The organism is Streptomyces sp. NPDC006487 (genome assembly GCF_042870555.1).
Lineage (GTDB): Bacteria > Actinomycetota > Actinomycetes > Streptomycetales > Streptomycetaceae > Streptomyces.
Genome location: NZ_JBIAHN010000011.1, coordinates 1 through 57,163, shown reverse-complemented (window position 1 = coordinate 57,163; position 57,163 = coordinate 1). Strand labels below are relative to the sequence as shown.

Annotated in this window: 48 protein-coding genes and 1 pseudogene (1 of these 49 cut by a window edge); 27 read left to right on the top strand and 22 right to left on the bottom strand. The window is 71.3% G+C overall.

Annotation, left to right across the window (positions count from 1 at the left end; genetic code table 11):
* Positions 1 to 612, top strand: partial view of a LysR family transcriptional regulator gene (locus ACFYM0_RS20135; RefSeq protein ID WP_388503140.1) — the 3' portion only. Its footprint begins 330 nt before the window's first position; 612 of the gene's 942 nt are visible here — the last part of the coding sequence; the start codon falls outside the window, past its left edge; its stop codon occupies positions 610 to 612.
* Here the strand turns inward: ACFYM0_RS20135 and ACFYM0_RS20130 are convergent.
* Together ACFYM0_RS20130 and ACFYM0_RS20125 are read right to left on the bottom strand one after the other, a co-directional pair.
* The gene (locus ACFYM0_RS20130) at positions 548 to 1,663 is read right to left on the bottom strand and encodes a LuxR C-terminal-related transcriptional regulator (RefSeq protein WP_388503138.1); all 1,116 of its coding nucleotides are present in this window, start codon (positions 1,661 to 1,663) and stop codon (positions 548 to 550) included. The genes ACFYM0_RS20135 and ACFYM0_RS20130 overlap by 65 nt on opposite strands.
* 405 nt (positions 1,664 to 2,068) lie before the next feature.
* Positions 2,069 to 2,788, bottom strand: coding sequence for an alpha/beta hydrolase (locus ACFYM0_RS20125; protein WP_388503135.1), 720 nt, complete (start codon positions 2,786 to 2,788; stop codon positions 2,069 to 2,071).
* Positions 2,789 to 2,902: 114 nt separating this feature from the next.
* On the opposite strand from ACFYM0_RS20125, the gene ACFYM0_RS20120 reads away from it, so the two are divergent.
* The 3 genes from ACFYM0_RS20120 (at position 2,903) to ACFYM0_RS20110 (ending at position 5,436) form a co-directional block, all read left to right on the top strand.
* A complete protein-coding gene (locus tag ACFYM0_RS20120; protein WP_388503132.1) occupies positions 2,903 to 4,051 on the top strand; it encodes an adenosine deaminase in 1,149 nt (382 codons plus the stop codon).
* Between the two features lie 139 nt (positions 4,052 to 4,190).
* A complete protein-coding gene (locus ACFYM0_RS20115) occupies positions 4,191 to 4,463 on the top strand; it encodes a hypothetical protein (RefSeq protein ID WP_388503130.1) in 273 nt (90 codons plus the stop codon).
* Between the two features lie 166 nt (positions 4,464 to 4,629).
* Positions 4,630 to 5,436, top strand: coding sequence for a hypothetical protein (locus ACFYM0_RS20110; protein WP_388503127.1), 807 nt, complete (start codon positions 4,630 to 4,632; stop codon positions 5,434 to 5,436).
* Between the two features lie 17 nt (positions 5,437 to 5,453).
* Here ACFYM0_RS20110 and ACFYM0_RS20105 read toward each other — a convergent pair whose 3' ends face one another.
* The 5 genes from ACFYM0_RS20105 to ACFYM0_RS20085 form a co-directional block, all read right to left on the bottom strand.
* The gene (locus tag ACFYM0_RS20105) at positions 5,454 to 5,666 is read right to left on the bottom strand and encodes a PspC domain-containing protein (RefSeq protein WP_388503126.1); all 213 of its coding nucleotides are present in this window, start codon (positions 5,664 to 5,666) and stop codon (positions 5,454 to 5,456) included.
* A 50-nt stretch (positions 5,667 to 5,716) separates the two neighbouring features.
* Positions 5,717 to 6,286, bottom strand: coding sequence for a VanZ family protein (locus ACFYM0_RS20100; protein WP_388503123.1), 570 nt, complete (start codon positions 6,284 to 6,286; stop codon positions 5,717 to 5,719).
* A 50-nt stretch (positions 6,287 to 6,336) separates the two neighbouring features.
* Positions 6,337 to 6,954: a PH domain-containing protein gene (locus tag ACFYM0_RS20095; RefSeq protein ID WP_388503121.1), complete on the bottom strand. Its 618-nt coding sequence runs from the start codon at positions 6,952 to 6,954 to the stop codon at positions 6,337 to 6,339.
* Between the two features lie 25 nt (positions 6,955 to 6,979).
* A complete protein-coding gene (locus ACFYM0_RS20090) occupies positions 6,980 to 7,603 on the bottom strand; it encodes a class F sortase (protein ID WP_388503118.1) in 624 nt (207 codons plus the stop codon).
* 83 nt (positions 7,604 to 7,686) lie between these two features.
* Positions 7,687 to 8,613: a hypothetical protein gene (locus tag ACFYM0_RS20085; protein ID WP_388503116.1), complete on the bottom strand. Its 927-nt coding sequence runs from the start codon at positions 8,611 to 8,613 to the stop codon at positions 7,687 to 7,689.
* 243 nt (positions 8,614 to 8,856) lie between these two features.
* Between ACFYM0_RS20085 and deoC the strand changes: the two genes are divergently transcribed.
* The 3 genes from deoC to ACFYM0_RS20070 are packed head-to-tail and all read left to right on the top strand — an operon-like array spanning position 8,857 to position 12,170.
* Positions 8,857 to 9,819 carry a deoxyribose-phosphate aldolase gene (deoC, locus tag ACFYM0_RS20080; RefSeq protein ID WP_327309291.1) on the top strand — a complete coding sequence of 321 codons (963 nt, stop codon included), beginning with the start codon at positions 8,857 to 8,859 and terminating at the stop codon, positions 9,817 to 9,819.
* A 4-nt stretch (positions 9,820 to 9,823) separates the two neighbouring features.
* Positions 9,824 to 11,269, top strand: coding sequence for an aldehyde dehydrogenase family protein (locus ACFYM0_RS20075; RefSeq protein WP_388503113.1), 1,446 nt, complete (start codon positions 9,824 to 9,826; stop codon positions 11,267 to 11,269).
* Positions 11,262 to 12,170 (top strand): aldehyde dehydrogenase family protein, encoded by a 909-nt coding sequence (locus ACFYM0_RS20070; RefSeq protein ID WP_388503110.1) that lies wholly within the window; start codon positions 11,262 to 11,264, stop codon positions 12,168 to 12,170. The genes ACFYM0_RS20075 and ACFYM0_RS20070 overlap by 8 nt, the downstream gene beginning before the upstream one ends.
* Positions 12,171 to 12,242: 72 nt before the next feature.
* On the opposite strand, the gene ACFYM0_RS20065 is transcribed toward ACFYM0_RS20070, so the two are convergent.
* Positions 12,243 to 12,599, bottom strand: a complete 357-nt coding sequence (locus ACFYM0_RS20065; RefSeq protein ID WP_388503108.1) for a hypothetical protein — start codon at positions 12,597 to 12,599, stop codon at positions 12,243 to 12,245.
* A 276-nt stretch (positions 12,600 to 12,875) separates the two neighbouring features.
* Here ACFYM0_RS20065 and ACFYM0_RS20060 point away from each other — a divergent pair, with 276 nt between their 5' ends.
* Entirely contained in the window at positions 12,876 to 13,508 is a 633-nt protein-coding gene (locus tag ACFYM0_RS20060; RefSeq protein ID WP_388503105.1) for a uridine kinase, read from the top strand.
* A gap of 137 nt (positions 13,509 to 13,645) precedes the next feature.
* Here the strand turns inward: ACFYM0_RS20060 and ACFYM0_RS20055 are convergent, their stop codons facing one another.
* Complete coding sequence (locus ACFYM0_RS20055) at positions 13,646 to 14,365, bottom strand: SigE family RNA polymerase sigma factor (RefSeq protein ID WP_327254608.1); 720 nt, start codon at positions 14,363 to 14,365, stop codon at positions 13,646 to 13,648.
* A gap of 177 nt (positions 14,366 to 14,542) precedes the next feature.
* Between ACFYM0_RS20055 and afsQ1 the strand changes: the two genes are divergently transcribed.
* Genes afsQ1 through ACFYM0_RS20040 form a run of 3 tightly spaced genes read left to right on the top strand, consistent with a single transcriptional unit; the run spans position 14,543 to position 17,374 of the window.
* Positions 14,543 to 15,220, top strand: coding sequence for a two-component system response regulator AfsQ1 (afsQ1, locus tag ACFYM0_RS20050; RefSeq protein WP_243333801.1), 678 nt, complete (start codon positions 14,543 to 14,545; stop codon positions 15,218 to 15,220).
* Entirely contained in the window at positions 15,217 to 16,704 is a 1,488-nt protein-coding gene (locus tag ACFYM0_RS20045; RefSeq protein ID WP_388503102.1) for an ATP-binding protein, read from the top strand. The genes afsQ1 and ACFYM0_RS20045 overlap by 4 nt, the downstream gene beginning before the upstream one ends.
* Complete coding sequence (locus tag ACFYM0_RS20040; RefSeq protein WP_388503100.1) at positions 16,685 to 17,374, top strand: hypothetical protein; 690 nt, start codon at positions 16,685 to 16,687, stop codon at positions 17,372 to 17,374. The genes ACFYM0_RS20045 and ACFYM0_RS20040 overlap by 20 nt, the downstream gene beginning before the upstream one ends.
* Positions 17,375 to 17,471: 97 nt before the next feature.
* Here ACFYM0_RS20040 and ACFYM0_RS20035 read toward each other — a convergent pair whose 3' ends face one another.
* The 3 genes from ACFYM0_RS20035 to ACFYM0_RS20025 form a co-directional block, all read right to left on the bottom strand.
* Positions 17,472 to 19,121, bottom strand: coding sequence for a phospho-sugar mutase (locus tag ACFYM0_RS20035; protein ID WP_388503604.1), 1,650 nt, complete (start codon positions 19,119 to 19,121; stop codon positions 17,472 to 17,474).
* 78 nt (positions 19,122 to 19,199) lie between these two features.
* On the bottom strand, positions 19,200 to 20,006 hold the full coding sequence (locus ACFYM0_RS20030; protein ID WP_388503098.1) for a purine-nucleoside phosphorylase: 807 nt from the start codon (positions 20,004 to 20,006) through the stop codon (positions 19,200 to 19,202).
* A gap of 144 nt (positions 20,007 to 20,150) precedes the next feature.
* A complete protein-coding gene (locus ACFYM0_RS20025) occupies positions 20,151 to 20,588 on the bottom strand; it encodes a gamma-glutamylcyclotransferase (protein WP_112449900.1) in 438 nt (145 codons plus the stop codon).
* A 198-nt stretch (positions 20,589 to 20,786) separates the two neighbouring features.
* On the opposite strand from ACFYM0_RS20025, the gene ACFYM0_RS20020 reads away from it, so the two are divergent.
* Together ACFYM0_RS20020 and ACFYM0_RS20015 are read left to right on the top strand one after the other, a co-directional pair.
* A complete protein-coding gene (locus ACFYM0_RS20020; protein WP_327254612.1) occupies positions 20,787 to 22,226 on the top strand; it encodes an NAD(P)H-quinone dehydrogenase in 1,440 nt (479 codons plus the stop codon).
* A 175-nt stretch (positions 22,227 to 22,401) separates the two neighbouring features.
* Complete coding sequence (locus ACFYM0_RS20015) at positions 22,402 to 23,355, top strand: DeoR/GlpR family DNA-binding transcription regulator (RefSeq protein WP_388503095.1); 954 nt, start codon at positions 22,402 to 22,404, stop codon at positions 23,353 to 23,355.
* A gap of 72 nt (positions 23,356 to 23,427) precedes the next feature.
* Here the strand turns inward: ACFYM0_RS20015 and ACFYM0_RS20010 are convergent, their stop codons facing one another.
* Entirely contained in the window at positions 23,428 to 25,182 is a 1,755-nt protein-coding gene (locus ACFYM0_RS20010; RefSeq protein WP_327254614.1) for a biotin carboxylase N-terminal domain-containing protein, read from the bottom strand.
* Between the two features lie 442 nt (positions 25,183 to 25,624).
* On the opposite strand from ACFYM0_RS20010, the gene ACFYM0_RS20005 reads away from it, so the two are divergent.
* Positions 25,625 to 26,185, top strand: a complete 561-nt coding sequence (locus ACFYM0_RS20005; protein WP_388503093.1) for a hypothetical protein — start codon at positions 25,625 to 25,627, stop codon at positions 26,183 to 26,185.
* On the opposite strand, the gene ACFYM0_RS20000 is transcribed toward ACFYM0_RS20005, so the two are convergent.
* From ACFYM0_RS20000 to ACFYM0_RS19985, 4 genes are all read right to left on the bottom strand, one after another.
* Positions 26,166 to 26,774: a Maf family protein gene (locus ACFYM0_RS20000; protein WP_388503091.1), complete on the bottom strand. Its 609-nt coding sequence runs from the start codon at positions 26,772 to 26,774 to the stop codon at positions 26,166 to 26,168. The genes ACFYM0_RS20005 and ACFYM0_RS20000 overlap by 20 nt on opposite strands.
* Before the next feature lie 102 nt (positions 26,775 to 26,876).
* On the bottom strand, positions 26,877 to 27,011 hold the full coding sequence (gene mmpB, locus ACFYM0_RS19995; RefSeq protein ID WP_279346700.1) for a morphogenic membrane protein MmpB: 135 nt from the start codon (positions 27,009 to 27,011) through the stop codon (positions 26,877 to 26,879).
* 94 nt (positions 27,012 to 27,105) lie between these two features.
* Positions 27,106 to 27,315: an acyl-CoA carboxylase subunit epsilon gene (locus ACFYM0_RS19990; protein WP_327254617.1), complete on the bottom strand. Its 210-nt coding sequence runs from the start codon at positions 27,313 to 27,315 to the stop codon at positions 27,106 to 27,108.
* A gap of 19 nt (positions 27,316 to 27,334) precedes the next feature.
* The gene (locus ACFYM0_RS19985; protein ID WP_327254618.1) at positions 27,335 to 28,930 is read right to left on the bottom strand and encodes an acyl-CoA carboxylase subunit beta; all 1,596 of its coding nucleotides are present in this window, start codon (positions 28,928 to 28,930) and stop codon (positions 27,335 to 27,337) included.
* Positions 28,931 to 29,061: 131 nt separating this feature from the next.
* Here ACFYM0_RS19985 and ACFYM0_RS19980 point away from each other — a divergent pair, with 131 nt between their 5' ends.
* The 5 genes from ACFYM0_RS19980 (at position 29,062) to hutH (ending at position 35,402) form a co-directional block, all read left to right on the top strand.
* A complete protein-coding gene (locus tag ACFYM0_RS19980; protein ID WP_388503086.1) occupies positions 29,062 to 29,940 on the top strand; it encodes a biotin--[acetyl-CoA-carboxylase] ligase in 879 nt (292 codons plus the stop codon).
* Positions 29,941 to 30,190: 250 nt separating this feature from the next.
* Positions 30,191 to 31,282 carry an adenylate/guanylate cyclase domain-containing protein gene (locus tag ACFYM0_RS19975; RefSeq protein WP_388503601.1) on the top strand — a complete coding sequence of 364 codons (1,092 nt, stop codon included), beginning with the start codon at positions 30,191 to 30,193 and terminating at the stop codon, positions 31,280 to 31,282.
* Between the two features lie 24 nt (positions 31,283 to 31,306).
* Positions 31,307 to 32,089, top strand: coding sequence for an enoyl-CoA hydratase/isomerase family protein (locus tag ACFYM0_RS19970; RefSeq protein ID WP_388503083.1), 783 nt, complete (start codon positions 31,307 to 31,309; stop codon positions 32,087 to 32,089).
* Between the two features lie 119 nt (positions 32,090 to 32,208).
* Positions 32,209 to 33,327, top strand: coding sequence for a diguanylate cyclase domain-containing protein (locus ACFYM0_RS19965; RefSeq protein WP_388503081.1), 1,119 nt, complete (start codon positions 32,209 to 32,211; stop codon positions 33,325 to 33,327).
* Positions 33,328 to 33,860: 533 nt separating this feature from the next.
* Positions 33,861 to 35,402: a histidine ammonia-lyase gene (gene hutH, locus ACFYM0_RS19960; RefSeq protein WP_388503599.1), complete on the top strand. Its 1,542-nt coding sequence runs from the start codon at positions 33,861 to 33,863 to the stop codon at positions 35,400 to 35,402.
* An 82-nt stretch (positions 35,403 to 35,484) separates the two neighbouring features.
* Here the strand turns inward: hutH and ACFYM0_RS19955 are convergent, their stop codons facing one another.
* Positions 35,485 to 35,775 carry an LPXTG cell wall anchor domain-containing protein gene (locus ACFYM0_RS19955; RefSeq protein WP_327254622.1) on the bottom strand — a complete coding sequence of 97 codons (291 nt, stop codon included), beginning with the start codon at positions 35,773 to 35,775 and terminating at the stop codon, positions 35,485 to 35,487.
* Positions 35,776 to 35,939: 164 nt separating this feature from the next.
* On the opposite strand from ACFYM0_RS19955, the gene ACFYM0_RS19950 reads away from it, so the two are divergent.
* From ACFYM0_RS19950 to ACFYM0_RS19930, 5 genes are all read left to right on the top strand, one after another.
* A complete protein-coding gene (locus ACFYM0_RS19950) occupies positions 35,940 to 36,224 on the top strand; it encodes a hypothetical protein (protein ID WP_266880772.1) in 285 nt (94 codons plus the stop codon).
* A gap of 115 nt (positions 36,225 to 36,339) precedes the next feature.
* Entirely contained in the window at positions 36,340 to 37,617 is a 1,278-nt protein-coding gene (locus ACFYM0_RS19945; RefSeq protein WP_388503077.1) for an Ig-like domain-containing protein, read from the top strand.
* A gap of 159 nt (positions 37,618 to 37,776) precedes the next feature.
* Complete coding sequence (locus ACFYM0_RS19940) at positions 37,777 to 39,258, top strand: ABC transporter permease (RefSeq protein WP_388503076.1); 1,482 nt, start codon at positions 37,777 to 37,779, stop codon at positions 39,256 to 39,258.
* A 118-nt stretch (positions 39,259 to 39,376) separates the two neighbouring features.
* A complete protein-coding gene (locus tag ACFYM0_RS19935; RefSeq protein WP_266880775.1) occupies positions 39,377 to 40,054 on the top strand; it encodes an ABC transporter ATP-binding protein in 678 nt (225 codons plus the stop codon).
* Between the two features lie 80 nt (positions 40,055 to 40,134).
* Complete coding sequence (locus tag ACFYM0_RS19930) at positions 40,135 to 41,115, top strand: GNAT family N-acetyltransferase (protein WP_388503072.1); 981 nt, start codon at positions 40,135 to 40,137, stop codon at positions 41,113 to 41,115.
* 8 nt (positions 41,116 to 41,123) lie between these two features.
* Here ACFYM0_RS19930 and ACFYM0_RS19925 read toward each other — a convergent pair whose 3' ends face one another.
* Positions 41,124 to 42,038: a helix-turn-helix transcriptional regulator gene (locus ACFYM0_RS19925; protein ID WP_388503069.1), complete on the bottom strand. Its 915-nt coding sequence runs from the start codon at positions 42,036 to 42,038 to the stop codon at positions 41,124 to 41,126.
* Positions 42,039 to 42,264: 226 nt separating this feature from the next.
* Here ACFYM0_RS19925 and ACFYM0_RS19920 point away from each other — a divergent pair, with 226 nt between their 5' ends.
* Positions 42,265 to 43,311, top strand: coding sequence for an NAD(P)-dependent alcohol dehydrogenase (locus tag ACFYM0_RS19920; RefSeq protein WP_388503068.1), 1,047 nt, complete (start codon positions 42,265 to 42,267; stop codon positions 43,309 to 43,311).
* A gap of 170 nt (positions 43,312 to 43,481) precedes the next feature.
* Entirely contained in the window at positions 43,482 to 45,659 is a 2,178-nt protein-coding gene (locus ACFYM0_RS19915; protein WP_388503067.1) for a sulfatase-like hydrolase/transferase, read from the top strand.
* A 90-nt stretch (positions 45,660 to 45,749) separates the two neighbouring features.
* Here the strand turns inward: ACFYM0_RS19915 and msrA are convergent, their stop codons facing one another.
* The 3 genes from msrA to ACFYM0_RS19900 form a co-directional block, all read right to left on the bottom strand.
* Positions 45,750 to 46,415 carry a peptide-methionine (S)-S-oxide reductase MsrA gene (msrA, locus tag ACFYM0_RS19910; RefSeq protein ID WP_388503064.1) on the bottom strand — a complete coding sequence of 222 codons (666 nt, stop codon included), beginning with the start codon at positions 46,413 to 46,415 and terminating at the stop codon, positions 45,750 to 45,752.
* A gap of 163 nt (positions 46,416 to 46,578) precedes the next feature.
* Positions 46,579 to 47,238, bottom strand: a complete 660-nt coding sequence (locus ACFYM0_RS19905; RefSeq protein ID WP_388503062.1) for a hypothetical protein — start codon at positions 47,236 to 47,238, stop codon at positions 46,579 to 46,581.
* A 10-nt stretch (positions 47,239 to 47,248) separates the two neighbouring features.
* Positions 47,249 to 54,517 (bottom strand): polymorphic toxin-type HINT domain-containing protein, encoded by a 7,269-nt coding sequence (locus ACFYM0_RS19900; RefSeq protein WP_388503060.1) that lies wholly within the window; start codon positions 54,515 to 54,517, stop codon positions 47,249 to 47,251.
* Between the two features lie 383 nt (positions 54,518 to 54,900).
* Between ACFYM0_RS19900 and ACFYM0_RS19895 the strand changes: the two are divergent.
* Positions 54,901 to 57,163: pseudogene (locus ACFYM0_RS19895) on the top strand (hypothetical protein); the annotation flags it as partial.

Sequence of the window (57,163 nt, the reverse complement as noted above, 5' to 3'; positions counted from 1 at the left end):
CACACCCTGGGCCCCGAGACCGTACCCGGCCTGATCCGGGCCTTCCGGGCCGACCACCCCGGCGTGCGGTTCTCCCTGGTCCAGAACTACGGCGAGGCCATGCTGGAGAAGCTGCGCGCGGGCGAGCTCGACCTCTGCCTGACCTCACCCCTGCCCGACGCCCCGGACCTGGTGGCCCGCCGGCTCGACGAGCAGCGGCTGCGGCTCGTGGTCCCGGACGACCACCGGCTCGCCACGCGCAAGCGGATCCGCCTGGCGGAGGCCGCCGAGGAAACCTTCGTCACCCTGGAGCCGGGCTACGGGCTGCGCCGCATCACCGACGACCTGTGCGCGGAGGCCGGTTTCACGCCGCGGGTCGCCTTCGAGGGCGAGGAGGCCGAGACCCTGCGCGGGCTCGTCGCCGCCGGTCTCGGCGTGGCGCTGCTGCCGCCGCCCGCGGTGCCCCGGCCCGGGGTCGTCGAGCTGACGGTCACCGCCCCGCGCGCTGTCCGCGAGATCGGGGTGGCCTGGCTCGACGGGCACCCGGACACGCCTCCGGTGGCGGAGTTCAAGAAGTTTCTGCTGTCCCGTCGGGGGCGGCTGATTCCGGAGCTCCAGCCGGGTGGCGAGTGAGCGGGGAGCGGGCGGCCTCGGAGGCGGCCGCCGCCGTCGCCGACAGCAGGAACCCGGCCTGGAACCGGGACTTGGCCCCCACCGCCCGCATGATCTCGGCGATGTGCCGCTGACAGGTGCGCTCCGACATGCCGAGGCGCCGGGCGATGACCTTGTCCTCCAGGCCCTCCGCCAGGAGCCGCACGATGGTCTGGCGCAGTTCGTCGGAGATGGAGCGGGCCTGGTCCGGCCCGACGGTGGTGCTGAAGGGCTCGGCCTCCGACCAGCAGCGCTCGAAGGCCTGCGTCATGAAGTGGACGACGTTGGGCTCGCGCACCACCAGCGCCGCCTTGATGTCGTCCTGCACCTCCATCAGCCCGGTGTGCCGGTCGACGAGGATCATCCGCATCAGCCCGTCGCCGACGGTACGGACCTGCGAGCCGAGCGCGGTCACCCGCTCCACGTAGGCCGCCGTCGGGCGGGAGTAGCGGGCGGTGTGCTGGTAGAGGGTGCGCATCCGCACGCCCCGGGCCAGCATCGCCTCGTCCCGGACCACCGCCCCCTTCAGCGTCTCCGGGCTGCGGCCGCCGCCCGGGTGGCAGGTCAGCACCTCGGACTCGGCCGAGGCGACGAGCTCCCCGATCAGGCCCTGCAGCGCGGCCGGGTCGGTGACCAGCTCCAGGGCGTTCGCCCCTCCCCGGTCGCGCTGTTCGGCGCCCGCCTCGTACTCGGGGAGCAGGTCCTCCAGCCGGACGCGCAGCCGGTCCATCTCGTCGTGGGTCTCGCGCACCCGCAGGGCCAGCGGGGCCAGCGTCCGGGCCACCGCGGCGCGCGGGGACACCGCGCTCCAGCGCACCCGCGCGGGCTCGCCGGGGCGGCCGCCGTCCGCGGCGGAGGCCGGGCGGGAGCGGGGCTGGATCAGGTGGGCCGCCTCGAGTTCGGCGAGGGCGGCTCCGACGGACTCGCCGAGCGCCTCACCGGCCTCCGTCTCGGAGAAGGCGTGCCGCTCGGCCGCGTACCCGTAAAGACGCCGGGCCACGGAGCTCAGTTGGTCCGTTTCATCCGATGGCATATCCATATTCGTCCCGGCCTGTGCCGATTCGTAAACCCCTCGTGTTCCCGCAAGGCACCAAGACGATGCCCTCCGATCTTCGTGAGGATAGGCCGAACCGGCACAGTGGTACCACGGCGTTCTCGGGGGAGGGCGCGGGCATTCTCACGTCCGCGCTTCGCCGACCTGGCATCGCGCCCTCGCGCGGGCGTGTGCCTCAAGGTGGTCGCGCCGGGCCCGCCCGTGTCATCCGACCGGGAGGGGACGGCGCGGCCGGCACGGACGGCCCCGCGCGACCACCACCACATCCGGGCCCTCCGGCCCGCGGCTCCCCGCTGCCGCCGGAGGCCCGCCGCCGTTCCGTCTCGCCGGCCTTTCCGCCCCGCAGGCCTTGCACCCCTCCGACCCGGCCGCCTTCGCCGGGTGTCAGCCGCGCAGGGACCGCCCGTAGCCGGAGGCCAGCGGCATCCGCAGGCCCAGCGGCGGGGGAGCCGCCAGCGCGTCGGTGACCGGCCGTGAATAGGGGCCGGAGAATACGGAGCCGAGGACGAAGTCCACGGACAGGGCCACGACTTCGTCCTGGTGCTCGCGCAGCCCGTGCCCGTCGGAGTGCACCTCGAAGCGGCACGTCGTGCGGTTCGCCTTCTTCGCCCGGGTCGCCAGCCGGTACGACAACTCCGGGTCGCTCCGGGCGTCGTTGGTCCCGTGCACGATCAGGACCCGGCGCCCCGAGAGCTGCTTCACCGGTTCGGGGGAGTCCGTGCCGGACTGCCGCGGGAGCGAAGGGGCGAGCGCCAGAACGGAGTTGACGGCTTCGTGGCCGGCCGCGGCGAGCGCCGCCCGGCCGCCCGCGTCATAGCCGGCCAGGCACACCGGCACGTCTCCGTACAGGCGGACCACCTCGTCGGCGGCCCACTCGGCGTCCCCTTGCCGGGTGCCCGCACCGTGGATGACCTGGTGCGTGACCAGCCCGTCCGCCGCGCCCGCACGGGCCAGGGCCCGAGCCAGCGGACGCACCGGACCGGGGGACAATCTGGACGCTCCGGGAAGAAGGAGCACCACACCACTGACCGTTGAGACCGAGCCGATCGCGCCGGCCGCCCGCCCCAGGCGGGCCCCGCGCGCCGGCGGCGCATGCTGTGCCATGACGGAACAGTCTCAGACGCGGAGGTGTACGCCACCCGTCCGCGCGGTCACTGTTACATATCGGGGGTGGACTCCGTCTCACCGCTCTACGCGCGTAGGAGCTAGAGTGCCCAGATGACGAGCGAGACCCCCAACCTGCCCACTCCGGATCAGATCCGCCGCTCCCCGAAGGTGCTCCTGCACGACCACCTCGACGGTGGACTGCGCCCCGGGACCATCATCGAGCTGGCGCACAAGGTCGGCTACGAGAACCTTCCCGAGACCGAGGCCGACAAGCTCGGCACCTGGTTCCGCGAAGCCGCCGACTCCGGCTCCCTCCCGCGCTACCTGGAGACGTTCGCGCACACCTGCGCCGTCATGCAGACGAAGGAGGCCCTCTTCCGGGTGGCCTCCGAGTGTGCCCAGGACCTCGCCGAGGACGGCGTCGTCTACGCGGAGATCCGCTACGCGCCCGAGCAGCACCTCGAAGCCGGCCTGACCCTCGAAGAGGTCGTAGAGGCCGTCAACGAGGGCTTCCGCGAGGGCGAGCGCCGCGCGCGGACCAACGGCAACCGCATCCGCATCGGTGCGCTGCTGACCGCGATGCGGCACGCGGCCCGCGCGCTGGAGATCGCGGAACTGGCCAACCGCTACCGCGACAACGGCGTCGTCGGCTTCGACATCGCCGGCGCCGAGGCGGGGTTCCCTCCCACCCGCCACCTCGACGCCTTCGAGTACCTCAAGCGCGAGAACAACCACTTCACCATCCACGCGGGCGAGGCGTTCGGTCTGCCGTCGATCTGGCAGGCCCTGCAGTGGTGCGGCGCCGACCGGCTCGGCCACGGCGTGAAGATCATCGATGACATCGAGGTCGCCGCCGACGGTTCCGTGACGCTGGGCCGTCTGGCCTCGTACGTCCGGGACAAGCGGATCCCGCTGGAGATGTGCCCGACGTCGAACCTGCAGACGGGTGCGGCGGTCTCCTATGCCGAGCACCCGATCGGCCTGCTGCGGAAACTGCACTTCAGGCTGACCGTCAACACCGACAACCGGCTGATGAGCGGTACCAGCATGAGCCGCGAGTTCGAGCACCTGGTCGACACCTTCGGCTACTCGCTCGAGGACATGCAGTGGTTCACGGTCAATGCGATGAAGTCCGCGTTCATTCCTTTCGATGAACGACTGGCCATGATCAACGACGTGATCAAGCCCGGTTATGCGGAGCTGAAGTCGGAATGGCTGTTCCGCCAAACCGCTTCCACCAGCGGTTCCGTCTCGGCCTAGGCCATGGCATGACGGACTGAAAGCGCCCGGGAGGAGCAATTCCCGGGCGCTTTCTCGTATTTAATGATGTTTGCGAGAGGGGGTTTGAAGTGACTAGTTTGCGGAGCCGCTCATTTCCCCGTCGCAAGGACGATTCCTCATGAAGCAGTCAGCTGCCAAGACCCTCGGTGTTGCCGCTCTCGGTGCCGCCTTCGCCGCCGTCGCCGCCGGTACCGCCTCGGCCGCCGTCCCCGCCGTCGGTCTCGGTGACGCGCTGGGCACCGTCACGGGTGCCGTCCAGGGCGCGACCAGCCAGCAGCACGTGACCGCCGAAGAGGGCAAGCAGGCCCCTGAGGCCACGGACCCGGCCGCCGCGCTCGGCACGGTGACCGGCCTGCTCGGCGGTCTGCCGACCAGCGGCCTCGGCGCCTGATCCACTTCGGATCCCCGGTCGGATTCGTACGCGACCCGTACGCGATTCGCACGCACGCCCACGCGGCGCACGCCTTTTCGATCAGGTGTGTGCCGCGTCGCGGCATGTGCCAGGATCACCGCCAACTGCCCGCCGAAACCCTGGGTATGAGGTCTCGATCATGCGCATGAAGGCACGAACGGCCACGGCCGTGCTGCTCCCCGCCCTGCTGTCCGCGATGGTGGGCTGCGGCAGTACGAACACCCCGGCCTCCGGCAAGGGCCCGGACCCGAAGGGCTCCGCGAGCGCGCCCGGGCAGTCCGCGTCGGCGGGCTCGGCCGGCACGGGAGCCCCCGGCTCCGCGGGTACCGGCGGAGCCGGTACCACGGGCGGTACGGGCGGTACGGGCGCCCCCCGGCAGGGCGGCAGCCGGCTGGAGCGCGCCGCCCTGACACAGGGCGACCTGGCCGGCTATCAGATCTCGGCGAACGGCAAGAACCCGAACGCCCCCGACGGCCAGCCGCAGGCGGACCGCAAGGCCTGCCAGCCGCTCGCCGACATCATGGGAGACAAGCCGGACCCGGCGGCGCGCGAGACCGTCAACCGGGGCATCGGCTCCCAGAAGCAGATGGGCCTGGCCGTCTCCGCCTCCGTCAGCTCCTACGCCGAGTCCGACGCCAAAGCGCTGATCGCCCGGCTGAAGGACGCCGTGGCCGCCTGTGCCACCGGCTTCACCGCCACCGTCGAGAAGCAGAGCGGCGCCTACCGCGAGGTGAAGGCGTCCGACTACAAGACGGGCGGCGACGAGAGCGTCAGCTGGACCACGACCGCGGCCGCCGAGGGCGTCAGCGCCCAGGTGCACCTGGTCGTCGTGCGCCAGGGCGACACCGTCATGCGCCTCATGGCACTCAACGTCGCGGGTGGCCGCCAGACCCCCCAGGTCCCGCACGAGGTCGCGGACAAGCAGCTCCAGAAGGTCCGCGCCGCCCGCTGAATTCCGGGTCCGTCCGATTACCAGCCGGTGGCGGCCGAAGAGGCGCTCGACTTCTCGTTCGGCAGGAGCACCCACAGCGCCAGGTAAAGGAGGAACTGCGGTCCGGGCAGCAGGCACGAGACGGTGAAGATGATCCGCATCGTGTTCGCGGATATTCCGAATCGGCGCGCCAGACCGGCACAGACTCCGCCGATCCATCGTCCGTCACGGGGGCGGGCAAGGGCGCTCATGGTCTCTCCTCGGTCGTTGTGCGGTCCGCGGGATGCTTTCCCGCGATGCCTCAATACTCCCGCTGAACAGAGGACAGAACGTCGGTCCAGGGGCCGAGCCCGACCCTGGTAATTCTCGGGGTCGGGCCCTGAGAACGCCGCAGCCTGCACCGCAGGGCCGGGACGACCGCCAGGTGCGCGAGCATGACGCCGAGGGTGTTCAGCAGCACCGAATCCACGTCGACCACCTGGCCCGGGACCGCCATCTGCAGCATCTCGATGCCGACGGAGAACAGCGCGCCCGCGGCGGCCGTCCGGACCAGCGAGGACCACGTGGCCAGCGGCGAAAGCTCCACACGTCCGCTGATCAGCGGCAGCAGCACCCCGAGCGGGGCCAGCAGCGCCAGCCCGCCGCCGATCCGGCGGGCGGCCTCCAGGGGCCCGTAGGAGAGGTCCGCCCTGATCCCTTCCAGCGGGGTCAGATTGGCCGCCGCCGCCCAGGGCACGTCCAGCGGGCGCAGCATCAGCCAGCCGACGAGGAGGAGGTGTGCGGCCAGCAGGACCCCGGCGAGAAGCCGGATCCACAGCTGTACGGCAGCGCTGCCACTGCCCTTGACACGGTTGCCCTTGAGACGGTGCACGCCAGTGGAGACGCGGGTTCCGGGGCTCGCGGTTCCGGGGAAACCGCCGGTCAGCCGGTGGCGAGCAGCACCATCAGGATGAGCGCGCCGATCACGGAGGGCGCGATGATCTCGTACGACCAGGAGACCTTCACCGGGCCCTGGGCGCCGGCGCGCGAGGCGCACCGCTCGTGCAGTTCCCGCAGCTCGTCGATGATGCGGTCGGCGGAGGCCTGGCGGACGTCCTCGTCCGGGGTCTTGGCCTGACCGTTGCCCAGGCCGAGCCGGCCCGCCTGGCGGCGGTTGGCCTTCTTGCGCTCCCGCAGGGAGACCGCGATGGACCACATCTGGTACGTCGTCCCCTCCGCGAGCACCTCGGCGGCGAACCGGGCCCGCACGGTGTCGACGGCCGCCCAGGGCAGCTCGATGATCCGGAAGGGGTTGCGCACGCGCAGCCGGTCGTCGTTGGCGAAGACGGCCGGACGGACCGTGAACGCGACGATGACCGGGGCCAGGCACAGTGCGGAGGCGAGGGCGATCCACGGGACGTTCCCGGAGCCCCGCACCACGGCGTCCCCGCAGAGCCATGCGAGCAGCGCGAGCAGCACCACCCCGGTGACGGTGGCCATCGGGGAACGGTAGACCCGGTCGTCGTACGCAGGCTCTTCGGTGGGCTGATCGCTGCTCATGCGGCAGATTCTGCCTCAAGCCGTCTCAGCCCACGAGATCGGCGTACAGGATGATGTTGTCGGGACGGTGACCGTCGGTGATTTCACCGCCGCAGGTGATCACGCGCAGCTCGGGGCGGGCGGTGTTCCCGTAGACCTTGTCGGTGGGGAAGTGCTTCTTGTCGACCTGCTCCAGCTCGCGGACGCGGAACACGGCGGTGCTGCCGTCCTCGCGGGAGACGGTCACCTCGTCGCCGATGCGGACCTTGGAGACATCCCTGAGCACGGCGGGGCCGCGGGCGGTGTCGAAGTGGCCGATCAGCACGGCGGGCCCGGTCTCCCCGGGGGTGACGCCCTTGTCGTACCAGCCGATCTTGTCCCCGTCGGCCACGGAGGGCACCTCGACGGTGCCGTCGGCGGCCAGGCCGAGCGACAGCAGCGGCGAAGCGTCGACCCCGGCCGCGGGGATCCGCACGCGTACGGGTGCGGAGGCGGGCTTCGGAGCGGCCGGGGCCGTGGCGGCCGGAGCGGACGTGGGGGCGACGGCGGGCGGTGCGGAGGCCGTGGCCGGGGCCACGGGCGCGGCGCCGGGCGTGGCGCCGCCGCAGCCGGTCAGCGCGGCGGCGAGGAGGACGGCGGCGATCAGCGGCCGGGCGGTACGGCGGGTCATGGGAGGCTCCGGCGGAACGGGCCGAGGCGGGCCACCCGAGGGTGGCCCGCCGGAGGCGAGTCGAGATCTGAACGGGTTGCGCGTCAGCCCTGGGCGCGGCGGCGGCGCAGGAACACGCTCGCGCCGAGCGCACCGAAGACCGTGACCAGACCGGCGCCGGCCGCCAGCGTGGTGGTGTTGTCGGTGTCGGCGATGCTCTCGACCGGCAGCTCGGCACCCGCGGCCACCGGGCCCTTGGGGACGACGCTGGTCTGCGCGCCCGGCTTCGGCTTCGGCTTCGGCGCGGGCTGCGAGCCCTGCTCCTCGGTGGTCTGGTAGTCGAGCTTGCAGCCCTTGGGGAGCGCGGGGAAGGAGGCGCTCTTGAACGAGGTCTCCTCGACCTGGTACTTCCACCGGAAGACGGGCTTGGCGCCGCTCGGGTTGTCGATGCGCACGGAGTCCGTCTTCGGGCTCTTGGGGTGGGTGCGGTCCAGGGTCACCGTGAAGGGCGCCCCTTCCAGGTTGTTCACCACGGCCTTCGGGCCCTTGGGGGACATCGTCAGCTCTGCGGCCCGGTACTCGCCGAGCCGCACCGTCTTGACCTCGGAGACGCAGGACGCGGGCGAGGTGGCCGTGCCCTTCGGCAGCGGGTAGGACTTGGTGGTGCCGCCCTCGGCCGTCACCACGACCACGGTGAGGACCGGCTCGGCCGTCTGGGCCTTGGTGAGGGTGAAGGTCGTGCCCTGGCGCGAGAAGACCGTGTGGGAGCGGTCGAGGGTCGTCATCGCCTTGGGCTGGGTCACGCCGTCCACCACGATGTGGATGGTGACGCGCGGGCCCTGGGCCGCGGAGTTGCTCATGTGCGCCATCAGGTTGTCGCCGATGTCCACCTTCACGACGGACCCGGCCGCTGCCGTCGTCCCTGCCACGGTGTGCGGAACAGGTGCGGCGAACGCGGTGCCTGCGACGGGTGCGAGCATCGCGCCGGCGACCGCGGCGGTGACGATCGAGGTGCGGAGGGCGGTACGCATAACGACTCCAGAAGCGTGGGTGAGGAAAAGTGGAAGAGAGTCGCATGCCGCGTTGAGTCTGTTCGGCGGGTTCACCGGGTCAGGTGTGGCGGGCTGCTGAGAAAGAATTTACGGATCTCGTGCGTGTGAACGATCTTCTTCGTGTCATGGCCGCGTAACAGCAAACGGGGTGTCCGATTCCGAATGAATCGGGGGGAGGGGGTGACAGGCCGCTACGCGCGTAGATATGCTCATGTGGTGACCATGCCCACCACCCTCACCGCATTCGCTGACGTGACGACGTCCGACAGTGCGCTGCGCCGCTTCCTGCACGGGCTGCCCGGCGTCGACGCTGTCGGCCTGGAGGCCCGCGCGGCCTCCCTCGGCACCCGTTCGATCAAGACGACGGCCAAGGCGTACGCCATCGACCTGGCCATCTCGATGATCGACCTGACGACGCTGGAAGGCGCGGATACCCCGGGCAAGGTCCGGGCGCTCTCCGCCAAGGCAGCCAACCCCGATCCGACCGACCGCACCACGCCCATGACGGCCGCCGTCTGCGTGTACCCCGACATGGTGGCCACCGCCAAGGCCGCCCTGAACGGTGCCGACGTCAAGGTCGCCTCCGTCGCCACCGCCTTCCCGGCCGGCCGCGCGGCCCTGCCCGTCAAGCTCGCCGACACGGCCGACGCCGTGGCCGCCGGCGCCGACGAGATCGACATGGTCATCGACCGTGGCGCCTTCCTCGCCGGCCGTTACCTCGACACCTACGAGCTGATCCGCTCCGTCAAGGCGGCCTGTGTCCGCCCCGACGGCAGCGCGGCCCGGCTCAAGGTGATCTTCGAGACCGGCGAGCTGTCCACGTACGACAACATCCGCCGCGCCTCCTGGATCGGCATGATGGCCGGGGCCGACTTCATCAAGACGTCCACCGGCAAGGTCGGGGTCAACGCGACGCCCGCGAACACACTCCTCATGCTCGAAGCCGTCCGCGACTTCAAGGCGCAGACTGGAATCCAGATCGGCGTGAAGCCGGCCGGCGGCATCCGGACCACCAAGGACGCGATCAAGTTCCTGGTCCTGGTCAACGAGACCGTGGGCGAGGACTGGCTGTCCAACCACTGGTTCCGCTTCGGAGCCTCCAGCCTGCTCAACGACCTGTTGATGCAGCGCCAGAAGCTGAGCACCGGCCGTTACTCCGGTCCCGACTACGTGACGGTGGACTGAGACCATGAAGACGCAGACATCCGCTTTCGAGTACGCACCCGCCCCCGAGTCCCGCTCCGTCGTCGACATCGCACCCTCCTACGGGCTGTTCATCGACGGCGAGTTCACCGACGCGGCGGACGGCAAGGTCTTCAAGACCGTCTCCCCGGCCTCCGAAGAGGTCCTCTCCGAGATCGCGCAGGCCGGCGCCGCCGACGTGGACCGCGCGGTGAAGGCCGCCCGCAAGGCCTTCGAGAAGTGGTCCGCGCTGCCCGGCTCCGAGCGCGCCAAGTACCTCTTCCGCATCGCCCGGATCATCCAGGAGCGCAGCCGCGAGCTGGCCGTCCTGGAGACCCTCGACAACGGCAAGCCGATCCGGGAGACCCGCGACGCGGACCTCCCGCTCGTCGCCGCGCACTTCTTCTACTACGCGGGCTGGGCCGACAAGCTCGACCACGCGGGCTACGGCGCCAATCCGCGCCCCCTCGGCGTGGCCGGCCAGGTCATCCCGTGGAACTTCCCGCTGATGATGCTCGCCTGGAAGATCGCCCCGGCGCTCGCCACGGGCAACACGGTCGTGCTCAAGCCGGCCCAGACGACCCCGCTCTCGGCGCTGTTCTTCGCGGACATCTGCCGCCAGGCCGGCCTGCCCAAGGGCGTCGTCAACATCCTTCCCGGGTACGGGGACGCGGGCGCGGCCCTCGTCGAGCACCCGGACGTGAACAAGGTCGCCTTCACCGGCTCCACCGCCGTCGGCAAGGCCATCGCGCGCCAGGTCGCCGGTACCTCCAAGAAGCTCACCCTGGAGCTGGGCGGCAAGGGCGCCAACATCGTCTTCGACGACGCCCCCATCGACCAGGCCGTCGAGGGCATCGTCAGCGGCATCTTCTTCAACCAGGGCCAGGTCTGCTGCGCGGGCTCGCGCCTCCTGGTCCAGGAGTCGATCCACGACGAGCTGATCGACTCGCTCAAGCGCCGGCTGACCACGCTGCGCCTGGGCGACCCGCTCGACAAGAACACCGACATCGGCGCGATCAACTCCGCCGAGCAGCTCGCCCGGATCACCGCCCTCGCGGACACCGGCGAGGCGGAGGGCGCCGAGCGCTGGTCGGCGCCGTGCGAACTGCCGAACGCCGGCTACTGGTTCGCCCCGACGCTGTTCACGAACGTCTCGCAGTCGCACACCGTCGCCCGTGACGAGATCTTCGGCCCGGTGCTGTCGGTGCTGACCTTCCGTACGCCCGACGAGGCCGTCGCCAAGGCCAACAACAGCCAGTACGGCCTGTCCGCCGGCATCTGGACGGAGAAGGGCAGCCGCATCCTCGCGGTCGCCAACAAGCTCCGCGCGGGTGTGGTGTGGGCCAATACGTTCAACAAGTTCGACCCGGCCTCGCCCTTCGGCGGCTACAAGGAGTCGGGCTTCGGGCGCGAAGGCGGCCGCCACGGCCTGGAGGGCTACCTCGATGTCTGAGTCTTCTTCGTCTTCTTCGACGCGTCTGAGCGTCTTCAAGACCTACAAGCTGTACGTCGGGGGCAAGTTCCCCCGCTCCGAGAGCGGCCGGGTGTACGAGGTGAGTGACTCGAAGGGCAAGTGGCTGGCCAACGCCCCGCTGTCCTCCCGCAAGGACGCCCGTGACGCGGTCGTCGCCGCCCGCAAGGCCTTCGGCGGCTGGTCGGGCGCGACCGCGTACAACCGCGGCCAGATCCTCTACCGCATCGCCGAGATGCTGGAGGGCCGCCGCGACCAGTTCGTCCGCGAGGTGGCCGAGGCGGAAGGACTGTCGAAGTCCAAGGCCGCTTCCGCCGTCGACGCGGCCATCGACCGCTGGGTCTGGTACGCGGGCTGGACCGACAAGATCGGCCAGATCGTCGGCGGGGCCAACCCGGTCGCGGGCCCGTACTTCAACCTCTCCACCCCGGAGCCGACCGGTGTCGTCACGGTCGTCGCCCCGCAGGCCTCGTCCTTCCTCGGCCTGGTCTCCGTGATCGCCCCGGTGATCGCCACCGGCAACACGGTCGTCGTCATCGCCTCCGAGAAGGCGCCGCTCCCGGCGCTCTCCCTCGGTGAGGTCCTGGCCACCTCCGACCTACCCGGCGGCGTGATCAACATCCTGTCCGGCAAGGCCGCCGAGATGGGCCCGCACCTGGCGTCCCACCAGGACGTCAACGCGATCGACCTGGCGGGCGCCGACGAGGCGCTGGCCAAGGAGCTGGAGATCGCGGCCGCGGACAACCTCAAGCGCGTCCTGCGTCCACAGCCTGTGGACGACTGGAGCGCGGACCCGGGCACGGCGCGCATGACGGCGTTCCTGGAGACCAAGACCGTCTGGCACCCGACCGGGTCGCTGGGCGCGGGCGGATCCTCGTACTAAGAGGTCCCTCCCCCGAAGACGGGCCCCGGCAGTGTCCCCCGCGCTGCCGGGGCCTCTTCATGCCCGCAGGGGCTACTTGCCGCCCGTCAGGGGGCCCAGGAGGGACGACGCCGCGGCGGTGGGCAGCTCGCCGACCGACGGCCCCCGGGTCAGGATGCCCGTGACCATGCCGGTGCCGACCGAGGGGAAATCCGCGACCTTGGTGGCGACGCCGTTGTCGAGGGGGTCCACGCCGGTGTGGGCCAGCGGATTCACCTTGAGGTTCGAGATCGGGTCGGAGACCCCCGCGAGGGCCGCCGGAACATCGAGCTCGCCCGCCTGGGCGCCGCCGGCGGCCATCGCGAGGGCCGCGCCGGCCATCGAGAGGGTCAGGCCTGCGGTGCGCAGCGCCTTGGTGTGGGGTGCTTTGGGAGCTGCGTGACGTGCCATGGATTCCCGCCTGTGGGCTCGTGTGCTGACGTGGTCGTGCGCGCACGCAGCGTAGCGAGACGGGGTGGCTCACCGGTATCTCGACCGGGGTGCCATCACTCGTTCGAGGAGATCCCTCGGGGATCACCATGAAGCACGTGATGCTCGTCCGGGCAGGTCCCGACCCGGCCGGTGCTGATCGCGGAAAACCTGCCGGCCCGTCGGGCCGCCAGGCCGCGTGAGCCGGGAATCCCCCTCTTTTGTCTTTGGGAGGGGGAGGAGTCAAACTGTTGTTCCGTGAGCTGCTCCTCTCCTTTGCCGACGCGTGTCGTCCTGCTGACCGGACCCTCGGGCTCCGGCAAGTCCTCGCTGGCGGCCCGTTCGGGCCTGCCCGTGCTGCGCCTGGACGACTTCTACAAGGACGGCGACGACCCCACCCTCCCGCTCGTCGAGGGCAGTGCCGACATCGACTGGGACTCCCCGCGGTCCTGGGACGCGGAGGCGGCCGTGGCCGCGATCGCCGCGCTGTGCGCGGCCGGGCGGACCGAGGTCCCCGTCTACGACATCGCCACCTCCTCGCGGACCGGTACGGAGGCGCTGGACATCTCCCGGACCCCGCTGTTCATAGCGGAGGGGATCTTCGCGGCGGACGTCGTGGGCCGGTGTCAGGAGCTGGGGCTGCTGGCGGACGCCATCTGCTTGCGCGGGCGGCCCAGCACCACCTTCCGGCGCCGGCTGGCCCGGGACCTGCGCGAGGGCCGCAAGTCGGTGCCGATGCTCCTGCGGCGGGGCTGGCGGCTGATGCGGGCCGAGCGGGGCATCGTGGCCCGGCACACCGCGCTGGGCGCGCACGCCTGTGGCCGTGACGAGGCGCTCGGCCGGCTCGCCGCAGCAGCGGCCGGACGGCACCGGGCCGCGGCTCCGGCGTAGCCGGGACGCGAAAACGGGACGTGAAAAGGCGGGACCCTGCGGACCCCCGGCCGCATGATCCCGCCTTTTTCCCCCGTGGCCCCCGTCCCACCCCCGTGGGACGGGCCCCCTGGCCCGATGGTTCCGTGTGGCCGCCGTTACGCGACCAGGTCCTCGAAGGACTCCGACTCGTCGCGGCCGAAGCTCAGCGCCTCGTCCTCGCGCATGCGGCGCAGCGAACGCCAGATGCTCGACTTCACCGTGCCGACGCTGATGCCCAGGATCTCCGCGATCTCCGGGTCGGTGCGGCCCTCGTAGTACCGGAGCACCAGCATCGTGCGCTGCGGCTCCGGGATGCGGGTGAGCGCCTGCCACAGCACGGCACGCAGCTCCGTACCGCCCATGGCGTCCGTGTCCGAGGCCGTCTCCGGCAGCTCTTCCGTCGGGTACTCGTTGAGCTTGCGCCGGCGCCAGGCGCTGATGTGCAGGTTCGTCATCGTGCGGCGCAGGTACCCGCCGACGGCGGCCTTGTCGCTGATGCGGTCCCAGGCGCGGTACGTGGAGAACAGCGCGGTCTGCAGCAGGTCCTCGGCCTCGTAGCGGTCGCCGGTCAGGTGGAAGGCCGTCGCGTAGAGGGCGGCCCGCCGCTCCTGGACGTACGCCGTGAACTCGGCTTCGTTGGAGGAGTCCGGGACGTCCGGGGAGCCCGCCGTGCGCTGGGCGGGGACGGAGGGGCGCTCGTAGGTCTTCGCGTCGATGGCCACCACGTGCGCCGGCCGCCGGGAAGGGGCCGTCGCCGTACGGATTGCCGTGCGGCGGTTCACATCGTGCAGCCGCGTGACAACCGCGCCGGTGCTGGTGCTGTGCAGCGTGTTCATCTCGCGCCCCCCGTCGTGGAGTCTGTCTGGTCCGTTGCCAAGAAGACTGCCCGCCCGACATAACCGGGGTGTCCTTCGACTGTCACAGGCCTGTCACAGGGACCCCGCAGGAGTCGTGCCGGGATTGGAAGCGCAGGGCGGTCGAAGTCCCGAGGGGCGATGGGACAGAATGAGGCCGTGCCTTTCCTGTTGCTCATCGAGGACGACGACGCCATCCGCACGGCCCTCGAACTCTCCCTGTCACGCCAGGGCCACCGTGTGGCCACCGCGGCGACGGGCGAGGACGGCCTCAAACTGCTGCGCGAGCAGCGGCCCGACCTGATCGTGCTCGACGTCATGCTGCCCGGCATCGACGGCTTCGAGGTGTGCCGGCGCATCCGCCGCACCGACCAGCTGCCGATCATCCTGCTCACCGCGCGCAACGACGACATCGACGTGGTCGTCGGCCTGGAGTCGGGAGCCGACGACTACGTCGTCAAGCCCGTCCAGGGGCGGGTGCTCGACGCCCGCATCCGGGCCGTGCTGCGCCGCGGCGAGCGCGAGGCCACCGACTCCGCCGTCTTCGGGTCGCTGGTCATCGACCGCAACGCCATGACGGTGACCAAGAACGGCGAGGACCTCCAGCTCACCCCGACCGAGCTGCGGCTGCTCCTGGAGCTCAGCCGCCGGCCCGGCCAGGCGCTCTCCCGCCAGCAGCTGCTGCGGCTGGTGTGGGAGCACGACTACCTCGGTGACTCGCGCCTCGTCGACGCCTGCGTGCAGCGGCTGCGCGCCAAGGTGGAGGAAGTGCCCTCCTCGCCCACCCTGATCCGTACCGTGCGGGGCGTCGGCTACCGACTGGACTCCCCGCAGTGATCAGAGCCCTGTTCGCGGGCCGGCGCTGGACCAGCCTGCGGCTGCGGCTCCTCGTCGTGTTCGCACTGGTCGCGCTGACGGCCGCCGTCTCCGCCTCCGGGATCGCGTACTGGCTCAACCGCGAGGCCGTCCTGACCCGGACCCAGGACGCCGCCCTCGGCGACTTCCGGCAGGAGATGCAGGACCGCGCAGCGGCGCTGCCCGCCGACCCGACGCAGGACGAGCTGCAGCACACCGCCGAGATGATGGCGGGCAGCAGCCCCGGCTACAGCGTGCTGCTGGTGGACGAGAAGGACGGCCGCAAGGTGGCCGGCACCGCCGGTCCCGACGCCTTCTCGCTGGCCGACGTGCCGAAGTCCCTCCAGCACGCCGTCGACGACCGGCAGAAGACCACTTCGGCCAACGACGCCGAGTACCACGTGTACTGGCAGCGGACGAAGCCGAATGGGAACCCTTACCTGGTCGGCGGCACCCGGATCGTGGGCGGCGGCCCGACCGGCTACATGTACAAGTCCCTCGCCCAGGAGCGCGACGACCTCAACGCCCTGGCCTGGTCGCTGACCATCGCCACCGGACTCGCGCTGCTCGGGTCCGCGCTGCTCGCGCAGGCCGCGGCCCGTACGGTGCTGCGGCCCGTGCAGCGGCTCGGCGACGCGGCGCGCCGGCTCGGCGAGGGGGAGCTGGACCACCGGCTGGAGGTGTCCGGGACGGACGAACTCGCCGACCTGGCCCACACCTTCAACAAGACGGCGGAGGCGTTGGAGAAGAAGGTCGCCGACATGAGCGCGCGGGAGGAGTCCAGCCGGCGGTTCGTCGCGGACATGTCCCACGAACTGCGCACGCCGCTGACGGCGCTGACGGCGGTCGCCGAGGTGCTGGAGGACGAGGTCGACGACCTCGATCCGATGATCGCACCGGCGGTGGGTCTGGTCGTGAGCGAGACCAGGCGGCTGAACGACCTCGTGGAGAACCTCATGGAGGTCACCCGCTTCGACGCGGGGACGGCGCGGCTGGTGCTCGACGACGTGGACGTCGCCGACCAGGTGACGGCGTGCATCGACACGCGGGCGTGGCTCGACGCGGTCGAACTCGACGCGGAGCGCGGGATCGTGGCGCGGCTGGACCCGCGGCGGCTCGACGTGATCCTGGCCAACCTGATCGGCAACGCGCTCAAGCACGGCGGATCGCCGGTACGGGTCTCCATCCGGGTGGAGGGGGACTGGCTGGTCATGGCCGTACGGGACAACGGGCCCGGCATCCCCGAGGCCGTACTGCCGCACGTCTTCGACCGGTTCTACAAGGCGAGCGCGTCGCGCCCGAAGTCGGACGGAAGCGGTCTCGGCCTGTCCATCGCGATGGAGAACGCGCACATCCACGGCGGCGACATCACCGCGGAGAACGGGGCGGAGGGCGGTGCGCTGTTCACGCTGCGGCTGCCGGTGGACGTGGGGAAGGTGATCGCCGGTGACGACGACGAGGCGTAGGACGGCGGAGCCCGGGACCGCGCGGCGCGGCGCGACGGCCGCGGTGGCGGTCCTGGGCCTGCTGTCCCTGGGACTCCTGTCGGGGTGCGGGATCCGCGCGACCACCGTGCCGGTGGACGTGGGCCCGGCGCCCTCGCGGGTCTCGTGCAAGACCCCGGCGGGGGCGGCGGCCGGAACGGGCGGGATGCAGGGCGTCCGGACCACGGTGGAACTGGTGTGCGGGGCGCAGCTGGTGGGCGTCCAGCGGGTGGTGCCGGTGCCGGAGAAGCGGCCGGCGCGGGACCTGGCGGTGCTCGTCACCCAGGCACTGCTGGAGGTGCTCCAGCGCGAGCTGTCGGCGGAGGAGCGGGAGGCCGGTTTCACGACCGAGGTACCGGCCCTGCTGACGGCTTCGGCGCCGCGGCCGGGCGATCCGGAGGGCACGGTGCGGCTGAGCCGCAAGCCCGAGGACCTGCCTCCGGTGGCGCTGTCGCAGCTGGTGTGCACGCTCGCGGAGAGCGACGCGGTGTCGGCGAAGCCGGGCCCGGTGGTCCTGGGCGGCCCCGACGCGGATCCGCCGAGGGCCTGGGAGTGCACGGACGCCGTCCGCTCCCGCCCGGAGGCGGTCCCGACGCTGGGCGACGTGGTCCGGCCGACGGCCACGCCCGCGCCCTCGCCCTCGGCTTCCTGACCCGGTCACGACGAAGGCCCCCCGAGCAGGAGCTCGGGGGGCCTTCGTGCTGCCCGGCGGGTCGCCGGACGGAGAGCGGCGCGTCGAGAAGGGGTGGCTAAATGCCGGCCGCCGCCGCGAGGTCCTTCTTGATCGCGTCGAGGACTTCCTGGCCGCGGGCGCGGGCCGGGAGCAGGTCGGAGGCCTCCGCCACCGGAACCACGACCTCCAGGTAGCACTTCAGCTTGGGCTCCGTGCCGGACGGGCGGACGATCACCCGGGCCTTGTAGTCGCCCTCCAGGTAGTAGCGCAGCCCGTCCGTGGGCGGGAGCGTCGCGGTGCCCTCGTTCAGGTCCTCCGCCGAGGTGACCCGCAGGCCCGCCAGCGAGACCGGGGGCTCCGCGCGCAGCGCCGCCATCGCCGAGGCGATGACCGACAGGTCCTCCACGCGGACCGACAGCTGGTCGGTGGCGTGCAGACCGTGCTCCATCGCCAGGTCGTCCAGGAGGTCGGTCAGGGTGCGGCCCTGCTCCTTGAGCTCCGAGGCCAGCTCCGCGACGAGCAGGGCGGCCGTGACGCCGTCCTTGTCGCGGACGCCCTCGGGGTCCACGCAGTAGCCGAGCGCCTCCTCGTACCCGTAGCGCAGGCCCTCGACGCGGGAGATCCACTTGAAGCCCGTGAGGGTCTCCTCGTAGCCCACGCCCGCGGCCTCCGCGATCCGTCCGAGGAGGGAGGAGGAGACGATCGACTCGGCGAAGACGCCCCGCGCCCCCTTGTGCACCAGGTGGGCGGCGAGCAGCGCGCCGACCTCGTCGCCGCGCAGCATCCGCCAGCCGGAGGCCGAGGACGCGTCCGGGACGGCCACCGCGCAGCGGTCCGCGTCCGGGTCGTTGGCGATCACGATGTCGGGGTTCACCCGTGCGGCCGTCGCGAAGGACAGGTCCATCGCGCCCGGCTCCTCCGGGTTGGGGAAGGCCACCGTCGGGAAGGCCGGGTCCGGCTCGGCCTGCTCGGCCACGAGGACCGGGGCCGGGAAGCCGGCACGGGCGAAGGCGGCCAGGACCACGTCCTTGCCCACGCCGTGCATGGCCGTGTAGACGGTCCGCACGCCGCGCGGGGACCCGGGGGTCAGGACGGCGTCCGTACGTGCCAGGTAGGCCTCCAGGACCTCGTCGCCGAGGTCCTGCCAGCCGTCCTCGGCGCGCGGTACGTCGGCCAGCGCGGCGATCGCGTCGATCTGCGCGGCGATCTCGGCGTCGGCCGGGGAGACGATCTGCGAGCCGTCGCCGAGGTAGACCTTGTAGCCGTTGTCCCGGGGCGGGTTGTGGCTCGCGGTCACCTCGACGCCGGCGACGGCGCCCAGGTGCCTTATGGCGTACGCGAGGACGGGCGTCGGCAGCGGCCGGGGCAGGACGGCGGCGCGCAGTCCGGCACCGGTCATCACCGCGGCGGTGTCGCGGGCGAAGTCGGCCGACTTGTAGCGGGCGTCGTAGCCGACGACGACCAGGCCGCCGTCGTGGCCCTGGGCCTTGAGGTAGGCCGCGAGGCCTGCCGCGGCCCGGATCACCACGTTGCGGTTCATCCGCATCGGGCCCGCGCCCAGCTCGCCGCGCAGTCCGGCGGTGCCGAACTGCAGCATGCCGGAGAAGCGGTCCGCGAGCTCGGTCGTGTCACCGGCCTCGATGAGCTTCGCGAGCTCGTCGGCCGTCTCCGGGTCCGGGTCCTCGGCCATCCAGGCCCGGGCCCGCGCGATCAGATCGTCCTGCACGTCCTGCACTACTTCCGCCTTACCTCTCGGTCGTCCGGTCGTCCGGTCGTCGTGCCACCCGGTCGTCCGGTTCGTCGTTCAGATCCGGGCGAGGACCTGGGTGAGCAGCTTGCCCATGCGCGCGGCCGAGTCGCGGCCGGCCTGGAGCACCTCTTCGTGGTTCAGCGGCTCGCCGGAGAGGCCCGCCGCCAGGTTGGTGACCAGGGAGATGCCGAGCACCTCGGCGCCGGCCTCACGGGCGGCGATGGCCTCCAGCACGGTGGACATGCCGACCAGGTCGGCGCCCATGACGCGGATCATGTTGATCTCGGCCGGGGTCTCGTAGTGCGGGCCGGGGAACTGCACGTAGACGCCCTCTTCGAGGGTCTCGTCGATCTCCTTGCACATCGCGCGCAGGCGCGGCGAGTACAGGTCGGTCAGGTCCACGAAGTTCGCGCCGACGATCGGCGAGGTGGCCGTGAGGTTGAGGTGGTCGCTGATCAGGACCGGCTGGCCGGGCTTCATGCCCTCGCGCAGGCCACCGCAGCCGTTGGTCAGGACGACGGTCTTGCAGCCGGCGGCGACGGCCGTGCGCACGCCGTGGGCGACGGCGGCGACGCCGCGGCCCTCGTAGTAGTGGGTCCGGCCGAGGAAGAGCAGGGCGCGCTTCTCGCCGATCTTGTACGAGCGGATCTTGCCGCCGTGGCCCTCGACGGCGGGGGGCGGGAAGCCGGGCAGCTCGGTGACCGGGAACTCGGCCTCGGGCGCGCCCAGCGCCTCCGCGGCGGGGGCCCAGCCGGAGCCCATCACGAGGGCGACATCGTGGGTCTCGGCGCCGGTCAGCTCGCGCAGGCGGGCGGCGGCGGCGTCGGCGGCGGCGAAGGGGTCGGTAACAGATGCGTTCACGCGGAAGAGCGTAGCCGCTCTCGGCCTACGCGCGTAGATGGCACCGCTCACGGTATTCGGATCGTTGCTTTGTCGTTTCCGACCAATTGTCCCGGGCGGGGTGCGCGCGGTGCGCCGGGTGCGCCGGGGTCCTGCGGCCCCGGATCAGCAGGGGCGCTTGCGCAGTTCCATCACGTAGTCGTGCGGAGCGCCCGCGGATTCGGCCGCGTCGGCGAGTTCGCCCAGGTAGCGGGCCGAGGGCAGGCCGCCCTCGTAGCCGTTGAGGACGTACACCCAGGCCGCTTCCTCGCCGTCCAGCGTGTGCACGCGCACCCGCATGCGGCGGTAGATGTCGAGCCCGACGCCCTCCCACCGGTCCATGGAGTCCTCGTCGAGCGGGGCCACGTCGTACAGCGCGACGAAGACCTGGTGGCGCGGCGCCTCGACGATCGTCGCCAGTGCGCCCTCCCAGCCCATCTGCTCGCCGCCGAAAGTCAGCCGCCAGTCGTTGATCCAGCCCGTGCCGCGCAGCGGCGAATGCGGAGCGCGGCGCGTCATCAGCCGCGGGTCGAGGTTGCCGGCGTACGCGGCGTAGAGCGACATGTGGTCGAGGGTACGGGAGGGGCGGCCCCCGCTGCGCTCCCGGCCGCGTACGGGCCCCGCGTCCCGGATGGTGGGACCGGGCGTGAAGCACCTTGATGCGTGCGGGACAATGACGTACGGAATGCATCCCCCGGGGACACCCCCCGGAAGCCCCGGCCGGGGCGGCAGCCGGCCGGGTAGACGTGAGGCGGAGTTTTCGTGACCCGGATCGTGATCATCGGCGGCGGACCCGGCGGGTATGAGGCGGCCCTCGTGGGGGCCCAGCTCGGCGCGGAGGTGACCGTCGTGGACTGCGACGGTCTGGGCGGCGCGTCGGTGCTCACCGACTGCGTGCCCTCCAAGACTCTCATCGCGACCGCCGAGGTCATGACGACCTTCGACTCGTCGTACGAGGAGCTCGGCATCGTCGTCGCGGACGACACCCCGCACATCGAGCAGGCCGCGCGCGTCGTCGGCGTGGACCTCGGCAAGGTGAACCGGCGCGTCAAGCGCCTGGCGCTCGCCCAGTCCCACGACATCACCGCGTCCGTCACCCGGGCCGGCGCCCGGGTCGTACGGGGCCGCGCCAAGCTCGGCGGCCCGCAGGGCATCGACGGCACGCGGGACGTCATCGTCACCGCCGCCGACGGATCCGAGACGATCCTCACCGCCGACGCCGTGCTCATCGCGACCGGCGGGCACCCCCGCGAGATCCCCGACGCGATGCCCGACGGCGAGCGGATCCTGAACTGGACCCAGGTCTACGACCTCGAAGAGCTCCCCGAGGAGCTCATCGTGGTCGGCTCCGGCGTGACCGGCGCCGAGTTCGCCGGCGCGTACCAGGCCCTCGGCTCCCGGGTGACCCTCGTGTCCTCCCGCGACCGCGTGCTCCCCGGCGAGGACCCGGACGCCGCCGCCGTACTGGAGGACGTCTTCCGGCGCCGCGGCATGAACGTCATCGGCCGCTCCCGCGCCGAGTCCGCCAAGCGGGTGGGCGACCGGGTCGAGGTCACCCTCTCCGACGGCCGGGTCATCAGCGGTACGCACTGCCTGATGGCGGTCGGCGCGATCCCGAACACGAGCAACATGAACCTGGAGGAGTCCGGGGTCAAGCTCAAGGAGTCCGGGCACATCTGGACCGACAAGGTCTCCCGCACCTCCTCGCCCGGTGTCTACGCCGCCGGAGACGTGACCGGGATCTTCGCCCTGGCCTCGGTGGCCGCCATGCAGGGGCGCATCGCGATGTACCACTTCCTCGGCGACGCGGTGGCCCCGCTGAACCTGAAGACGGTCTCCTCGAACGTGTTCACCGACCCCGAGATCGCCACCGTCGGCTACACCCAGGCCGACGTGGACTCCGGCAAGATCGACGCCCGCTGCGTGAAGCTCCCGCTGCTGCGCAACCCGCGCGCCAAGATGCAGGGCATCCGGGACGGCTTCGTGAAGCTGTTCTGCCGTCCCGGCACCGGGATCGTCGTGGGCGGCGTGGTCGTCTCCCCGCGTGCGAGCGAGCTCATCCACCCGATCTCGATCGCCGTCGACAACAACCTGACGGTCGAGCAGATCGCAAACGCGTTCACCGTGTACCCCTCGCTGTCCGGTTCGATCGCCGAGGTCGCCCGCCAGCTGCACACGCGGAAGTCCTCCGGCGAGGCGTAAATACCGATAACGGCCCTTGTGTACAAGGGCTTTGGAGCAGGTGGTCGGCCCGTCGCGGAGCAGGTGCGCGGCGGGCCGACGGCGTATACCACTAGTTGCCCCACGGTACGGACAACTTCGGAATTCCGGCGCAAAGAGCTGAAAGCAGATGGTCGTTGGGGTTACTGTCAGTTTCGTGTTCGCTGCAGAACGTCGCCAATTGATCCTCGAAATGGTGCGGGCCAACGGAGCGGTATCGCTCCGGGAGCTCGCCCGCGTCGTCCAGACCTCCGAAGTGACCGTACGGCGGGACGTGCGGGCACTGGAGGCAGAAGGACTCCTCGACCGCCGGCACGGCGGTGCGGTACTGCCGGGCGGTTTCACGCGAGAATCCGGCTTTCCGCAAAAGTCCCATCTCGCGACGGCGGAGAAGACCGCCATCGCCGATGTCGCGGCCGGACTCGTCGAAGAAGGCGAGGCCGTGGTCGTCGGCGCGGGCACCACCACCCAGGAGCTGGCCCGCCGGCTCGCCAGGGTGCCCGGACTCACCGTCGTCACCAACTCGCTGCTCGTCGCACAGGCGCTGGCCCATGCGAACCGGGTGGAGGTGGTGATGACGGGCGGAACCCTGCGCGGTTCCAACTACGCGCTGGTCGGAAGCGGTGCCGAGCAGTCCCTCCAGGGGCTGCGGGTCTCGCGGGCCTTCCTGTCCGGCAGTGGTCTCACCGCCGAGCGCGGGCTGTCCACCTCCAACATGCTCTCCGCGAGCGTGGACCGGGCTCTGGTGCAGGCCGCGGCGGAAGTGGTGGTCCTGGCCGATCACACGAAGCTCGGGACGGACACCATGTTCCAGACCGTGCCCACCGATGTGATCACCCGTCTGGTGACGGACGAGCCGCCGCCGCACGACGATCGGGCCGGTACGGAGCTGCAGGCACTGGCGGACCAGGGCGTGCAGATCACCGTGGCCGGGGGCGCGAGTGCCTCCGGCGGTGGGGAATCGATGGCCGGGCGGCGTCCGCGCCGGGAATCCCCGCTGCCGGTCCAGCGGCGCGGCGGGCCGACGGCGCAGCTCCGTAGCGCGGGGCCGCCGTTGCACGAGCAGCAGGCGAGCGAGCGGGCGCGGGTCGCGGACATGCGGCGCCGGTAGGCCGGAAGACCGCCTCAAACGCCGGAGGGGCTGGATGTGAATCCAGCCCCTCCGGCGTTTGCGTGCGGGACGTCAGTCCTTGATCTCGCAGATGGCCGCGCCCGAGGTGAGCGACGCGCCGACCTCTGCCGCGAGGCCCACGATCGTGCCCGAGCGGTGCGCGTTCAGCGGCTGTTCCATCTTCATGGCTTCGAGGACCACGATCAGGTCGCCCTCGTTGACCTGCTGGCCCTCCTCGACCGCGACCTTCACGATCGTGCCCTGCATGGGCGAGGCCAGGGTGTCGCCGGAAGCGGCCGGGCCGGACTTCTTGGCGGCGCGCCGCTTGGGCTTCGCACCGCCCGCGGCGGCCGTACGGGCCAGGGTCATGCCCAGCGAGGACGGGAGGGAGACCTCCAGGCGCTTGCCGCCGACCTCGACGACCACGGTCTCGCGGCCCGGCTCGTCCTCGGAGTCGTCCGCGGCGGGGACCACGAACGCCGGGATCTCGTTGACGAACTCGGTCTCGATCCAGCGGGTGTGGATCGTGAACGGGTCGGCCGTGAAGGCGGGGTCGACGACGACCGCGCGGTGGAACGGAATGGCCGTGGCCATGCCCTCCACCTCGAACTCGGCCAGCGCGCGCGCCGCCCGCTGCAGGGCCTGCTCGCGCGTGGCACCCGTAACGATGAGCTTGGCGAGGAGGGAGTCCCAGGCGGGGCCGATGACCGAGCCGGACTCGACGCCCGCGTCGAGGCGGACGCCCGGACCGGTCGGCGCGGCGAACTTGGTGACGGTGCCCGGAGCCGGCAGGAAGCCGCGGCCCGGGTCCTCGCCGTTGATGCGGAACTCGAAGGAGTGACCGCGCAGGACCGGGTCCCCGTAGCCGAGCTCCTCGCCGTCGGCGATGCGGAACATCTCGCGGACCAGGTCGATGCCGGTGACCTCTTCGGTGACCGGGTGCTCGACCTGCAGGCGGGTGTTGACCTCCAGGAAGGAGATCAGGCCGTCGGCGGAGACGAGGAACTCGACCGTGCCGGCGCCGACGTAACCGGCTTCCTTCAGGATCGCCTTCGACGCCGCGTACAGCTCGGCGTTCTGGGCCTCGGTCAGGAACGGCGCCGGGGCCTCCTCGACCAGCTTCTGGTGGCGCCGCTGCAGCGAGCAGTCACGGGTGGAGACGACGACCACGTTGCCGTGGGAGTCGGCCAGACACTGGGTCTCCACGTGCCGCGGCTTGTCGAGGTACTGCTCGACGAAGCACTCGCCGCGGCCGAAGGCGGCGACGGCCTCGCGGACGGCGGAGTCGTAGAGCTCCGGGACCTCTTCGAGGGTCCGGGCGACCTTCAGGCCGCGACCGCCGCCGCCGAAGGCGGCCTTGATCGCGATCGGCAGGCCGTGCTCCTTGGCGAAGTCGACGACCTCGTCCGAACCGGAGACCGGGTCGGGCGTGCCGGCCACGAGCGGCGCGCCGGCGCGCAGCGCGATGTGGCGGGCGGCGACCTTGTCGCCCAGGTCGCGGATGGCCTGCGGCGGCGGGCCGATCCAGGTCAGGCCCGCGTCGATGACGGCCTGCGCGAATTCGGCGTTCTCGGAGAGGAAGCCGTATCCGGGATGGATGGCGTCCGCACCGGAATCGGCTGCGGCCTGCAGGATCTTGGACATGTCCAAGTAACTCGCGGCCGGGGTGTCACCGCCCAACGCGAACGCTTCGTCGGCCGCGCGGACGTGCAGAGCGTCCCGGTCCGGGTCGGCGTAGACGGCTACGCTCGCGATCCCGGCATCCCGGCAGGCCCGAGCAACGCGGACTGCGATTTCGCCACGGTTGGCGATGAGCACCTTGCGCACGATGGCTCCCTCCTTGAAACAAGCTGAGTTTAGGGACAGCCCACACGGCCTTTCGACCCTTCCCCAGTGGTGACCTTGCCCACACGGACTGTTATCCGAGTCGACCTCGAGTCGAAAGAACCCTTGTGGCGCCCCATGTCAGGGGGATCCCCGACTGCACAGTAACCCTGCCGTGTGTCCGGGGTCTCTGTTCGCCGGGTCAGCGGGCCGGGGTGATTCTTTGTCGAATCCCTACGAACGGCCCATGGATTCCTTGCACGGGCGCGGTGTCGGCACCGGGGCGGCCCCCGTACGGCACACCGACCGTAACGAAGAGGCCCGGGCCCCTTGTCCGAAGGTTTACCCGTTAGTAGCCTCCAGGCGTCGAACGGGCTTGTGCATGCGGGGTGGGGGCGTCGTGGCTGGTGTGAGTGGTGTGGGTGGAGTGGTGCTGCGGAGATCCGTGGCCGGAGTGACGGTGGTCGTGCTCGTCGTGGAGGCGGCGGTACTCGGCTTCGTCCACCTCGTCCTGGGCCGGACCACCGAGAACCAGTCCATGTCCATCGCGGGCGCCGATCCGGACGTCATGTCCAAAGCAACCTATGCGCTGGGCGCCGGCATGGCCGTGTTCCTGCTGGCCTGCGCGCTGTTCCTGCTCGTCGCCGCGGCCCGCGACCAGGCCCTGGGCGCCTTCGCGCGCGTGCTGCTGATCAGCGCCGCCGTCACCCACGGACTGCTCGGCGCCCTCGTCGTCGGCCTGGTGGGCTGGGGCGCCTTCGCGGTGATGATGCTGATCCTGTGCCTGCTGGTGCTGAGCCTGACGCTCTACGCGGCCAAGGGCGCGGGCGGGGCCGGCGAGGGCGCGGGCGGCCCCGCGGAGGGCTCCACCGGCCCCTGGGACGGCCCCGGCGGCCCGGGCGCCCCGGACGACCGGCCCGAGATCCGGGACGCGCCGCCGGGCCACCCGCTCGCGGACTTCGGGGACTTCGGCAAGCTCGGGGACGTCAAGCCCACAAGTCCGTGATGGACACGCCCAGTTCGCCCAGCAGCGAGCGCATCAGCGGCATGGAGATCCCGATCACATTGCCGTGATCCCCGTCGATGCCCTCGATGAAGGGGGCCGACAGCCCGTCCAGGGTGAACGCCCCCGCCACGTGCAGGGGTTCCCCGCTCGCCACGTACGCCGCCACCTCCGCGTCCGTCGGCTCGCCGAAGCGGACCGTCGTCGACGCCGTGGCCGAAACCCGGCGGCCGCTCGCCGTGTCGATCACGCAGTGCCCGGTGCGCAGCACCCCGGCGCGCCCGCGCATCGACTTCCAGCGGGCCGTGGCCTCCTCGGCGTCCGCCGGCTTGCCCAGCGCCTCGCCGTCCAGCTCCAGCACCGAGTCGCAGCCGATCACCAGGGCGCCCGCGGCCTCGTCCAGGGCCGCCACGACGGCGGCCTTCGCCTCGGCCAGCGCGAGCGCCAGCTCGGCGGGGGAGTCGGCGGTGAGGGCGTCCTCGTCGAACCCGCTCACGATCACGTGCGGGGCGAGCCCGGCCTGCCGCAGCAGGTTCAGCCGGGCGGGCGAAGCGGAGGCGAGGACGAGGGCGTGGCGGGGGGCAGCAGTCATGCCTGCCATCGTAGGGGCGCCCGGCACGCGCCCCGGCGGGTTCGGGCGCTCTGCGGACCGGCCGGGGGCGGCCCGCGGACCGGCCGGGGGCGGGCTGCGGCGCTAGAAACCGCCCACGCCCAGCACGTACACCACGACGACCATCGCGATGACGACGATCACCGTCATCCGCCGGACCATCGCCGCGGCGTCGCGCATGTCCTTCGGCGGCTCGTTCTTCGGGTCTGACCAGAGCATGCTCCGATCCTGTCCCCGGGCACGCCCGTGGCGCCTGAGTACGGGTACTCAGGCGCCACGGGGAGTTCACGCCATCTTCACTCGCGTCCGGCGGCTACGCGGGCCAGTACGTCCGGCCCCACGCGCCCGGTCCGGGGTGCGGCAGGGTGCGGCGGGCCACCCGGCCCGGCGCCGACCACGCGTCGGCCACGCGCTCCGCGCCCGACGGCTCCGACGCGAGGGCCGCCGCGCGCGCTCGGACCACCGCCAGTGCGGCGGCCAGCTCCTCCGGGGTCGGGTTCCCCTTGACGACCTTGATCACCACGGGACTGCCTCCTAGCGTCCTAGAGGGGGATGTTGCCGTGCTTCTTCGGGGGCAGGGACTCCCGCTTGGTGCGCAGCTGCCGCAGCCCCTTCACGATGTGCGCCCGGGTCTCGGACGGCATGGTGACCGCGTCGACGTAGCCGCGCTCGGCGGCCGTGTACGGGTTCAGCAGCGCGTCCTCGTACTCGGTGATGAGCCGCGCCCGGGTCTCCTCGGCGGTGCCGGCCTCCTCCGCTTCGGCGATCGCGCGGCGGTGCAGGATGTTGACCGCGCCCTGCGCGCCCATGACGGCGATCTGCGCCGTCGGCCAGGCGAGGTTGAGGTCGGCGCCCAGGTGCTTGGAGCCCATCACGTCGTAGGCGCCGCCGAAGGCCTTGCGGGTGATGACGGTGATCAGGGGGACGGTCGCCTCGGCGTACGCGTAGATCAGCTTGGCGCCGCGCCGGATGATTCCGTTGTACTCCTGGTCGGTGCCCGGCAGGAAGCCCGGCACGTCGACGAAGGTCAGCACCGGGATGTTGAAGGCGTCGCAGGTCCGGACGAACCGGGCCGCCTTCTCGGAGGCGTCGATGTCCAGACAGCCGGCGAACTGCATCGGCTGGTTGGCGACGACTCCGACCGGGTGCCCCTCGACGCGGCCGAAGCCGGTGAGGATGTTCGGCGCGAAGAGCGACTGGGTCTCCAGGAACTCCGCGTCGTCGAGCACGTGCTCGATCACCTTGTGCATGTCGTACGGCTGGTTCGCGCTGTCCGGGATCAGCACGTCGAGCTCGCGGTCGGTCTCGGAGACCTCGGTGTCGGCCTCCTCGGGGAAGGCCGGGGGCTCGGAGAGGTTGTTCGACGGGAGGTAGGACAGCAGCGACTTCACGTACTCGATGGCGTCCTTCTCGTCACCCGCCATGTGGTGCGCGACGCCGGACGTGCTGTTGTGCGTGCGCGCCCCGCCCAGCTCCTCGAAGCCGACGTCCTCGCCGGTGACGGTCTTGATGACGTCCGGGCCGGTGATGAACATGTGCGAGGTCTGGTCGACCATGACCGTGAAGTCGGTGATGGCCGGGGAGTACACGGCCCCGCCGGCGCACGGGCCGACGACCAGGCTGATCTGCGGGATCACCCCGGAGGCGTGGACGTTGCGGCGGAAGATCTCGCCGTACATGCCGAGCGCGCTGACGCCCTCCTGGATGCGGGCGCCGCCGGAGTCGTTGATGCCGATCAGCGGGCAGCCGGTCTTCAGCGCGAAGTCCATCACCTTCATGATCTTCTGGCCGTAGACCTCGCCGAGGGCCCCGCCGAAGACGGTGAAGTCCTGCGAGAACAGGGCGACGGGGCGCCCGTCGACGGTGCCGTAGCCGGTGACGACGCCGTCGCCGTACGGACGGGTCTTCTCCAGCCCGAAGTTCGTCGACCGGTGCCGGGCGAACTCGTCCAGCTCGACGAAGGACCCCTCGTCCAGCAGCAGGGCCACGCGCTCACGCGCCGTCAGCTTGCCCTTGGCGTGCTGCTTTTCCACCGCCCGCCCGGACCCGGCGTGTGTGGCTTCCTCGACGCGGCGCTGCAGATCCGCGATCTTCCCCGCGGTGGTGTGCATGTCGATCGGCTCTGACGGTTGTGACATCGGGGTCGCGGCTCCCTGCGTGGTGTCAACTGCCTGGTGACTTACTTGGTTCTTACTAGCTACTGGTGCGTAGCGTATCGGCGGGCATGGCGCTCGGCGGTGCGGCGTTTGACACACCTAATCTGGCTTGCATGACGCCATCAGATGCATCAGGCGGGGCTTCGAACGGAGCTTCCGCGGGCCGTTGGTCGAGTCTGGACCGGCCGCCCTTGAACGTTGCCGCGCTGCAGCGGGCCCTCGTGACCGGCGACGGGCTGTGGAGCTCGCTGGAGGTGGTGGGCTCCACCGGGTCCACCAACAGCGATCTCGCCGCGCGGGCCGCGAAGCTGCCCGAGGGGGCCGTGCTCGTCGCCGAGGAGCAGACCGCCGGGCGGGGCAGGCTCGACCGGAGCTGGGTCGCGCCCGCGCGGTCCGGGCTGTTCTTCTCCGTACTCCTCAAGCCCGGGCCCTCGGTGCCGCAGGAGCGGTGGGGCTGGCTGACGCTGCTGGCCGGGGTGGCCGTCGCCACCGGGCTCTCGCGCGCCGCCGGCGTGGACACCGCCCTCAAGTGGCCCAACGACCTGCTGGTCACCGTGGACGGGGAGGAGCGCAAGACCGGCGGGATCCTCGCCGAGCGCGTGGGCGACGGGGTCGTCGTCGGGATCGGCCTCAACGTGACGCTGACCGACGCCGAGCTGCCGGTGGACACCGCCGGGTCGCTGTTCCTGGCCAAGGCCACCGTCACCGACCGGGACCCGCTGCTCAGGGCCGTACTGCGCTCCCTGGAGCAGTGGTACGGGGACTGGCGCGCGGCCGGCGGCGATCCGGCGGCCAGCGGCCTGCAGGAGACGTACGCGGCGGGCTGCGCGACCCTCGGCAAGCACGTGCGGGCCGAGCTGCCCGGCGGGCGCACCCTCACCGGGACGGCCGAAGCGGTGGACGCCGATGGACGGCTCGTCGTACGGACGGCGGAGGACAAGCACGAGGCCGTGGGGGCAGGGGACGTCGTCCATCTGCGGTCCGTGCGGTAGCCCGCGCGGGGCCCGCCCCGGGTGACGGAGTAGGGGAGTGAGCTACGGCACACCTGCCGTATGGTTTAGGCGATCCCGGTCCTCGCGGTGATCACCCGGTTCGGCAGTGCGCACGGCAATGGACAGGAGGCGGCCCTTGACCGTCGACGACCCTCGGTCCAGCGCGCCCGCCCCCGGAGCGGCCACGGGCGGTGCGGGCGGCTCGGGAGGCTCGGGCTCCTCCGGCGGTTCCGGAGTCCACGCCACCCCGATCGGGCGCGAGCAGCACACTCCCCACCACGAGGTCGACCACACGGCGCAGCCGACGGCCGACCCGCTCGCCATCCGCCTGGAGCAGCTGATCCTGGGCGCGGAGCGCCGGTACACCCCCTTCCAGGCGGCCCGTAGCGCCGGGGTCTCGATGGAGCTCGCCTCCCGCTTCTGGCGGGCGATGGGCTTCGCGGACATCGGCCAGGCCAGGGCCCTGACGGAGGCCGACGTACTGGCGCTGCGCCGGCTCGCCGGCCTCGTCGAGGCCGGGCTGCTGAGCGAGCCGATGGCGGTCCAGGTGGCGCGGTCCACCGGGCAGACAACGGCCCGGCTCGCGGAGTGGCAGATCGACTCCTTCCTGGAGGGCCTGACGGAGCCGCCGGAGCCGGGGATGACCCGTACGGAGGTCACGTACCCGCTGGTCGAGCTGTTGCTGCCGGAGCTGGAGGAGTTCCTCGTCTACGTGTGGCGGCGCCAGCTCGCGGCCGCGACCGGGCGGGTCGTCCAGGTGGCGGACGACGAGGAGATGGTCGACCGGCGCCTCGCGGTGGGCTTCGCCGACCTGGTGGGCTTCACGCGCCTGACGCGGCGGCTGGAGGAGGAGGAGCTCGGCGAGCTGGTCGAGTCCTTCGAGACGACTTCGGCGGACCTGGTGGCGGCGCACGGCGGCCGGCTGATCAAGACGCTGGGCGACGAGGTGCTGTACTGCGCCGACGACGCGGCGACGGCGGCGGAGATCGCGCTGCGGCTGATCGAGACGATGGAAGCCGATCCGCAGATGCCGGAGCTGCGCGTGGGCATCGCCTTCGGGACGGTGACCACCCGGATGGGCGACGTCTTCGGGACCACGGTGAACCTGGCCTCGAGGCTGACGTCGATAGCGCCGAAGGACGCGGTCCTGGTGGACGGCGCGATGGCCCAGGAACTGGGCCGCACGGGCGCGGCACCCGTTTCGGAGAAGGAAGCGGAGAACGAGGAGGGCGGCGGCTCCTACCGCTTCGCACTCCAGCCGATGTTCCAGCGGCCGGTGCGCGGCCTGGGCGTCGTGGAGCCCTGGTCGCTGACGCGCAGGACCCCTAAGATCCCCGGATAACGTTCGTTAACCGGGAGGGTCGCCGTGTCCGAATTCGTGGTGGTGCGCAGGCATGAGGGCGGCGTCGCCGAGCTGGTGCTCGACCGGCCCAAGGCGATGAACGCCGTGTCGACCGAGATGGCGCGGGGCATCGGCGCCGCGTGTGCGGAGCTGGCCGCGGACGCGTCGGTACGGGTCGTCGTGCTCTCCTCGACCGCCGAGAGGGCGTTCTGCGTGGGCGCGGACCTCAAGGAGCGCAACTCCTTCTCGGACGCCGAGCTGCTGCGGCAGCGGCCGACCACGCGGGGCGCGTACGGGGGAGTGCTGGAGCTCCCGATGCCGGTGATCGCGGCGGTGCACGGGTTCGCGCTGGGCGGCGGCTTCGAGCTGGCCCTCGCCTGCGATGTCATCGTGGCCGACGAGACGGCCGTCGTCGGGCTGCCCGAGGTGTCGGTGGGAGTCATCCCGGGCGGCGGCGGCACGCAGCTGCTGCCCCGGCGGGTGGGGGCGGCGCGGGCCGCGGAGCTGATCTTCACCGCACGGCGGGTGGAGGCGGCGGAGGCGCTGGACCTGGGGCTGGTGGATTCGGTGGTGCCGGCGGGGTCGGACCGCGAGGCCGCCCTGGCGATGGCCGCGGCGATGGCGGCGAACTCCCCGGTCGGGCTGCGGGCCGCGAAGCGGGCGCTGCGGCTCGGGCACGGCATGGACCTGACGGCCGGGCTGGAGATCGAGGACGCGGCGTGGCGGACGGTGGCCTTCTCGGGTGACCGGGCCGAGGGTGTGGCCGCGTTCAACGAGAAGCGCAAGCCGCAGTGGCCCGGGGTGTGAGGAGGCGGTGAGTCGGAGCGTGTCCGTCCGGCCCCCGATCGTGACCGCGTGTGATCTGGATGCCACCGAATGTCGCGCCAATTGTCACTAAATCGGACAAAACTCCCTAACCTGGGGTGATGGGTGTTGACGGGCGGCTTCGAGCCGTTGTGGGCCTCGCGCAGGCCATGGCGGCCGCGTGCGCGCCGCGGGACAGTGTGCGGGCCGCCGCGCGCGGGGCGAGGCTGGCGATGGACGGGTCGTTCGCCGCGATCTCCGCGTGGGAGCGGGAGCGGGGGCGCCTGCGGGTGCTCGTGAACGAGGGGGAGCGCAGGGACGGGGAGGAGGAGTTCCCTGAGGACGAGTCGTACCCCGTGCACGATTTCCCCGAGATCACGGAGTTCCTGCACGAGCGCTGGGTCGGCGGCGGCGGTCCCCATGCCTGGGTGGACAGCGCGGTCGGGGACCGGCCGGGCCGCCGGGGCGAGGCGCTGCGGCGGCGCGGGCGCGGTACCTGCGTCGTCGCCCCGATCGTGCTGAGCGGGCGGGCCTGGGGCGAGCTGTACGTGGCCCGGGACGAGGGCATGGCGGACTTCGACGAGGACGACGCGGAGTTCGCGACCGTGCTCGCCGCGGTGATCGCGGCCGGGCTGGCGCAGAGCGACCGGCTGGAGGAGGCCCGGCGGCTCGCCTTCACCGACCCGCTGACCGGGCTGGCCAACCGGCGGGCCGTGGACATGCGGCTCGACGAGGCGCTGGAGGAGCACCGCAGGGGCGGGGCCGGCGTCGTGGTGAGCCTGGTCGTCTGTGACTTGAACGGCCTGAAGAAGGTCAACGACACCCTGGGCCACGCGATGGGCGACCGGTTGCTGGAACGGTTCGGCTCCGTGCTCAGCCTGTGCGGGGCGATACTGCCCGGCGCGCTGGTCGCACGGCTGGGCGGGGACGAGTTCTGCCTGGTCAGCGTGGGGCCTTCGGCGGACGAGGTGGTACGGGTCACCGAGGAGGTGTGCCTGCGGGCCGCCGAGCTGGAGCTGGGCGAGGGGGTCGCCTGCGGGGTCGCGTCCACGGGGGACCCGATCGGGCCGGTGAAGTCCTCGCGGCGGTTGTTCCGGCTGGCGGATGCGGCGCAGTACAAGGCGAAGGCGGCGCGGTCGGCGAAGCCGGTGGTGGCGGGGCGGGATACGGCGGTGGTCCGGCTCGCCGACGCGGAGCCCGGGGGGCCGGGGGAGCGGCGGCGGTTCCGGGGCCGGGCCTAGGCCGTCCGGCGGCCGCCCCGCCCCGCCCCGCCCCGGCGAGCCGCGGCCCCGGCTGGTTCGGCCCTGCGGGGCGAAGTCCCCTACCCGCCCTTCCGCCGTTCCCCGGGCGCTGCCCGGACCCCGGTCCTCAAACGCCGGACGGGCTGGAAGGGGCGAGGGCGTTTCAGCCCCGTCGGCGTTTGAGGCGTGGGGTGCCGGGGGGCCGGCCCCCGTGCGGCGGTGCGGCACCCGGCATGGGTCCGGGCGGAGCCCGGGGAACGGTGGAAGGGCGGGCAGGGGAAACCGCCCCGCAGGGCCCGGCCACCCGCACCCGCCCACCGGACCTCCCCGCCGGGACGGTGGTGGCGGAAGTCCCGACCGGCCATCGCCGGACGGAGTTCGGCGCGGTGGGGCGAAGCCGGGGAGGCCCGCCAGGGCCGCACCGCGCGAGCGGCGCCTCGAAAGGGTGGCGGCCCGCCGGGGCCGCACCGTGCGGGCGGCGCCTCGGAGGGGTGACATGAAGGGATTCAGTCCGTAGGCTGCTGAATATGGATATGCACACTGTCGTGGTGGGAACGTCCGGGACCACCGCCGAAGACGTGATCGCGGTCGCCCGCGGCAATGCCCGCGTCGAGCTTTCCGGCGAGGCCGTCGCCGCGCTCGGGCGGGCCCGGGAGATCGTGGAGGCGCTCGCCGCGAAGCCCGAGCCCGTCTACGGGGTGTCCACCGGGTTCGGGGCGCTCGCCTCCCGGCACATCAGCCCCGAGCTGCGCGCTCAGCTCCAGCGCAACATCGTCCGCTCGCACGCCGCCGGCATGGGCCCGCGCGTCGAGCGCGAGGTCGTGCGTGCGCTGATGTTCCTGCGGCTGAAGACCGTCGCCTCGGGTCACACCGGCGTCCGGCCGTCCGTCGCGCAGACGATGGCCGACGTGCTCAACGCCGGGATCACCCCCGTCGTGCACGAGTACGGCTCGCTGGGCTGCTCCGGCGACCTCGCCCCGCTCTCGCACTGCGCGCTCGCGCTGATGGGCGAGGGTGACGCGGAGGGCCCCGACGGGACCGTCCGTCCGGCCGGGGAGCTGCTCGCGGAGGCCGGGATCGAGCCCGTCGAGCTCCGCGAGAAGGAGGGCCTGGCCCTCCTCAACGGCACCGACGGCATGCTCGGCATGCTGGTCATGGCCCTGGCCGACCTCGGCAAGCTCTACACCGCCGCCGACATCACCGCCGCGCTGACCCTGGAGGCGCTGCTCGGCACCGAGAAGGTGCTCCAGCCCGAGCTGCACGCCATCCGCCCGCACCCCGGCCAGGGTGCCTCCGCCGCGAACATGGCCGCCGTCCTAAAGGGTTCCGGGCTCGTCCGGCACTACCAGGAGGAGACCGCCCCGCGCGTGCAGGACGCCTACTCCGTGCGCTGCGCGCCGCAGGTCGCCGGCGCGGGCCGCGACACCATGGCGCATGCCGCCCTCGTCGCCTCCCGCGAGCTGGCCTCCGCCGTCGACAACCCGGTCGTGCTGCCCGACGGGCGCGTGGAGTCCAACGGAAACTTCCACGGCGCTCCGGTCGCCTACGTGCTCGATTTCCTCGCCATCGCCGCCGCCGACCTCGGGTCGATCGCCGAGCGGCGCACCGACCGGCTGCTCGACAAGAACCGCTCCCACGGCCTGCCGCCGTTCCTCGCGGACGACGCAGGCGTGGACTCCGGGCTCATGATCGCCCAGTACACACAGGCCGCCCTGGTCAGCGAGATGAAGCGGCTCGCGGTCCCGGCCTCCGCCGACTCGATCCCCTCCTCCGCCATGCAGGAGGACCACGTCTCGATGGGCTGGTCGGCCGCGCGCAAGCTCCGTACCGCCGTCGACAACCTCACCCGGATCGTCGCGATCGAGATGTACGCGGCCACCCGCGCCATCGAGCTGCGCCACGGGCTGACCCCGGCGCCGGCCAGCCAGGCCGCCATCGCGGCGGCGCGTGCGGCGGGAGTGGAGGGTCCCGGGCCGGACCGGTTCCTCGCGCCCGACCTGGCCGCCGCGGACGCCTTCGTTCGTTCGGGTGGTCTCGTGGACGCCGTCGAGGCCGTCACGGGCCCCCTGGCCTGAGGTTTTTGTTTCGAGCTGTTCGAGCGAAGGGTGCGGCCCCGGGGGATCCCGGGGCCGCACCCTTCGGCGTGTCCGGTGGCCGCTACGCCGTGCGCGAGCGGCGAACGGAGAAGGCCACGAAGCCGGCTCCGGCGCCCAGGAAGAGCGTGCCGCCGAGCAGGTAGGGCGTGGTGTCCACGCCGCCCGTGTCGGCGAGCTCGAGGGCGGGGCCGGGCGCGGAGGCGGCCTGGACCCGGGTGTTCGCGGCGGCGGGCGCGCCGGAGGCGGCCTTCGCGTGCTCGGGCGCGGTGGCTCCCGCCGAGGGGACGAACCACAAGGCGGCGAGGAGGGTGGTCGCTCCGAGAGCGGTGAGTGTTGATCGGCGTGCGGACACGGTGCGATCCCCCTTGTGGCAGCAGCGAATTGGCCCCGTGCGGTGATGCTACGGAAAGGGGCGGGTCGTGGGAAAGTCGGGGCTGCCGCGGGATTACTCTCCGTCGTATGAACCCTTCTGAGAACTCACGATACGTACGCCTTCGGGTGGATTTGGTACTTGAAGTGCCGGACGTCGACGCGCTCACCGGAGCCGCCCTCGCGCACATCAAGGCCGACGAGTTCATGCCGGACGAGGAGCGCGGCCACGCCGAGGCGGCCGTCCGGGAGGACGAGTCGGAGGCGCTGGCCTACCTGGTGGACCCCACCGACCTGGTCGCGGACATCCCCGGCGTGGAGCTCGCACAGGCCTCCTGGAGCAGCGAGCCCGTGGAATACGACCCCGAGTCCATGGAGTGGGACCTCGACGAGGAAGATGGGGAGCTCGACGAAGAGACTGACAACGCCTGACGGTGGGGTTGACCACATTCGAACGGAATGTGGCAGCACCTCGGGGTGTAATGCGTTGTCAGGACGAGGCAGGGGGTCATGCCCCCTGCCCGGGGAGTTCGGGGTTCCGGCAACGATGGAGTGGCGTGTGAGGACGGACAGTAAGCGGCGGAGAAGGTCCCTGGTGGCCATATCCGCCGTACTCGGCGGCGTACTGGTGCTCGCGGGATGCGGTGGCGACGACGGCGGCAAGACGCCGAAGTCCAACGGGGAGGCCTCGGCCAAATCCCAGGCGGACGTGGACGCGGCTGCGGCCAAGGACGCCTCCAAGGCCAAGATAGCCATCACGCCCAAGGACGGCGCCACCAACGTCGGCCTGAACGACGCGGCCACCGTGGCCGTCACCGAGGGCACGCTCACCCAGGTCGAGCTGAAGAGCTCCGAGGGCACGAAGGTGGCGGGCAAGATAGCCGCCGACGGCAAGAGCTGGAAGCCGGACGGCGCGCTGAAGCGCTCGACCAAGTACGCCCTGTCGGCGACCGCGAAGGACGAGGCGGGCCGCGAGGCGCACGAGAACGCCTCCTTCACCACGGTCTCCCCGCAGAACAGCTTCGTGGGCTCCTTCATCCCGGACGCGGGTCAGACCGTCGGCGTGGGCATGCCGGTCTCCATCACCTTCGACAAGCAGATCAAGGACAAGAAGGCCGTCCAGGCGGGCATCACCGTCACCTCCAGCAGCGGCCAGGAGGTCGTGGGCCACTGGTTCAGCACGCAGCGGCTGGACTTCCGCCCGGAGACCTACTGGAAGGCCGGCTCCACCGTCACGCTGAAGCTGGCGCTGGACGGGGTCCAGGGCGGCCCGGGCATCCAGGGCGTGCAGAGCAAGACCGTCACCTTCAAGATCGGCCGGAGCCAGGTCTCCACGGTCGACGCGAAGTCGAAGAAGATGACGGTCACCCGTGACGGCGCGGTCCTCAAGACCATCCCGATCTCGGCGGGCTCCCCGGAGAACCCGACCTACAACGGCCAGATGGTGATCTCCGAGAAGTTCAAGGAGACCCGGATGAACGGCGCCACCGTCGGCTTCACGGACGACGACGGCAAGGGCGAGTACGACATCAAGGACGTGCCGCACGCGATGCGCCTGTCGAACTCCGGCACCTTCGTGCACGGCAACTACTGGGGCCCGGACTCGGTCTTCGGCAGCGCCAACACCAGCCACGGCTGTGTCGGCCTGAACGACGCCAAGGGCGCGAACGACCCGAGCCAGCCCGCGGCCTGGTTCTACGACAACTCCCTCATCGGAGACGTCGTCACGGTCGTCAACTCCCCGGACAAGACCATCAAGCCGGACAACGGCCTCAACGGCTGGAACATGAACTGGGCGGACTGGAAGGCCGGCTCGGCCGTCTGACGCGCCGGCACGGCAGCCGAACCCCGCGACGGACGGCGGGGAGCCCCGACCAGGGAGCTCCCCGCCGTCCGTCTGTGCGTCGCCTGTGAGTTCGCGTTCTCATCCGGCTCTTATGGACGGCTTATCCGACCGTCACGGGTGCTGCCTACTTTCGGCCGCATGTTCTTCACCTACCTCCGGCGCGAACTGCGCCGACGCAGGAAGGCGGCGCTCGTCGTCGCCTCCGGACTCGCGCTGGGCATCGCCCTCGTCATCGTCGTCACCTCCGTCTCGGCGGGCATGACGCAGGCGCAGGGCAAGGTCCTCCAGTCGCTCTACGGCCTCGGCACGGACATGACCGTCACCAAGGCCCAGGCCCCGCCCGCGGAGGGGGAGACCGCGACCCGGCCCCGGTTCCGGTTCGACGCGAAGGGCGAGGGCGACGCGGAGGACGGGGCCGAGCAGAGCAGTGACCTCGTCATGCCGCAGGGCTTCGAGACCCTCGACGCCGCGACCGTGGCCAAGGTGTCCGGCCAGGACGGCGTCGCGCAGGCCGTCGGCGGACTCAGCCTGCAGGTGATGAAGGTCAACGGGCAGTTCAAGCGCGGGGAGTTCAAGCGCGCGGAGGGTGGCGGCACGGCCGCCAAGCCGGGCGCCACCGGCGGCGGTACGGGCGGCACGGTCGAGGGCGGCGGCGCCGACTTCGACGTCAACTCCTTCTCCGTCTACGGTGCGGACGTCACCCGGCCCGAGCTGGGCCCGCTCACCACCTCCGAGATCACCTCGGGCCGCACCTTCGCGGCCGGCGAGACCGACGCGGCCGTCGCCGTCGTCGACAGCGCCTACGCCACCAAGAACAAGTTCGCCGTCGACTCCGAAATCACCGTGAAGGGCGCCAAGTTCAAGGTGATCGGGATCGCCACCGCCGACAGCGGCGACGCGGCCGCCAACGTCTACGTCCCGCTCAAGCAGGCCCAGACCCTCGCCGGAACCCCCGACAAGATCACCACGGTCTACGTCCAGGCAAAGGACTCCCAGGCCATCGGCTCCGTCAAGCAGGCCATCCAGAAGAACGTCCCGGACACCACCGTCACCACCTCGGCCGACCTCGCCGACACCGTCTCCGGCTCGCTCTCCACCGCAGCCTCGCTCGCCTCCACCGTCGGCACGTGGCTCTCGTACGCGGTCCTCCTCGCCGCCTTCCTCGTCGCCGGCCTGCTGACCTCCTCGGCCGTGTCCCGGCGCGTCCGCGAGTTCGGCACGCTCAAGGCACTCGGCTGGAAGAGCGGCCGCGTCACCGGCCAGGTCGCCGGCGAGGCCCTGGTCAACGGCCTCATCGGCGGAGCGCTGGGCATCGGCCTCGGGCTCGGAGCCGCCTACGCCATCACCGCGATCAGTCCGCAGCTGACCGCGCAGCTCGCGGGCGGCGCCGGCCGGCTCCAGGGCCCGGGCGGCGGGGGCGGGGGTGGCGGCGGGATGATGCGCTCCGCGCAGCAGAGCGCCGGCAAGGCCCTCGACATCGCGCTCACCGCGCCCGTCTCGCTCTCCACCATCGGGCTGGCCGTCGCGCTGGCCGTCGCGGGCGGACTGATCGCAGGCGGCTTCGGCGGCTGGCGCGCTTCCCGGCTGAGGCCGGCGGACGCACTGCGCCGCGTCGAATAGCCCGCGGCCGCAGGTTCGTACGGCTGTGCGTCCTTCTGCGTGTGCAGCCCCGCGCATCCCTGACGGCCCGCCTGCCCGCCCGTCCCACCGCCCCGCAACCCGAGGGAACGAACCAGAGATGTACCAACTCACCGGTGTCACCAAGCGCTACCAGCGCGGCAAGGAATCCATCGACGCGCTCGCCGGCGTGGACCTCACCATCGAGGACGGCGGCCGCCTCGTCATCCAGGGACCCACCGGCGGCGGCAAGTCCACCCTGCTCCAGATGCTCGGCGCCCTGGACCGCCCGACGGCGGGACAGATCGTCCTCGACGGACTCGACCTCGCCACCGTCTCCGAATCGCGCCTCACCCGGGTCCGCGCGGAGAGCATCGGCTTCGTGTTCCAGTCCTTCAACCTGATCCCGACGCTCACGGCCCAGGAGAACGTCGAGACGGCCCTCGTCCCGCTCGGGCTGAAGGCCCGCGAGCGGCGCGACCGGGCCGCCGAAGCGCTGGACTCCGTGGGTCTCGGCGAGCGGATGGGGCACCTGCCCGGGGAGATGTCCGGCGGCCAGCAGCAGCGCGTGGCCATCGCGCGGGCGCTGGTGAAGCGGCCGAAGGTGCTGCTGGCCGACGAGCCGACCGGCAACCTCGACGAATCCATGCGCGACGAGGTCATGGAACTGCTCGAAGGGCTGTGGAAGGAACACGGCCTGACCTTCGTCATGGTCACCCACGACAGCGCGCTCGCGAAGCGGGCGCCGCGGGTGGCGACGATCCGCCGGGGGAAGGTGACCGTCACCGAAAACGCCTGAGACCGCCACCGAAAACGCCTGAGCGCCCCGCCGCGCTCCGGTTCGGGGCCCGGTTCAGGGTCAGGTTTAGGGTCCGGAGCATGACGATCACCCCACTCTCCGTACCCCCGACCGACACCGAGGTCGACCACTGGTGGGCCGTCCTGGCCGCGGCCAGGACGGCAGACCTGCCGGGGACTCCGCCGCCCTCCCGGACGGAGGTGGCCGGAGCGCTGCGGGTGCCCTCGGCGCGGGGGCGCTCGCTGCACTGGGCGACGGACGACGCCGTCGCCTCCCTGGTCCTCTTCACCGACGGAGCCAACGACCACACGGCGTTCCTGGACGAGCTGACCGTACGGCCCGACGCGCGGCGCCGCGGTGTGGGAGCGGCCCTGTGGGCGCTGATCCGCGAGGAGCTCCTCGCGGACGGCCGGACCTCGGTCGCGGCGGAGCTGGACCTGGGGGGTCCGGGTCAGGCGTTCGCCGAGTCCCTGGGCTTCGAGAACGTCCTGTCCATGGCCTGGTACGTACAGGACGTGCGGGAGGCGCTGTGGGTGCAGGGTGCGCGGGCGGCGAAGGGGGAGACGGTGCCCCTCGCGCCCGGCTACGAGCTGCACTGCTGGCCCGGGCTGGTGCCGGACGACCGGGCGCGGGCGGTGGCCGAGGCCCACGGGGCGATGGAGGACGCGCCGATGGGGGAGCTGGACCAGCGGATCCAGACCTGGACGGCGGAGCGCCTGCACGCGGCGCAGCGCAAGATCCTGGACCGGGGAGGCGCGCTGACCACGGTCGCCGCCGTCACCCCGGACGGCGCGGTGGCGGCCTACACCGAACTGGTCCTCCCCGACCCGGCGGGTCCGCGCGCGCTCCAGTACGACACGGTGGTGGTCCCCGCCCACCGGGGCCACGGCCTCGGCCGCGCGGTCAAGCTCCGGATGCTCACGGAGGCGGCGACCCGCCACCCGGACCTGCGCACCATCGCCACCTCGGTGGCGGACGACAACACCCCGATGCTCGCGGTCAACGCGGCCCTGGGCTACCGGCGCGAGCGCGGGCTCGGGTACTTCCAGCTGACGCTGTAGCCGCCGCCCTACGGGGCGGATTCCCCGACCGGACCGGGAGCGTGCTCCCGGTCCCGGTCCCGGTCCAGGCCCGGGGCCGACGCGGACCAGGAGGCGAGGAGGCTGAGGGCGTCGGCCGACGGGGAGCCCGGGGGTGCGTGGTAGGTGACCAGGAACTGCGCCGGGTCGTCCGGGAGGGCCAGGGTCTCGAAGGACAGCCGGAGCTCGCCGACCAGCGGGTGGCGCAGCCGCTTGACGCCGTGGATCTTGTTGTCGGCCACCGTGTGGGCCGCCCACAGCCTGCGGAACTCCTCGTTCTTGACGGACAGTTCACCGACCAGCGCGGACAGCCGTTCGTCGTCCGGGAACTGCCCGGCGTACACGCGCAGATTGCTCACCACCTCGCACGCCCGGCATTCCCAGTCCGCATACAGCTCCGCCGTCGCCGGGTCCAGGAACACCAGCCGCACCAGGTTCCGCTCCTGCGCCGGGAGCTTCCCGAAGTCGCCGAAGACCGCCGCCGCCAGCCTGTTCCAGCCTATGACGTCCTGCCGCCGCCCGACCAGGTACGCCGGTACGCCGTCCATCGCGTCCAGCAGCGTCCGCAGCTCCGGCCGGACCTGCTCGGGGCGCGGGGCCTGGCGGCGCTTGCGCGGCTTGGGGCCGGCCAGGTGGCTCAGGTGCGCGCGCTCCGTGCCGTCCAGGCGCAGGGCCCGCGCGATGGCGTCGAGGACCTCCGCCGACACGTTCTGGCCGTGGCCCTGCTCGAGGCGCGTGTAGTACGCGACCGACACCCCGGCCAGCTGCGCCAGCTCCTCGCGGCGCAGGCCGGGGACCCGGCGGTGGCGCCCGTAGTCGGGCAGGCCCACGTCCTCGGGGCGCAGCCGGGCGCGCCGGGAGCGCAGGAACTCGCCGAGCTCGGCTCGCTGATCAAGCTGGTCCATTACCCCAGTATCCCCGCGCGGGGGCGCGGACCGGGGGTGTCAGCCTGACCCCGCCAAGGGTAGGTCCGGCAGACCTAGGCAGGGCAGGGGGATGGGTGTCCGGGGCGCAGGAGTGCAGGCTGTGAACACACAGCGGAACCGCACCACACGTCCGCACCGCAGGTCCCCGCACCGCGGGTCCCCACACCACAGGTCCCCGCACCGCAGTCTTCCGAGGAGCCCCACCGTGTCCGTCACCCAGGTCGCCGCCTACGCCGCTCCCGCGCCCAAGGCCCCGCTGGAGCGCATCACCGTCCCGCGCCGTCCGGTCGGCGCGCACGACGTCCTCATCGACATCAAGTTCGCCGGCATCTGCCACTCCGACATCCACCAGGTCACCGACGGCTGGGGCGAGGGCATCTACCCCATGGTCCCGGGCCACGAGATCGCCGGTGTCGTCACCGAAGTCGGCTCCGGAGTCACCAAGTTCGCGGTCGGTGACCGCGTGGGCGTCGGCTGCTTCGTCGACTCCTGCCGCGAGTGCGAGCAGTGCCTCGCCGGGCAGGAGCAGTTCTGCGCCAAGGGCATGACCGGCACGTACAACTCCCTCGACAGGAACGGCGAGCCCACGTACGGCGGTTACTCCACGCACGTCGTCGTCGACGAGAACTACACCGTCCGCATCCCCGACGGCCTCGCGCTCGACATCGCCGCCCCGCTGCTGTGCGCCGGCATCACGCTGTACTCCCCGCTCAAGCACTGGAAGGCCGGCCCGGGCAAGCAGGTCGCGGTCGTCGGCCTCGGCGGCCTCGGCCACATGGGCGTCAAGATCGCCCACGCGCTCGGCGCGGAGGTCACCGTCCTCTCGCAGACCCTGCGCAAGCAGGAGGACGGGCGGGGGCTGGGCGCCGACCACTTCTACGCGACGAACGACGAGGCCACCTTCAAGGAGCTGGCCGGCCGCTTCGACCTGATCGTGTCGACCGTCTCCGCTCCGCTCGCCCTCGACGCCTACCTGGGCCTGCTCAAGGTCGACGGCGCCCTGGTGAACGTCGGCGCCCCCGAGGAGCCGGTCTCGCTGAACCTGTTCTCCGTCATCGGCGGCCGCAAGACCCTGGCCGGCTCGATGATCGGCGGGATCGCCGAGACGCAGGAGATGCTCGACTTCTGCGCGGAGCACGGGCTCGGTGCGGACATCGAGCTGATCCGCGCCGATGAGGTCAACGAGGCCTACGAGCGCGTCCAGTCGGGCGACGTCCGCTACCGCTTCGTCATCGACACCTCGACCATCTGACGGCCGGCCCGCTCCCGGCGGGCCCCGTCCGGTACCTGTTCGGCCCCCGGGGCGCGCTCTGCGAGCCCGCTCCGGGGGCCGTCACACGTTCTTCATGCCCCGTGCATGGTCTCGGCGGCCCTCCGCGCGGACGATCTTCTCATCAGCCTTCGGCCACCGGGGAGTTCGAGATGTCCAGCCGCCGCCATTTCCTCGCGGGTTCCGCGGCCGCCGCCGTCGGCCTCGCCGCGCTCCCGCAGGCCGTCCGGCCCGCACGGGCGGCCGCCGCCGGGGCGGAGGGCCCGCCCAACCTCGTGGTGATCCTGGCCGACGATCTGGGCTACGGCGACCTGGGCGCGTACGGCCAGAAGCTGATCAGCACCCCGCGCATCGACCGGCTCGCCGCCGAGGGGCTCCGCTTCACCGACGCCTACTCCGCGGCCGCGGTCTGCGCTCCCTCCCGCGCCGCGCTGCTGACCGGCCTGCACACCGGCCACGCCGCCGTCCGGGCCAACCCCTCCAGCGGCGGCCAGGGCAGCCTCGGCGCGGGCGACACCACCTTCGCGGAGGTGCTCCGGGCGCGCGGCTACCGTACGGGCCTCTTCGGCAAGTGGGGCTTCGGACCGGAGGCCGGTGACCAGCCGAGCCACCCGTCCGCGCGCGGCTTCGAGGAGTTCTACGGGTACATCGACCACGGCCACGCCCACGAGTACTACCCGGCGTACCTGTGGAACGGCAACGCCAAGGAGACCGTCCCGGCGGGCACCTTCGCCCCCGACGCGATCGCCGCACGCGCCCTCGGCTTCATCGACGCCCACGCCGCCGGCCCCGCCCCCTTCCTGCTCTTCCTCACCCCGAACCTCCCGCACGCCCCGAGCGAGATCCCCGACGCGAGCGCCTACGCCTCCCGCTCATGGACGCAGGCGAACAAGTCGCACGCGGCGCAGATCAGCCTCCTCGACGCACAGGTCGGCGCGATCGTCGACCGGCTGCAGGCGCGGGGCGTCGCGGGGCGCACGGTCGTCCTGGTGGCCTCCGACAACGGCCCGCACGAGGAGGGCGGGGTCAACCCGGACCTCTTCGACGCCAACGGCCCGCTGCGCGGCTACAAGCGGAACCTGTACGAGGGCGGCGTCCGCGTCCCCCTCGTCGCCTGGTCCCCGGGCCGGATCGCCCCCGGCACCACCAGCGCCCGCCCCACCCCGCTCTACGACCTCCTGCCCACCCTCGCCGACCTGGCGGGCGGCGCCCCGGCCCCCTCCGACATCGACGGGCTCTCGGCGGCCCCCGTCCTGAACGGCGCCCCCGCGCTCGCCCCGGTCCACGACCACCTGTACTGGTACCGGGACGAGCAGGGCGTCACCAGCCGGGCGAACACGCAGGACGGCGGCCGGGCGAAGCAGGTCGCGGAGGCCATCCGCAAGGACCGGTGGAAGGCCGTACGGTTCGCCCCGGCGCGGGACCGGACCGTACCGGACGCGCAGTGGCAGTTCGAGCTCTACGACCTGACGGCGGACCTCGGCGAGAAGAACGACGTGGCCGCCGCGAACCCGGCCGTGGTGGCCTCCCTCACCGCCCTGCTCCGCTCCTCCTGGGCGGACACCTACGTCCGCCGCCCGTGGGGCCTCGCGGCGGCCGCGGACGCTTCGGCGGCCACCGTCACCACGACCGTCTCGAACGGCACGGGCCGCCCCTGGCCGGACGTCCGCGTCACCCTCCCGCTCCCCGCAGGCTGGACGGCCGCCCCGGCGGGCCCGGCCGGCGCGGCCTCCCTCGCCCCCGGCGAGGCCCTCACCACGACGTGGCGGGTGACCGCGCCCGCGACGGCGGAGCCCGCACTGCTCCTGGCGCAGGCCACCACCTCGTCCGGCCTGGGCTTCACCGCACCCGCCCGCTACGCCCCGCTGCCCGCCCCGCCCACGCGGGACGGCTACCTCAGCGACCTCCCCTGGGTCTCGGCGTCCAACGGCTGGGGCCCGGTCGAGATCGACCGCTCCAACGGAAAACAGCCGGCGGGCGACGGCACCCCGATCGCCTTCGGCGGGGTCACGTACGCGAAGGGCCTCGGCGTGCACGCCCCGTCGGAGATCGTCTACCACCTGGGCGGCCGCGGGAACCGCTTCACCGCCCTGGTCGGCATCGACGACTTCTCGACGAAGCAGTCGTCGGCCGGAGGCACCCGCGCGATCGTGCGCGGCGACGGGCGCACGCTGGCCACGACGGGCCTGCTGACCGGCGCCTCGGGACCGACGGCGCTCGACGTCGACGTACGGGGGGTACGGCTGCTCCAGCTGGTGGTGGAGGATGCCAACGCGAAGTCGTCCTTCGACCACACGTCGTGGGCGCTGGCGCGGGTGACGGTGCTCTGAGCCGGTCGCTCCGGAGCACGCACGAGGCCCCGGCCCCCGCGCTTCGCGGGTGCCGGGGCCTCGTCCGTCAGCCGGTCGTCCGTCAGCCGGTCAGCCGTCGGCGCGGGCCACGCCGATCGGGCAGCTCACGCCCGTGCCGCCGATGCCGCAGTATCCGCCGGGGTTCTTGTCCAGGTACTGCTGGTGGTACGCCTCCGCCGGCCAGAAGGGGCGCTCCGAGGCCGGCAGGACGGCCGTGGTGATCGTGCCGTAGCCGGAGCCGGTCAGGACGCGCTGGTAGGCCTCGCGGGAGGCCTCGGCGGTGGCCTGGGCGGCGGGGGAGTGGGTGTAGAGCGCCGAGCGGTACTGAGTGCCGACGTCGTTGCCCTGGCGGAAGCCCTGGGTGGGGTCGTGGGACTCCCAGAAGAGCTTCAGCAGGGTTTCGTAGGAGACCAGGGAGGGGTCGAAGACGACCCGGACCACCTCGGTGTGGCCGGTGCCGCCCGAGCAGACCTCTTCGTAGGTCGGGTTCTCGGTGAAGCCGCCCTGGTAGCCGGCGAGGGTGGTCCACACGCCCGGGGTCTGCCAGAACTTGCGCTCGGCGCCCCAGAAACAGCCGAGGCCGAAGTCCGCGACCTCGAGGTGGGCGGGGTAGGGGCCCGCGAGGGGGTTGCCGAGCACGGTGTGCACGGCGGGCAGCCCGAAGAGCGGCTCCGCGCGGCCGGTCAGGGCTTCCTCGCGGGTGGGGAGCTCGGGCGTGCGGCGGTACGAGAACATGGATTCCCTCCTAGTGGTCTACCGGTAACGGCGGAGGCCGGGCCGGGATTCCCGCGGTACGCCCGGCCTGCCGGCCCCGGCCCGCCGGTTCCGGGCGCGAGGGGCACGAAGAAACCGCGCCAGGCAGGCCTGGCGGGGTTTCGACTTCATCGGGCGGTCGGGATCACTCCCGGGTCAGGGCGGTCCGCAGGTAGGCGATCAGATCGCCGGCCGGCACTTCGACCCAGGTGCTCGCGGGCACACCCACGCGCAGGACCTTGTAGGACTTCTCGCCCAGTTCCTGCACGAGGACCTGGCGGCTCGCCCCGTCCGCCGCGTCCACGCGGAGCCGGACGGCACCGTGCGAGATCGTGGGATAGAAGACCCGGAGCGTCTCGTCCTCGTGGATGCGGCGCATCAGGTCCCATTGCGGCCTGTGGAATTCGGACGACAGGAGGTCGGCCCACTGTGCAGAGGCAGGCTCTCCGTTTTCGATCGCCCGGACGAATGCGTCGAGCCGTACGAACGTGAACTTCGCCTCGAACTCGTCGAACGCCATGCCTTCGCGCCATGCGGTGAGCGCTTCCACGAGCAACCCGAGATCATCCGTGGATCCGATGGGCCAGGTGAATTCCGGAACGTAGACGCTCACCAGGAAATTGCGCTGCTCGGTCGAAAGGTCGACCGATACGACGCCGCGTACCGTATCGATCTTCGCGACGCCGGACACCGAGTGCACTGACCCGATGTCGCAGCCGCGCAATGCGGCGACCTCTGTCATGGCCTGTGCGAGGTCACCCAGAGCGGCCACGTCCGGGTAAAGATCTTTCCGGGGGGTTTCCATGTTCCCTTCCTCAGCGGCCGAAGGATCGGCACCAGCATGCGCCGATGCTCGAACCCTTCACGGGGTCGAGGGCTCCTATCAGCTTCGATAGATCCGGCAGGGGCACATCGTCCAGGGCCATGGCTCCCTTGGGGCCGGTCGGGGAGTAGAAATTGACCGTATCCCATCCGCGCTGACCGTTGGCGACAGCTCTGGCGATCAAGGACATCTCGTAGTCCGTGGCATGTCCGGCCTCGCCCGCCGTGAGGCCGCGCTGCGCAGCGGCCATGAAGTCGCCCTTGTCCCGCAGGCCCGTCATGTTGACGTGCAGTGTCACGTTCGAATCGGCGATTTCCTTTTCCACGATCTGGGCGTAAGTGTCCCGGGTCGCGTTGGAGAGGGTCGTGTGCCCCTCCGACCTTGCCCATTCGTCGAGCGCACCCTTCCGCTGCCATCCCAGAGCCAAGTTGCAGTTGTGGACGAGGGCCGGGGCGGCACCCGCGAGCACGTAGTAGGTGTGGAAGTCGCTGACGGTGAGGTTGTGGGTGGTGACGGCGTGGGGGTAGTTGCGCGCCGCCGTGACGGTGAGGGTGGTGCCGCCCGGCTGGCGAAGCTGTTCACCGGTGGTGAGTTCGCCGGCGTCGACCCACTGGTTGCGGGTTTCGCTCCAGTAGGGGTGGTGGTAGGTCGAGGTGACCTTGGCACCGGCGGCGCGGGGGTTGGCGTCGTCGGTGAGGGTGAGGTCGGTGAAGTCCTTGTCGTCGGGGGTGGTGATGGTGGTGGTGACGGTCTTGGGGAGGGTCTGGCCGGTCTGCGGGTCGGTGGCCATGACCACGTCGCCGTCCTTGACGTCCTCGATGGACTTGGCCGTGCCGTCGGCCATCAGGACCTGCACACCCGCGGGGAAGCTGTTGCATCCGGTGGCGGCCGCCGGTGCGTCGCCTCCGCCGGTGTTCTTCGCGGAGTCGGCTTCGTCGGCCACTGATTTCGCCTGGGTTCCCGCGCTGTCGCTGGCGGATTCCTTGGCTGCCTTCTCCGATGCGGCTTGGGCTGCCTTGGCTTCGGCGTCGCGGGCTTCCTTCAGTGCCTTCTTCGCCGTGCTGTAGGCCTCGGAGGCCTTGGATGCTCCGCGTTCGGCCTCGTGGATGGCGTCGTAGGCCTTGTTCATCTCCTTGTAGATCTTGAAGGCCTTGATGCCGACCTTGACGGCCTTGAAGAGCTTGCCCCAGGGGACGAAGTTCAGGGCCGTGTTGATGCAGGCCATCACGTCGCCCTTGGTGAAGCAGTCCCGGGCGTCGTTGTATCCGATGAGGTCACCGACCACGTCGATGACTTCGTCGATCAGCTTGTCGCGCTTCTTCTTGGCGTTGGTGACCTTGTTGTTCGCCTCGTCCAGGGCCGACCTGTCCGGCTCGTCCTGACTGGTGCCGCCGGTTTCCCAGAGATTGCCGGCGCTCTGGCTGTCGTCGGGGCAGTTGCTCTCGCACCTCCACATCAGAGCCAGGCCGCTGGGGTCCGATGCGTTGACGGGACTGTTGTTGGAGTAGGCGTAGGCGTTCCACTGCTGCGGGTCGCCTGCGTTGATGATCGGGTCGGGGCTGATGAAGCGTCCGGTGGTGGGGTCGTATTCGCGGGCGCCCAGGAGGGTGAGTCCGGTGGACTTCTCCTTGGTGCCTCCGATGAATCCCTTGTCCCCTGCCCAGGCGCCGGGGGCGGGCTGGGTGCCGCGCTCGTTGCCGAACGGGTCGCTCGCGCGTCGGACGTGGCTGAGGTCGGAGGCCTTGAACTGGACTCCACCGGTGCCGTGGTGGTCCGCGCCCTGGTAGGTGAACGCGGACGTGCTGTTGCCGGTGGTGCGGGTGACGGACAGGCCGCCGGGCATGCCGTAGGTGCGGACGTTGGAGACCTTGCCGCTGGCGGTGTCCAGGGTGAGCTGGTCGGCGCCGATGGTGAGGGTGGTGCTGGTGGGGTCGCGGCGGATCAGCTGGTTGCCGCTGGTGTCGTAGAGGTAGCTGGTGCCGGCGCTCTCGCCGGTGCCGACGATCTTGTCGAGCTTGCCCTTGCCGTTCCAGGTAAGGGACTTGGTGCCGGCGGTGTTGGTGATGCCGGCGGTGTTGCCGGCGGCGTCGTAGGTGTAGGAGGTGACCTTGGTTCCGGACGGGCCGGTCTCGGTCGAGGACATCAGTGCGTGCGGACCACCGGTACCGCCGCCCGTCTGCGGGTCGGTGGACGGGGTGTTGCTCTTCGGGCCGAACGTCTGGGCGATCGTGACGTCCTTGGCCGCGTTGCCGGTGACGTCCTTCTTCACCAGCTTCTTGCGGTTGCCGATCGCGTCGTACTCGTACTGCTGCCAGTACGGAGCCGTACCGCCCACGCTGGGCTTGCCGGTGCCGTCGACCTTCGGGCCCGTGCTGTTCGTGCAGCCGCCGATACCACGGACGCTGGGCGCGGGGGCCGTGGTCTGGGTGCCGGTGTCGGTCCAGGCCTGGGTCAGGCGCCCGAGGTAGTCGTGGGTGAAGCACTGCAGGTCGCGGCCGGTGCCGTCCTGGGTGTCACCGATCGAGGTGATCAGACCGGCCTTGTTGTAGGTGTAGTCCAGGACGTCGACGCTCGCGGTCGCGGCGGTCTGCTTGTCCAGGGTGGAACGGACCGGACGGCCGGTTCCCGCGTCGAAGTCGGTCGTGGAGACGACCTGCATGCCGGTGTCGCCGACGGTGGTGCGGATGGCCCGCCCGTAGGGGTCGTAGCGCACGTCCACGAGGTACGGGGTCTTGGTGAGCCCGATCTTGCCGCCGATGGAGGTCAGGTTGCCCGCTACGTCGTTGCCGTAGGTCACCGTCTCCACGCCGAGGCCGGCCTTGGGGATACCGGGCAGGGCCGCGGTCTTCAGCTGGCCGTATGCGTCGTAGGTGTTGGTCGTCTCGTAAGTGCCGGCCAGTTCCTTTTCGGTCGCCGGGATGGTGACCTTGGTGCCGAGGGGGCGGTAGCCGCCGTCGTAACCGGTGACCTCCGTGACGTAGGCGCTGCCCGTCTTGCCACCGACATAGCGGGTGGTGCTGTCGGGCTTGCCGAGCTTCTTGGCGTCGTACGTGAACGCGCCGACCTGCTTGGCCGGGTCCACCGCTGTGCCCTCGTACGTCGCGACGGGACGACCGAGGAGGTCGGTGACCGAAGTGGCGCTCTTGAGGCGGGCATCCGTGGAGGTGGACAGGTTCTTCTTGCTGTCGTAGACCGTGGTGCTGGTGCCCGAGTCGGGGTCGGTGGTCTTGACGACACGGCCGAGGAGGTCGTAGGCGAAGGTCCACTCGTTGCCGGCGGAGTCCTTCCGCGACAGCTCCTGGCCCTGGGTGTTGGTTACGGTCGTCGTGTCGTCGTAGGCACCGGTGGGCGTGTTGGCCTTGTACTGGCGCAGGATCGAGGTGGTGCCGTTGGTGATCGTCGCCGTGGCGAAACCGCCGGGCGGCGGAGTCTGCCGTACTTCGTCCACGCCCAGGTAGTCGGTCTTGGAGCGGGACTGCTCCACGCCGAAGGACTGGGAGATGGATGCGGTGACGCGGCCGAGGCCGTCGAAGACGGAGACGGTCTGGGCCGGGATCTTGCTGTCGGGCTGGACGCCGCCGTTGGGCAGGAACACGGCCGCGGAGGGCGCGCCCTGGTCGGTGTAGTAGGCGGCGCTGGTCTTGACCTGCCGACCGTGGGAGTCGAACAGCGCGTCCGTGATCATCCGGCCGGCGACGCCCGAGGGGGGCGAGGCCTGGGTCTGGCGGACGCGGCCGAGGCCGTCGTAGATGGAGTAGCTGGAGGTGTAGCTGTTGTCGTTCATGAGCGCCTGGCTCAGAACGGCGGACGGCGCGTTGGTGCCGTTCATCGTGTAAGAGAACTTGCGGACCGGCAGGTCCGTCGTGGAGTCCTGACCGGGCTGCCAGATCTTCACGACCCGCCCGAGCGCGTCATACGTACGCTCGGCGACGTGGTTGTTCTCGTCGGTGCTCTTCAGCGGCTGCGAACGGCCGATGTCGAGCGTGGTCGTCGACTTCCAACCCAGTGGGTTGGTGTGGGTGATGGTGTCCGGCAGGACGCCCGTGGCCGGGGAGTACTCGGTCGTGGTGACGGCGCCACCGGGGTGGGTGGCGTCGGTGCGGACCTTGTTGGTGTTGCTGGTGACGCGGCCGTAGGCGTCGTAGGTGGAGGTGGAGTTGAGACGGTAGACCGGCTTGCCGGTGCCGTCGTACTTCTCCAGGACCTCGGTGCCCGTGCCGTCCGCGGTGGCTCCGACCTGGCCGTAGGCCATGCCGTCGAAGTACGAGCGGGTGTCACCGACCGTGTTGGCCGCCGTCGGGGTCTGACCGCAGACACCGGAGATGACCAGGGTGCGGGAGGCGAGCTCGGTGACTGCCCCGCCCGGGCCGGTCGGGTACTCGAAGGTGGTGCACAGACGCTGGTCCGTGCGGGAGATGTCGCTGTTGTCGTCGACCTGGAGGGGCCGGGTGACGAGCGTCGTGTCGTACGTCGACGAGCGCTCGGAGGTGCGCCAGCTGCCGGAGGCGAGCTTCGCCCGGGTGGTGACCTTCGCCGTGTTCAGTGCACGGGCCGTGATCGCGGGCATCCCGGCGGACTGGGCGCGGGTCGCGGTGACCGGGCCGAGCCACGGCGTGGTGACCTCGTCCCCGATGACGGTTCCGTCGACGCCGTCGCGGTCGTATGTCTGGGTCTGGCGGACGAAGCCGGACAGGACCTCTTCGTCCTTGATCGTCCCGCCCTGCGTGTCGGTGACGTTCACGCTGCGCTTGGTGCCGTTGGCGAGGACGTCGCCGTCCATACCGCGCAGGTACGTCACCACGCTCTTGGTGCGCGGGGCTTCGCTCGCGTTGCCGTTACCGGTGCGGGTGGTGACGGTGGCGTAGCCGCGGAACTGGTCCCAGGTGCGGGTCTTGGCGTCGGTGAATTCTGAGTCGTTGCGGTGCCAGGCGATGCCGCCGCCGTACTCGTAGTCGGTGACGGTGGAGACCTGGCCGCCGACCTTGTCCTGCTGGGTCACGGACTGGACGATGACCTTGTTGAACCAGTCGTTGACCGGGTCCGCGAAGGACTGGCCGGGCAGGTACCACTTGACCGGCATGCAGGCCATCGTGTTGCCGTCCTCGGAGGACGGCATCGTGCCGTTGAGGCGCGAGCACTCGGGGGCCTTGTAGGCGACGTTGATCTGACCACCGGTCTCGGTGGTGATCGTCTGGATGCGCGGTCGCCGGTAGCTGGGCGCCGAAGCGTCGGTGCCGTCGGGGCGGCGGACCACGCCGTCGACACGGTTGGGGAACTGCGTGGCCTGGAACAGGACCGCGGGGAGCTTGATCGCGGTCTTGCTGTTGGTGGCGTTGCGCTGGATCGAGTCGAGCCACAGGGTCGGGGACGTGCCGTCACCCGGGTCCTGGAAGGACTGCTTGAGGTCGTACCAGTCGACCGTGCGCCACGCGGTGCCCGTCCAGACCTGACTGGCGATCTGGGTGAACTTCTTCGTCGTGAAATAGGTCGGGGACAGGTTCAGGCACTGGCCGGTGGCCGGGCATTCCTGGTCGATCGGGGTGTCGGGCCAGGAAGCGGCGTTCGCCTTGACCCGCTGGGCGGTGTCGGTGCAGGTGACCGCACCGATCACGACACAGCGTTCGGCGTTCTTGATGTTGATCTGGACGGCCGGCTTCGCGAGGCCCTTCGCGGTGATCTGCTCGGGCAGGCGCTGGCCGTAGCCGATCCAGGTCGGGTAGGAACCGCGCTGGTACTTCGTGTTGGTGCCGGTGCCGCCGTTCTGGCCACCGCCACGCCCGTAGAAGTTGTCTTCCTGCTCGTACCGGTAGGAGACCAGGTTCTGGTGCGGGTCCACGACGTAGTCGAGGTTCCACTGCCAGCCCAGCTGCTGCCACGTACCGTTCGCCGGAGTCGTCGCGCCCAGGCACTTGTCCTGACCACTGTTGAAATACACCGGCACCGTCGAGACGGACTTGGCCTCGGGGTCGGTGCCGTCGCCGCCGGGCAGGCGGTTGGAGCCGAAGTAGTACTGGGTTCCATCGGTCGTGGTGACCTTGAAGCCCTCGCCCTTCCAGGCCGCGTTGCGCTGCCCGGTCAGACGCTCGATCTTCGTACCGTCCTCACCCTGAAGGTGATAGACGCACGAGGTGTCGTCCCGGACGATCTGGCCCGAGTGGCCTGCCAGGTTCAGGGACAGGATGTCCCCGGCCCAGCATTCGTCACCCGACTCCGCGATCCCCGCGTCCTTACAGCCCTTGTAGGAACGCGAGATCGAGCCAGGACTCCAGTCCCAACCCTCACCAAAGCCACTGGACTGCGCGTTCGTCGACGCCGTACGGCCATCGATCGAGGACGAGTCGTAGGCCAGGCCCACATCCGGGCCCGCGCCCGCGATCGCGGAGGGAACCTCGACGGTGTAGCCGTAGGTGAAGTTCGCCGCGTTCGCGCCGGCCTGCCACGACATGGACGGCGCGATCGGCGTCGCGGTGAAGTCACCACTCGCACCCGACGGACCCGCCTCCACCGCAAGCGCAACCGCCTGCGACGCCAGCATCTGCGGCGCATCCGACGGAGCCGACTTGAAGGCAGTCGCCTTCGTCTTGGGTGCGTCGATCTCCGCGACCAGACGGCCCGAGGCGTCCTTGCGGGAAGCGACCGGGGTCCGGGCCGTGCAGCCCTTCGCGCCCGGAGTCGTCAGCGCGCAGTCGGGAAGACGCACCACACGCGCACGGTCCGCCCAGTTCGCGCCAGTCGTCTTCGCCAACGCCGCGACGTCGAAACCGACCTGGACCTTGCCCGAAGCAGCGCTGCCCGCCGCGTCGGTCAGAGCGACGAGGACGCCCCCGACACCCGCCGCACGCGTCTTCGCCTCGTCCTTCACCTCCACCCGAAGCGAACCCTCACCGGAACCGGAACCAGAAGCGGAACCGGAAGTAGCGAGCTCCGACAGCTTCGCCGAACGGTTCACCCCCTTGGCGGGAGCAACCCACACGGGCAAAGAGCCGGCCTGAACCGACTTTCCTGCGCCTGCGGTTGCCGCTCCACCGGTAATGGAGAGCGGAACGGTCGCGGAACCGGACGGGGCCTTCGCCTTCTCATCCGGCTTCCACGCCTTACCGGCCGGCGCCTTGGCGTTGACGGGCTTGGCATTCGAGCCCTTGACGGGCTTGGTCTGCGGGAGCGCCGTATTCGGCGGCACCCACACCTTCGGCGGCTTCGCCACCGCTTCGACCGCGGGCAAGCCCAGGCCGGAGATGAACACCGCAAGCACGGCGACCATCGCAACATGTGGCCGTCTCGCGCGCGCACGCGAAAGCAAACCACCCTGACGAGACAACAAACTTCCCCCACAAAAAGGAACGACAAAGGCCGGCTCTGGCAGAGGCCGGACAGCGCACCTTAAGGACGGGGGGTTTCAATCGTTAAATTTTCCTTAGGATCTTCTTACATGATCAATGTCACTTGACGGCCAACATAACCCTTATTGAGGTGAACCGGGCATACCGTGCTTATGAAATCTTGACAGGTTTTCGGCCAGCAAGGAACGTGCGCGTGACCTTCGTTCACCGACGCACATAGCGAGGACCTCTGCGCATGAGGCCATCTTCTTCATCTTCCGACGCCAGACCGGGGACCCTCCGGCGTCGGCGGGCATCCGCGGCCGTGATGCTTCCCGTCGCGGGCGCCGTCGTGCTGTCCCTCGGCGCCGGGCTCATCACCGCCCCGGGTGCCTTCGCCTCGAACGGGCCGGCCGACAGCAACTGGCCTGCCTCGACCCCCAAGCCCGAGCCCACCGCCGAGCAGAAGGCTGTGGAAGCGGCGCTGGCGCAGGCGAAGAGCAGCGGCAAGCGCGTGGTCATCGAGCACCTGACGACCGGCAACTCGCAGACGTTCGCCAACCCGGCCGGCACCCTCAGCGTGGACGCCGCCTCGGCGCCCGAGCGGGTGAAGCAGGCGAACGGGTCGTGGAAGGCGATCGACACCACGCTCCGGGTGAACGCCGACGGGACCATATCCCCGGCGGTCGTTCCGTCCCCGCTCCGCATCTCCGGTGGCGGTAGCGGCCCGATGGCGACGATGGGCACGGCCGACGGCAAGAAGCTGGCCTTCAAGACGCCCTTCAAGCTGCCCAAGCCCACCCTCGAGGGCAATGACGCGCTCTACGAGAACGTCCTGCCCGACGTCGACCTGCGTCTGACCGCCACCCGGCTCGGTGGCTGGAGCCAGGTCCTGATCGTCCACACCGCGCAGGCCGCAGCGAACCCGGCGCTGAAGAAGATCCGCCTCGGCGTCGACGCCCCCGGGCTGAAGACCACCGCCGACGCAGCCGGCAACATCAGCTTCAACGACGCCCAGGGCAAGGCCCGCTTCACCAGCCCCACCTCCTTCATGTGGGACTCCACGAAGAAGGCCACCCCTGAGGCGGCCGCCCCGCAGGGCGGCAGCAAGAGCGGGAAGTCCGCCGCCGCGAGCGGCTCGAGCGGATCGGACGCCCCGTCGTCGGCGCCGGCCTCCGCCGACCGGGTCATCGCCTCCAGCGCGGACGCCCCCGGCGACACCGCCAACGTCAAGCCCATCGGCGTCAAGGCCGATGCCACCGGCATCGACCTGATCCCCGACACCTCGCTCCTCGGCCAGGGCACCGGCCCCTGGTACATCGACCCGGGCGTCAACCCCTCCGCCGACAGCGCCAACCAGGCCTGGTCGCAGGTCCAGGAGGCGTACCCGGACACCAACGAGTTCAACGGCACCTCCGACGGCCAGAACACCCCGGCCTCCGGCTACTGCGGATACTCGACCTGCACCCGCAAGGGCCGCGAGCGCGCCTACTTCCAGATCGGCATCAACTCGGGCATCCACGGTGCCGAGGTCCTCGACGCGCGGCTCTACGCCACCGTCGTGTCCTCCTCCAGTCCGAGCACGGCCACGCCGATGGGTCTCTACCACAGCCCCACGGGCATCAGCAGCCCCACGAGCTGGAACCGGCAGCCCTGTGACAAGGCCTCGCGCATGGGCGGCTGCACCAAGATCGGTGGAGCCACCATCTCGGGCACCGGTGAGATCCAGTACAACGTCACCAGCCAGATGAAGAACGCGGCCTCCGGCCGCTGGTCGACCTTCACCTTCGGTCTCGCGCCGGACGACGAAGGCAACATGTACTACCGCCAGCGGTTCAGCAACACCCCGCACATCGTCACCACGTACGACTTCCAGCCCCACATCGGCAACCCCCGCACCAGCCCGACCCCGGGCTTCGCCGGCACCGGCACCTACTCCGCCTGCACCACCCCGGGTGCGGCCCAGCCCTGGGACAACCCGGGCTGGATCGGCGCCAACACCAACATCCAGCTGACGTCCGAGACCTGGTCGCCCACCGGCCGCCAGCTCCAGACGACCTTCCAGATCTGGGACGACGACGCCGCCGGTGCCTCCGTGTGGCACCAGACCGGCTGGAACGGCTCCGCGGGCGACGCCGTCGTCAACGCCGGCGCGCTCATCGAAGGCCACCAGTACGGCTGGACCTCGCGCACCACGGACGACACGCTGACCAGCGCCGAGAGCAACTGGTGCTTCTTCCGCGTCGACCGGACCCCGCCGTCCGCAGCCGTGACCTCGACCGACTTCCCGCTCTCCGGTACCACCGGTGGTCACCCCAAGCGTGTCGACGAGTCGGGCACCTTCACCCTCGCCGGTGCGGACAACGCCCCGACCACCGGTACCAACCGCAGCTCGGGCCTGGCCTGCGCCCGCTGGACCACCGACCCGGTCAAGGCGGCCTCCGACTGGAACTGCACCGACACCGACCCGCAGATCATCAAGACGTTCACCGCGGGCAAGGCCAACATCACCTACACCCCGCGCGCCTGGGGCACCAACTACCTCTACCTCCAGACGCAGGACAACGCGGGCAACATGTCCCAGCCCG

Excerpts from the sequence above, each read along its gene's own strand:
- ACFYM0_RS20130 (WP_388503138.1), bottom strand. The coding sequence starts at position 1,663 with ATGCCATCGGATGAAACGGACCAACTGAGCTCCGTGGCCCGGCGTCTT.
- ACFYM0_RS20125 (WP_388503135.1), bottom strand. The coding sequence starts at position 2,788 with ATGGCACAGCATGCGCCGCCGGCGCGCGGGGCCCGCCTGGGGCGGGCG.
- ACFYM0_RS20120 (WP_388503132.1), top strand. The coding sequence starts at position 2,903 with ATGACGAGCGAGACCCCCAACCTGCCCACTCCGGATCAGATCCGCCGC.
- ACFYM0_RS20115 (WP_388503130.1), top strand. The coding sequence starts at position 4,191 with ATGAAGCAGTCAGCTGCCAAGACCCTCGGTGTTGCCGCTCTCGGTGCC.
- ACFYM0_RS20110 (WP_388503127.1), top strand. The coding sequence starts at position 4,630 with ATGAAGGCACGAACGGCCACGGCCGTGCTGCTCCCCGCCCTGCTGTCC.
- ACFYM0_RS20105 (WP_388503126.1), bottom strand. The coding sequence starts at position 5,666 with ATGAGCGCCCTTGCCCGCCCCCGTGACGGACGATGGATCGGCGGAGTC.
- ACFYM0_RS20095 (WP_388503121.1), bottom strand. The coding sequence starts at position 6,954 with ATGAGCAGCGATCAGCCCACCGAAGAGCCTGCGTACGACGACCGGGTC.
- ACFYM0_RS20090 (WP_388503118.1), bottom strand. The coding sequence starts at position 7,603 with ATGACCCGCCGTACCGCCCGGCCGCTGATCGCCGCCGTCCTCCTCGCC.
- ACFYM0_RS20085 (WP_388503116.1), bottom strand. The coding sequence starts at position 8,613 with ATGCGTACCGCCCTCCGCACCTCGATCGTCACCGCCGCGGTCGCCGGC.
- deoC (WP_327309291.1), top strand. The coding sequence starts at position 8,857 with ATGCCCACCACCCTCACCGCATTCGCTGACGTGACGACGTCCGACAGT.
- ACFYM0_RS20075 (WP_388503113.1), top strand. The coding sequence starts at position 9,824 with ATGAAGACGCAGACATCCGCTTTCGAGTACGCACCCGCCCCCGAGTCC.
- ACFYM0_RS20070 (WP_388503110.1), top strand. The coding sequence starts at position 11,262 with ATGTCTGAGTCTTCTTCGTCTTCTTCGACGCGTCTGAGCGTCTTCAAG.
- ACFYM0_RS20065 (WP_388503108.1), bottom strand. The coding sequence starts at position 12,599 with ATGGCACGTCACGCAGCTCCCAAAGCACCCCACACCAAGGCGCTGCGC.
- ACFYM0_RS20055 (WP_327254608.1), bottom strand. The coding sequence starts at position 14,365 with ATGAACACGCTGCACAGCACCAGCACCGGCGCGGTTGTCACGCGGCTG.
- ACFYM0_RS20025 (WP_112449900.1), bottom strand. The coding sequence starts at position 20,588 with ATGTCGCTCTACGCCGCGTACGCCGGCAACCTCGACCCGCGGCTGATG.
- ACFYM0_RS20000 (WP_388503091.1), bottom strand. The coding sequence starts at position 26,774 with ATGACTGCTGCCCCCCGCCACGCCCTCGTCCTCGCCTCCGCTTCGCCC.
- mmpB (WP_279346700.1), bottom strand. The coding sequence starts at position 27,011 with ATGCTCTGGTCAGACCCGAAGAACGAGCCGCCGAAGGACATGCGCGAC.
- ACFYM0_RS19985 (WP_327254618.1), bottom strand. The coding sequence starts at position 28,930 with ATGTCACAACCGTCAGAGCCGATCGACATGCACACCACCGCGGGGAAG.
- ACFYM0_RS19980 (WP_388503086.1), top strand. The coding sequence starts at position 29,062 with ATGACGCCATCAGATGCATCAGGCGGGGCTTCGAACGGAGCTTCCGCG.
- ACFYM0_RS19965 (WP_388503081.1), top strand. The coding sequence starts at position 32,209 with ATGGGTGTTGACGGGCGGCTTCGAGCCGTTGTGGGCCTCGCGCAGGCC.
- hutH (WP_388503599.1), top strand. The coding sequence starts at position 33,861 with ATGCACACTGTCGTGGTGGGAACGTCCGGGACCACCGCCGAAGACGTG.
- ACFYM0_RS19945 (WP_388503077.1), top strand. The coding sequence starts at position 36,340 with ATGGAGTGGCGTGTGAGGACGGACAGTAAGCGGCGGAGAAGGTCCCTG.
- ACFYM0_RS19940 (WP_388503076.1), top strand. The coding sequence starts at position 37,777 with ATGTTCTTCACCTACCTCCGGCGCGAACTGCGCCGACGCAGGAAGGCG.
- ACFYM0_RS19935 (WP_266880775.1), top strand. The coding sequence starts at position 39,377 with ATGTACCAACTCACCGGTGTCACCAAGCGCTACCAGCGCGGCAAGGAA.
- ACFYM0_RS19930 (WP_388503072.1), top strand. The coding sequence starts at position 40,135 with ATGACGATCACCCCACTCTCCGTACCCCCGACCGACACCGAGGTCGAC.
- ACFYM0_RS19925 (WP_388503069.1), bottom strand. The coding sequence starts at position 42,038 with ATGGACCAGCTTGATCAGCGAGCCGAGCTCGGCGAGTTCCTGCGCTCC.
- ACFYM0_RS19915 (WP_388503067.1), top strand. The coding sequence starts at position 43,482 with ATGTCCAGCCGCCGCCATTTCCTCGCGGGTTCCGCGGCCGCCGCCGTC.
- msrA (WP_388503064.1), bottom strand. The coding sequence starts at position 46,415 with ATGTTCTCGTACCGCCGCACGCCCGAGCTCCCCACCCGCGAGGAAGCC.
- ACFYM0_RS19905 (WP_388503062.1), bottom strand. The coding sequence starts at position 47,238 with ATGGAAACCCCCCGGAAAGATCTTTACCCGGACGTGGCCGCTCTGGGT.
- ACFYM0_RS19900 (WP_388503060.1), bottom strand. The coding sequence starts at position 54,517 with ATGGTCGCCGTGCTTGCGGTGTTCATCTCCGGCCTGGGCTTGCCCGCG.